This window comes from Oryzibacter oryziterrae, assembly GCF_021864535.1.
Classification (GTDB): Bacteria; Pseudomonadota; Alphaproteobacteria; order Rhizobiales; family Pleomorphomonadaceae; genus Pleomorphomonas; species Pleomorphomonas oryziterrae.
Window position 1 is genome coordinate 169,308 of record NZ_JAKJIC010000001.1, and the last position, 55,811, is coordinate 225,118.

Annotated in this window: 55 protein-coding genes (2 of these 55 cut by a window edge); 38 read left to right on the top strand and 17 right to left on the bottom strand. The window is 63.2% G+C overall.

Annotated elements, in window-relative coordinates; all coding sequences use genetic code 11:
- Both rimO and L2I41_RS00770 read right to left on the bottom strand, forming a co-directional pair.
- On the bottom strand, positions 1 to 29 hold the start of the coding sequence (gene rimO / locus L2I41_RS00765) for a 30S ribosomal protein S12 methylthiotransferase RimO (RefSeq protein WP_237151588.1). The gene continues 1,297 nt to the left of window position 1, outside the view; the window shows 29 of its 1,326 coding nt (coding positions 1–29); its start codon is at positions 27 to 29; the stop codon falls past the left edge of the window.
- 218 nt (positions 30 to 247) lie between these two features.
- Entirely contained in the window at positions 248 to 2,065 is a 1,818-nt protein-coding gene (locus L2I41_RS00770) for a PHA/PHB synthase family protein (protein WP_237151589.1), read from the bottom strand.
- 376 nt (positions 2,066 to 2,441) lie between these two features.
- Between L2I41_RS00770 and L2I41_RS00775 the strand changes: the two genes are divergently transcribed.
- Positions 2,442 to 2,843 carry a hypothetical protein gene (locus L2I41_RS00775; protein WP_237151590.1) on the top strand — a complete coding sequence of 134 codons (402 nt, stop codon included), beginning with the start codon at positions 2,442 to 2,444 and terminating at the stop codon, positions 2,841 to 2,843.
- A gap of 83 nt (positions 2,844 to 2,926) precedes the next feature.
- Here the strand turns inward: L2I41_RS00775 and L2I41_RS00780 are convergent, their stop codons facing one another.
- Positions 2,927 to 3,763 (bottom strand): hypothetical protein, encoded by an 837-nt coding sequence (locus L2I41_RS00780; RefSeq protein ID WP_237151591.1) that lies wholly within the window; start codon positions 3,761 to 3,763, stop codon positions 2,927 to 2,929.
- Between the two features lie 358 nt (positions 3,764 to 4,121).
- Between L2I41_RS00780 and L2I41_RS00785 the strand changes: the two genes are divergently transcribed.
- Together L2I41_RS00785 and L2I41_RS00790 are read left to right on the top strand one after the other, a co-directional pair.
- Complete coding sequence (locus L2I41_RS00785) at positions 4,122 to 4,793, top strand: DUF502 domain-containing protein (RefSeq protein ID WP_237151592.1); 672 nt, start codon at positions 4,122 to 4,124, stop codon at positions 4,791 to 4,793.
- Between the two features lie 147 nt (positions 4,794 to 4,940).
- Positions 4,941 to 5,375 carry a YccF domain-containing protein gene (locus tag L2I41_RS00790; RefSeq protein WP_390633727.1) on the top strand — a complete coding sequence of 145 codons (435 nt, stop codon included), beginning with the start codon at positions 4,941 to 4,943 and terminating at the stop codon, positions 5,373 to 5,375.
- Positions 5,376 to 5,379: 4 nt separating this feature from the next.
- Here the strand turns inward: L2I41_RS00790 and sseA are convergent, their stop codons facing one another.
- The 6 genes from sseA to L2I41_RS00820 all read right to left on the bottom strand — a co-directional run bounded on the left by sseA (position 5,380) and on the right by L2I41_RS00820 (position 10,805).
- Positions 5,380 to 6,228, bottom strand: a complete 849-nt coding sequence (gene sseA, locus L2I41_RS00795; protein WP_237151594.1) for a 3-mercaptopyruvate sulfurtransferase — start codon at positions 6,226 to 6,228, stop codon at positions 5,380 to 5,382.
- A 53-nt stretch (positions 6,229 to 6,281) separates the two neighbouring features.
- Positions 6,282 to 7,013: an alanyl-tRNA editing protein gene (locus L2I41_RS00800; RefSeq protein ID WP_237151595.1), complete on the bottom strand. Its 732-nt coding sequence runs from the start codon at positions 7,011 to 7,013 to the stop codon at positions 6,282 to 6,284.
- Between the two features lie 11 nt (positions 7,014 to 7,024).
- Positions 7,025 to 8,059: a cysteine synthase A gene (locus tag L2I41_RS00805; protein ID WP_237151596.1), complete on the bottom strand. Its 1,035-nt coding sequence runs from the start codon at positions 8,057 to 8,059 to the stop codon at positions 7,025 to 7,027.
- 138 nt (positions 8,060 to 8,197) lie between these two features.
- Positions 8,198 to 8,962: an arginyltransferase gene (locus L2I41_RS00810; RefSeq protein WP_237151597.1), complete on the bottom strand. Its 765-nt coding sequence runs from the start codon at positions 8,960 to 8,962 to the stop codon at positions 8,198 to 8,200.
- Between the two features lie 84 nt (positions 8,963 to 9,046).
- Positions 9,047 to 9,517, bottom strand: coding sequence for an RDD family protein (locus L2I41_RS00815; RefSeq protein WP_237151598.1), 471 nt, complete (start codon positions 9,515 to 9,517; stop codon positions 9,047 to 9,049).
- A 76-nt stretch (positions 9,518 to 9,593) separates the two neighbouring features.
- Positions 9,594 to 10,805: a threonine ammonia-lyase gene (locus tag L2I41_RS00820; protein ID WP_237151599.1), complete on the bottom strand. Its 1,212-nt coding sequence runs from the start codon at positions 10,803 to 10,805 to the stop codon at positions 9,594 to 9,596.
- Between the two features lie 288 nt (positions 10,806 to 11,093).
- Here L2I41_RS00820 and L2I41_RS00825 point away from each other — a divergent pair, with 288 nt between their 5' ends.
- The 21 genes from L2I41_RS00825 (at position 11,094) to mce (ending at position 31,507) form a co-directional block, all read left to right on the top strand.
- On the top strand, positions 11,094 to 11,459 hold the full coding sequence (locus L2I41_RS00825; RefSeq protein WP_237151600.1) for an NADH-quinone oxidoreductase subunit A: 366 nt from the start codon (positions 11,094 to 11,096) through the stop codon (positions 11,457 to 11,459).
- Positions 11,450 to 12,028, top strand: coding sequence for a NuoB/complex I 20 kDa subunit family protein (locus L2I41_RS00830; protein ID WP_237151601.1), 579 nt, complete (start codon positions 11,450 to 11,452; stop codon positions 12,026 to 12,028). Before L2I41_RS00825 ends, L2I41_RS00830 begins: the two co-directional genes overlap by 10 nt.
- 22 nt (positions 12,029 to 12,050) lie before the next feature.
- On the top strand, positions 12,051 to 12,653 hold the full coding sequence (locus L2I41_RS00835; RefSeq protein ID WP_237151602.1) for an NADH-quinone oxidoreductase subunit C: 603 nt from the start codon (positions 12,051 to 12,053) through the stop codon (positions 12,651 to 12,653).
- Between the two features lie 130 nt (positions 12,654 to 12,783).
- The gene (locus L2I41_RS00840; protein ID WP_237151603.1) at positions 12,784 to 13,968 is read left to right on the top strand and encodes an NADH-quinone oxidoreductase subunit D; all 1,185 of its coding nucleotides are present in this window, start codon (positions 12,784 to 12,786) and stop codon (positions 13,966 to 13,968) included.
- On the top strand, positions 13,968 to 14,648 hold the full coding sequence (nuoE, locus tag L2I41_RS00845; protein ID WP_237151604.1) for an NADH-quinone oxidoreductase subunit NuoE: 681 nt from the start codon (positions 13,968 to 13,970) through the stop codon (positions 14,646 to 14,648). Before L2I41_RS00840 ends, nuoE begins: the two co-directional genes overlap by 1 nt.
- Before the next feature lie 79 nt (positions 14,649 to 14,727).
- On the top strand, positions 14,728 to 16,017 hold the full coding sequence (nuoF, locus tag L2I41_RS00850; RefSeq protein WP_237151605.1) for an NADH-quinone oxidoreductase subunit NuoF: 1,290 nt from the start codon (positions 14,728 to 14,730) through the stop codon (positions 16,015 to 16,017).
- 71 nt (positions 16,018 to 16,088) lie between these two features.
- Positions 16,089 to 18,185 carry an NADH-quinone oxidoreductase subunit NuoG gene (nuoG, locus tag L2I41_RS00855; protein WP_237151606.1) on the top strand — a complete coding sequence of 699 codons (2,097 nt, stop codon included), beginning with the start codon at positions 16,089 to 16,091 and terminating at the stop codon, positions 18,183 to 18,185.
- An 11-nt stretch (positions 18,186 to 18,196) separates the two neighbouring features.
- Positions 18,197 to 19,243, top strand: a complete 1,047-nt coding sequence (gene nuoH / locus L2I41_RS00860; protein ID WP_237151607.1) for an NADH-quinone oxidoreductase subunit NuoH — start codon at positions 18,197 to 18,199, stop codon at positions 19,241 to 19,243.
- Between the two features lie 25 nt (positions 19,244 to 19,268).
- Positions 19,269 to 19,511 (top strand): hypothetical protein, encoded by a 243-nt coding sequence (locus tag L2I41_RS00865; protein WP_237151608.1) that lies wholly within the window; start codon positions 19,269 to 19,271, stop codon positions 19,509 to 19,511.
- A gap of 67 nt (positions 19,512 to 19,578) precedes the next feature.
- Positions 19,579 to 20,067 carry an NADH-quinone oxidoreductase subunit NuoI gene (nuoI, locus tag L2I41_RS00870; RefSeq protein ID WP_237151609.1) on the top strand — a complete coding sequence of 163 codons (489 nt, stop codon included), beginning with the start codon at positions 19,579 to 19,581 and terminating at the stop codon, positions 20,065 to 20,067.
- Positions 20,068 to 20,128: 61 nt separating this feature from the next.
- Entirely contained in the window at positions 20,129 to 20,740 is a 612-nt protein-coding gene (locus tag L2I41_RS00875) for an NADH-quinone oxidoreductase subunit J (protein ID WP_237151610.1), read from the top strand.
- A gap of 45 nt (positions 20,741 to 20,785) precedes the next feature.
- On the top strand, positions 20,786 to 21,094 hold the full coding sequence (gene nuoK, locus L2I41_RS00880; protein WP_237151611.1) for an NADH-quinone oxidoreductase subunit NuoK: 309 nt from the start codon (positions 20,786 to 20,788) through the stop codon (positions 21,092 to 21,094).
- An 8-nt stretch (positions 21,095 to 21,102) separates the two neighbouring features.
- Positions 21,103 to 23,202: an NADH-quinone oxidoreductase subunit L gene (gene nuoL, locus L2I41_RS00885; protein ID WP_237151612.1), complete on the top strand. Its 2,100-nt coding sequence runs from the start codon at positions 21,103 to 21,105 to the stop codon at positions 23,200 to 23,202.
- A gap of 2 nt (positions 23,203 to 23,204) precedes the next feature.
- Positions 23,205 to 24,734, top strand: coding sequence for an NADH-quinone oxidoreductase subunit M (locus L2I41_RS00890; RefSeq protein ID WP_237151613.1), 1,530 nt, complete (start codon positions 23,205 to 23,207; stop codon positions 24,732 to 24,734).
- Positions 24,735 to 24,746: 12 nt separating this feature from the next.
- A complete protein-coding gene (gene nuoN, locus L2I41_RS00895; RefSeq protein ID WP_237151614.1) occupies positions 24,747 to 26,177 on the top strand; it encodes an NADH-quinone oxidoreductase subunit NuoN in 1,431 nt (476 codons plus the stop codon).
- A gap of 100 nt (positions 26,178 to 26,277) precedes the next feature.
- Entirely contained in the window at positions 26,278 to 27,042 is a 765-nt protein-coding gene (locus L2I41_RS00900) for a biotin--[acetyl-CoA-carboxylase] ligase (RefSeq protein ID WP_237151615.1), read from the top strand.
- Between the two features lie 254 nt (positions 27,043 to 27,296).
- Positions 27,297 to 27,785, top strand: a complete 489-nt coding sequence (locus L2I41_RS00905; protein WP_237151616.1) for an HPP family protein — start codon at positions 27,297 to 27,299, stop codon at positions 27,783 to 27,785.
- A complete protein-coding gene (locus L2I41_RS00910) occupies positions 27,785 to 28,342 on the top strand; it encodes a TetR/AcrR family transcriptional regulator (protein ID WP_237151617.1) in 558 nt (185 codons plus the stop codon). Before L2I41_RS00905 ends, L2I41_RS00910 begins: the two co-directional genes overlap by 1 nt.
- Before the next feature lie 147 nt (positions 28,343 to 28,489).
- A complete protein-coding gene (locus L2I41_RS00915) occupies positions 28,490 to 29,122 on the top strand; it encodes a cytochrome b family protein (protein ID WP_237151618.1) in 633 nt (210 codons plus the stop codon).
- Positions 29,123 to 29,376: 254 nt separating this feature from the next.
- Positions 29,377 to 31,065 carry a ribonuclease J gene (locus L2I41_RS00920; protein WP_313791112.1) on the top strand — a complete coding sequence of 563 codons (1,689 nt, stop codon included), beginning with the start codon at positions 29,377 to 29,379 and terminating at the stop codon, positions 31,063 to 31,065.
- Between the two features lie 37 nt (positions 31,066 to 31,102).
- Positions 31,103 to 31,507 carry a methylmalonyl-CoA epimerase gene (mce, locus tag L2I41_RS00925; protein WP_237151619.1) on the top strand — a complete coding sequence of 135 codons (405 nt, stop codon included), beginning with the start codon at positions 31,103 to 31,105 and terminating at the stop codon, positions 31,505 to 31,507.
- Positions 31,508 to 31,522: 15 nt separating this feature from the next.
- On the opposite strand, the gene L2I41_RS00930 is transcribed toward mce, so the two are convergent.
- A complete protein-coding gene (locus L2I41_RS00930; protein WP_237151620.1) occupies positions 31,523 to 32,116 on the bottom strand; it encodes a cation efflux transmembrane domain-containing protein in 594 nt (197 codons plus the stop codon).
- Positions 32,117 to 32,292: 176 nt separating this feature from the next.
- On the opposite strand from L2I41_RS00930, the gene L2I41_RS00935 reads away from it, so the two are divergent.
- The 4 genes from L2I41_RS00935 (at position 32,293) to L2I41_RS00950 (ending at position 38,220) form a co-directional block, all read left to right on the top strand.
- The gene (locus tag L2I41_RS00935; RefSeq protein ID WP_237151621.1) at positions 32,293 to 32,493 is read left to right on the top strand and encodes a YgaP family membrane protein; all 201 of its coding nucleotides are present in this window, start codon (positions 32,293 to 32,295) and stop codon (positions 32,491 to 32,493) included.
- Between the two features lie 40 nt (positions 32,494 to 32,533).
- Complete coding sequence (locus tag L2I41_RS00940; protein WP_237151622.1) at positions 32,534 to 33,511, top strand: efflux RND transporter periplasmic adaptor subunit; 978 nt, start codon at positions 32,534 to 32,536, stop codon at positions 33,509 to 33,511.
- Entirely contained in the window at positions 33,508 to 36,714 is a 3,207-nt protein-coding gene (locus tag L2I41_RS00945) for an efflux RND transporter permease subunit (protein WP_237151623.1), read from the top strand. The genes L2I41_RS00940 and L2I41_RS00945 overlap by 4 nt, the downstream gene beginning before the upstream one ends.
- A gap of 237 nt (positions 36,715 to 36,951) precedes the next feature.
- Complete coding sequence (locus L2I41_RS00950; RefSeq protein ID WP_237151624.1) at positions 36,952 to 38,220, top strand: pilus assembly protein; 1,269 nt, start codon at positions 36,952 to 36,954, stop codon at positions 38,218 to 38,220.
- A 5-nt stretch (positions 38,221 to 38,225) separates the two neighbouring features.
- Here the strand turns inward: L2I41_RS00950 and L2I41_RS00955 are convergent, their stop codons facing one another.
- Positions 38,226 to 39,182: an AEC family transporter gene (locus tag L2I41_RS00955; protein ID WP_237151625.1), complete on the bottom strand. Its 957-nt coding sequence runs from the start codon at positions 39,180 to 39,182 to the stop codon at positions 38,226 to 38,228.
- Between the two features lie 135 nt (positions 39,183 to 39,317).
- Between L2I41_RS00955 and L2I41_RS00960 the strand changes: the two genes are divergently transcribed.
- The 7 genes from L2I41_RS00960 (at position 39,318) to pncB (ending at position 47,670) form a co-directional block, all read left to right on the top strand.
- On the top strand, positions 39,318 to 40,250 hold the full coding sequence (locus L2I41_RS00960) for a lysophospholipid acyltransferase family protein (RefSeq protein WP_237151626.1): 933 nt from the start codon (positions 39,318 to 39,320) through the stop codon (positions 40,248 to 40,250).
- 111 nt (positions 40,251 to 40,361) lie between these two features.
- On the top strand, positions 40,362 to 41,411 hold the full coding sequence (locus L2I41_RS00965) for an HpcH/HpaI aldolase/citrate lyase family protein (protein WP_237151627.1): 1,050 nt from the start codon (positions 40,362 to 40,364) through the stop codon (positions 41,409 to 41,411).
- Between the two features lie 230 nt (positions 41,412 to 41,641).
- Positions 41,642 to 43,549: an OmpA family protein gene (locus L2I41_RS00970; protein WP_237151628.1), complete on the top strand. Its 1,908-nt coding sequence runs from the start codon at positions 41,642 to 41,644 to the stop codon at positions 43,547 to 43,549.
- A gap of 155 nt (positions 43,550 to 43,704) precedes the next feature.
- Complete coding sequence (locus L2I41_RS00975) at positions 43,705 to 44,538, top strand: DUF2182 domain-containing protein (protein WP_237151629.1); 834 nt, start codon at positions 43,705 to 43,707, stop codon at positions 44,536 to 44,538.
- 140 nt (positions 44,539 to 44,678) lie between these two features.
- Positions 44,679 to 45,407: a CDP-alcohol phosphatidyltransferase family protein gene (locus L2I41_RS00980; RefSeq protein ID WP_237151630.1), complete on the top strand. Its 729-nt coding sequence runs from the start codon at positions 44,679 to 44,681 to the stop codon at positions 45,405 to 45,407.
- Positions 45,408 to 45,484: 77 nt separating this feature from the next.
- Entirely contained in the window at positions 45,485 to 46,210 is a 726-nt protein-coding gene (locus L2I41_RS00985; RefSeq protein ID WP_237151631.1) for a TerC family protein, read from the top strand.
- Between the two features lie 155 nt (positions 46,211 to 46,365).
- Complete coding sequence (gene pncB, locus L2I41_RS00990; protein ID WP_237151632.1) at positions 46,366 to 47,670, top strand: nicotinate phosphoribosyltransferase; 1,305 nt, start codon at positions 46,366 to 46,368, stop codon at positions 47,668 to 47,670.
- A gap of 112 nt (positions 47,671 to 47,782) precedes the next feature.
- Here pncB and L2I41_RS00995 read toward each other — a convergent pair whose 3' ends face one another.
- Complete coding sequence (locus tag L2I41_RS00995) at positions 47,783 to 48,574, bottom strand: TrmH family RNA methyltransferase (protein WP_237151633.1); 792 nt, start codon at positions 48,572 to 48,574, stop codon at positions 47,783 to 47,785.
- Positions 48,575 to 48,651: 77 nt separating this feature from the next.
- On the opposite strand from L2I41_RS00995, the gene L2I41_RS01000 reads away from it, so the two are divergent.
- Positions 48,652 to 49,011 carry a DUF423 domain-containing protein gene (locus L2I41_RS01000; protein ID WP_237151634.1) on the top strand — a complete coding sequence of 120 codons (360 nt, stop codon included), beginning with the start codon at positions 48,652 to 48,654 and terminating at the stop codon, positions 49,009 to 49,011.
- Positions 49,012 to 49,174: 163 nt separating this feature from the next.
- Positions 49,175 to 49,624 carry an EF-hand domain-containing protein gene (locus tag L2I41_RS01005; protein WP_237151635.1) on the top strand — a complete coding sequence of 150 codons (450 nt, stop codon included), beginning with the start codon at positions 49,175 to 49,177 and terminating at the stop codon, positions 49,622 to 49,624.
- A gap of 72 nt (positions 49,625 to 49,696) precedes the next feature.
- On the opposite strand, the gene L2I41_RS01010 is transcribed toward L2I41_RS01005, so the two are convergent.
- From L2I41_RS01010 to L2I41_RS01020, 3 genes are all read right to left on the bottom strand, one after another.
- Positions 49,697 to 51,835, bottom strand: coding sequence for a M10 family metallopeptidase C-terminal domain-containing protein (locus L2I41_RS01010; RefSeq protein WP_237151636.1), 2,139 nt, complete (start codon positions 51,833 to 51,835; stop codon positions 49,697 to 49,699).
- Positions 51,836 to 52,171: 336 nt separating this feature from the next.
- Positions 52,172 to 53,065, bottom strand: coding sequence for an FAD:protein FMN transferase (locus tag L2I41_RS01015; protein WP_237151637.1), 894 nt, complete (start codon positions 53,063 to 53,065; stop codon positions 52,172 to 52,174).
- 308 nt (positions 53,066 to 53,373) lie between these two features.
- Positions 53,374 to 54,165: a TOBE domain-containing protein gene (locus L2I41_RS01020; protein WP_237151638.1), complete on the bottom strand. Its 792-nt coding sequence runs from the start codon at positions 54,163 to 54,165 to the stop codon at positions 53,374 to 53,376.
- Positions 54,166 to 54,316: 151 nt separating this feature from the next.
- On the opposite strand from L2I41_RS01020, the gene tsaA reads away from it, so the two are divergent.
- On the top strand, positions 54,317 to 54,814 hold the full coding sequence (tsaA, locus tag L2I41_RS01025; RefSeq protein WP_390633648.1) for a tRNA (N6-threonylcarbamoyladenosine(37)-N6)-methyltransferase TrmO: 498 nt from the start codon (positions 54,317 to 54,319) through the stop codon (positions 54,812 to 54,814).
- Here the strand turns inward: tsaA and L2I41_RS01030 are convergent, their stop codons facing one another.
- On the bottom strand, positions 54,815 to 55,333 hold the full coding sequence (locus L2I41_RS01030) for an NADH-quinone oxidoreductase subunit B family protein (protein WP_237151639.1): 519 nt from the start codon (positions 55,331 to 55,333) through the stop codon (positions 54,815 to 54,817). It lies immediately after the preceding gene.
- Positions 55,334 to 55,468: 135 nt separating this feature from the next.
- Positions 55,469 to 55,811, bottom strand: partial view of a hydrogenase large subunit gene (locus tag L2I41_RS01035; RefSeq protein ID WP_237151640.1) — the end only. 1,169 nt of this gene lie beyond the right edge of the window; only the last 343 of its 1,512 coding nucleotides appear in the window; its start codon lies beyond the right edge, outside the window; its stop codon occupies positions 55,469 to 55,471.

Here is a 55,811-nt window from a genome sequence, read left to right on the forward strand (position 1 = left end):
ATCTTGGGAGCGGCGGCGGTATCGGTCATTGAGGCTCAAGTCCGGCGGAAAATCGAGGCCAGATGCATGAAGAGGAAATGCGCCGCCGTCAAGTCGCGTGGTGCAAAGCAGTCGCAACTTGATCGGCGGCGCTCTGGCACTACAGTTGCATAGTTTGTGATGCCGGTCTGCAAGAGGCAATTTTCTGCGCTCCGATGCTCGAAAATCACCCCTTTCGCCTCGGCCTGACAAATCTGCAACTGTAGTGCTAGGCGCGCACCTTGACGAAGCTGCCGGGGGCTTCCTCAATGGCGTTGAACTTGCCGCCGCCGACCTTGCGGGCCTTGACCAGCGTGGCGTCCTGCTCGACCAGCCATTGATGCCAGTGCGGCCACCAGGAGCCGGGCATCTCGCGTGCGTCCTTCAGCCAGTCCTCATACTCGCCGACGGGCGGACCGCCGATCCAGAACTGATACTTGTTGCGGGACGGATGGTTGATCACGCCGGCGATGTGGCCGGAGCCGGACAGGACGTAGTCTACCTTGCCGCCGAACAGGCCGGAGCCGACAAAGACGGACTTCGGCGGGGCGATGTGGTCTTCGCGGGTGGCCAGATTGTAGATGGGGATCTTGACCTTCTTGAGGTTCAGCTTGACGCCGTCGATCACCATCTTGCCACGGGCGAGGTTGTTTCTGAGGTAGCAGTTGCGCAGGTAGAAGGAGTGATTGGCCGCGGGCATGCGGGTGGAATCGGCGTTCCAGAACAGGAGGTCGAAGGGCAGGGGATCCTGGCCGCGCATGTAGTTGTTGATGAAATAGGGCCAGATCAGATCGTTGGCGCGCAGGGAGTTGAAGGCGGCGGCCATGCGCTTGCCTTCAAGATAGCCGTGCTCGCCCATGCGTTCTTCGAGGATGCGGATCTGCGGTTCGTCGACGAAGACCTTGAGATCGCCCGCGTTCTGGAAGTCAACCTGCGTGGTGAACAGCGTGGCGCTGGCGATGCGCTTGTCGCCGACGGCGGCCATCCAGGCGAGGGTGACGGCCAGCAGCGTGCCGCCGACGCAATAGCCGACGGCGTTGACCCGATCGCTGCCGGTGACTTTCTCGATGACGCCGAGCGCCTCGACGATGCCTTCCTTCATGTAGTGGGAGAAATCCTTGTCGGCATGGCGCTCGTCAGGATTGGCCCAGGAGATGACGAAGACGGTGTGGCCCTGATCGACGGCCCACTTGATGAAGGACTTTTCGGGCGTGAGATCGAGGACGTAGAACTTGTTGATCCAGGGCGGCACGATCAGCAGCGGGCGCTTGAGGACCTCCTTGGTGGAGGCCTCATATTGCAGGAGCTGGCAGACGTCGTTCTGGTAGATCACCTTGCCCGGGCTGAGGGCGAGATTGACGCCGACCTCGAATTTCGAGGTATCCGATTGGCGGATGCGCAGGTCGCCATCGCCGGCGCGGATGTCCTCGGCCAGCATCTTCATGCCACGCACCAGATTCTCGCCGTTGCGCGTCATGGTTTCGCGCAGGAGCTCCGGGTTGGTGAACACGAAGTTGGACGGCGCGAGGGCGGCGGCGATCTGGTTGACGTAGAAGGACGCCTTGTGGCGGGTGTGGTCGTCGATATCGCCTGCGTCGTTGACCAGACCCTGGCCCCAGCGCGTGACGATCAGATAGATCTGCTTGATGAAGTCGAAGAACTGGTTCTGCTGCCAGTCGGGATCCTTGAAGCGGCGGTCGCCGGGATCAGGCGTGGCAGCAGGTTCGGCGGCGCCGCCCATCATGCGGGTGAGCGATTGACCCCACAGGCCGATCATGCCGGTCATCAGGCGGGTCTGTGCCTCGACGGTGCGCGCGGGGTCACGCAACCAGAAATCTGCGACGAGGGCGAGGGTCTTGACGATCTCGGAGAGCTCATCACTGGGCAAGGCCCGCGTCTTGCCAGTCTCGCGCGGTTCGACATAGGCCGCGGCGGCTTTTCCAAGGTTCTCGACAATGGCTGCGAGATTCTGGGCGAACTGATCCGGATTATTGACGATATATTGAAGCAGCGACGGATCCTTCGCCTTGTCTACTGCGTCATTCATGCGCAAAACCTCTCCGTTCTTCCTGGGGCGGGTTGGTTTATATTGCGCTGCAGCATAGCCTTTGGCAGCTAAACGCATTTCCCGGGTGTCGCATCCAAGGCCAATGATAGCGATATTTTGAAAATTCGAAACAGGACTCGCAATATTCTTTTTATTCACGGAGTGATTGCGCCGAAAAGAGGTTCCATCAAATTTTCGAAATTTGCAATGAAACGAATTCTCAAGGCGTGTGTGGTTGAGATAGTGTCGTCAGGCCTGTAGTTGGCTTCATCGTGTTCATGAAGCCGATGCTCTACCTGCTCTGTTCGAGCGTGTCTGAGCGGCGGGATTTTGTATTGCGTAGCCGTGCCTTGTGCAGGTCTGGAGCTGGTGGATTATGATCAAAGTCGTTGTCGGCATGGCCTTGGTCCTGGCTGTGAGCCTTGGAGGGTGCGCAAGCGGCCCGTCTGATTTCGTCAAGATGTCCAAGGACACCAATACCGCTCCCAGTGTGAAGATCCGAAACGCGTCGCAGCAGACCGCATTGGCGGCAGCTCTCAGCGCCCAGCGCAGGGGCGGCGGCAGTGTGAATGATGCAACGGGAAGTGAGGCTTCGTTGATGGCGCTGACGGTGATCCGCCAGCAGCAGAACGAAGAGGCACAGGCGCTGCTCGCAGAGGGCGGGGCGTCGGTTCCGATCAACAAGCCCGCTTGCGATGCCACTGTGGTTGCTCCGGCACCGGGGGCATGCCCCACCGTCGCGACGACCACGCAAGCGAGCGCGCAGGCGGTGAAGTAATTTCGTCCGAGGGCGATGGTTGCCGCGTTTCGCGTTCGGGCGCGCCTTGAGGACGCAGGGCTGTCCGACGGATCAGTTCCAGCTCAACGAATTTCCAGCGGTTGGCCGAGGTAGAAGGCCGGCAGGCATTGCAGGCCGGCCGCTTCCGCCTTGCCGCAATGCTCAGCGGCGTCCGCAGCATTCTTGAACGGTCCGGCCACCAGCAGGAGCTCGGTCCGGCCGTTGCGGTCGCGAACCGTGGCGAGCGCGTCGAGACCCTCGAACAGATTGGCATGATCGCGCAGCATGCTGCGCCAGGCCTGCTTGACGGCTCCGAGATCGGCGAAGGTGCCGAGTTCGACCCCGAACTGGGTGCGTGCCACGGTGTTGGTCGGAATTTGGGCGGCGGTTTGCGCTTCCGGGGCGTTGGGCGACAGCTCGTCGGCGAGCTGGTTATAAGCCTCGCCGCTGGTGGTGTTCTCGTCCGGTGTGACGGAGCCGGTGACGTCGCCGATCCGGGTTTCGATCTTCTCGACACGCTCGGACATCAAGTCCATCTGGCTGCGCATCTGATCGAGTGCCTGGCGCAAGGCCACATTCTCGACTTTCAGGCGAGCAATCTCGGAGTCGGCATCGCTGGGCATGCCGCCCGTGGTCATGGTGCCGGCGATGTCGCTGCGTCCGCCGCCCGGCGTGATGGTCGTGGGGCGGGGCGGTATATTGCCGTTGAGGCTGCCCGTGGTGAGGCTGTCGATGCCGGAACTCGGGATGCCCATGGCAACGGGTTGGCGGTTGCGATCGGGCACGCCATAGAACAGGGCGACCATTGCAAAGAGCACCGCGAAGCCGGCAACGCCGAACCAGACAAGCAAAATGAATACGTTCGGTTCCGAGCGGTCGGAACCGTTGTAGTCGTATTCATTTCTCCGTCCGCTCTTCACGAAATACGCCCCGCGAACCCTTCGACGGCAATTGCAATCGAATCCGAAGCATTGGAAGTGAAAACGTCGATTCTCTCAAGGGCAGGCAAAGCAAACGCTGGCTGGTTGGTGGTCTTTCCCACGGTAGAATGTGGGTTGATCCTTCCGGAGGGGCTTGCCCCCACAAAAGCGCGACGATTTTTGAATCCGTGCGGACGGCAACGATCAAGCGGCGTACAAAGGGACGTCGGCGCAATCGCTGCACCGCCATAGACGCTATGGTGCCTTTCACCATGATGCCATAGTGGTTGCCTATGAGTCGCCGTCGATCGCGGCGTTCCGGACCGCCTGCGGCAGATCGGAAGAACGGGAGCCAAACTTGGCGAGACTGCGCAACTACTTCCTGACGGGTCTTCTGGTCACGGGACCGGCGGGCATCACGGTGTACCTGACCTGGTCGCTGATGTCCTGGGTGGACAGCTGGGTGAAGCCCTATCTGCCGACCATCTACAATCCGGACACCTATCTGCCGTTCCCCGTTCCCGGCTATGGGCTGGTGGTGGCGCTGATCGTCATCACGGTGATCGGGTTCCTGACGGCGAACATCGTTGGCGCCACCATATTCTCCTTCTCGGAGACGCTGTTCCAGCGCATGCCGCTGGTGCGCAATCTCTATAACGGCCTGAAGCAGATCTTCTCGTCGGTCCTGGCCGATCGGGGCAACTCGTTCAAGCAATCGGTGCTGGTGCGCTTTCCGCATGCGGACGTGTGGACGATCGGCTTTGTGGCCGGCGATACGCGCGGCGAGGTCGCGCAGCGGCTGGAGGGCGGCGAGGACATGCTCACCGTCTACATTCCTACCACGCCCAATCCGACCGGCGGCTATCTTCTGTTCGTCAAGCGGACGGACGTGGTGCTGCTGGAGATGAGCGTCGAGGACGCGGCCAAGTATGTGATCTCCTTCGGCCTGGTCACGGCCGAGAGTGCGGAGGCTGCGGCCGGCATGGTCAAGTCGCTGATCCGCAAGGATAATGGTACCGAGGCGGAGTGACTGAGGCCCGGAGTTGGCGCGTAACGTCAGCCCAATCCGGCCCAGGACGCTTTTGTATCAATGCGTTGTACCGGCGTTAGAATTATCCAGTTGCTTCAAGAGCATGAGACCATCGAAAGCGTAGGGGCGATGCGTACGGGAGCGAATATTCTCTGGTTTCTGCTGGGCGGCTGGTTTCTGGCGCTGACCTGGCTGTTTGGCGCGGTGGTCATGGCCATATCGGTCATTGGCCTGCCCTGGGCGCGGGCCTGTTTCGAGATTGCCAAGCTCAGTCTGGCGCCCTTTGGCCGCGAGGTGATCTCGCATGCGGAGCTGTCCGGCGGCGATCCGCTGCCGGTCGGGATCTTCCGGCTCCTGGCCAACCTGCTGTGGCTTCCCTTCGGTCTGGTGCTGACGCTGTCGCACCTGATGCACGGATGCATGATGTTCGTGACCATCATCGGCATTCCGCTGGCGCTGCAGGACTTCAAGCTGGCGGGGATATCGCTGTTCCCGGTGGGCAAGCGCGTGGTGCTGAAGGAAGTCGCCGAAGCCGCGCGCGCAGCCAACGCCGCGGCGGCGATCGCGGCGCGGCGACAGTAAAGGCTCAGCCGGAAACGACGAGCGCGTCCGGGTGTCCGCCCCATTCCGACCAGGAGCCGTCGTAGAGCGCGACCTGAACGGCGCCGGCGTAGGTCAGCGCCAGCGTGAGAATGGCCGCGGAGACGCCGGAGCCGCAGGTGGTGACGATGGGCTTTTCCAGCGACACGCCCTTGGCCTTGAAATGCGCGCGGATGGCGTCGGCCTGCTTGAGGCGGCCGTCGACAATCAACTCGCCGAAGGGAAGGCTGACGGCGCCGGGCATATGGCCGGATTTGAGGCCGGGGCGCGGTTCGGGTTCGGCGCCGACGAAGCGACCGGTTGAGCGGGCGTCGACGATCTGGAGCAAGCTCGAGCCGATGGCGGCGCTGAGGCTCTCGAAGTCCTTGACTGCCGAATTGTCGAGGCGGGCCGTGAAGTGCTTTTCACTGCGCCGTACGGGGCCGTCGGTCAGTGGCAGGCCAAGGGCCTTCCAGGCGGGCAGGCCGCCGTCGAGGATGACGACGTCGGCCGCGCCGAAGGTCTTGAAGGTCCACCAGACGCGCGGGGCCGAGAAAAGGCCGACGCTGTCGTAGACGACGATCTTCTGACCGTCGCCGATGCCGAGCTTGCGCATGGCGGAGGCGAAGGCTTCCGGGCGCGGCAGCATGTGCGGCAGATCGGTGGATTTGTCGGCATGGGCGTCGATGTCGAAGAAGACGGCGCCGGGGATATGCTCGGCCAGATACTCTTTCTCGCCGCTCCGCCCGGAGGCCGGCATGTGCCAGGAGGCGTCGACCGTAACCACATCGGGAGCATTGAGGTGCTCGGCAAGCCATTCAGGGGTGACGAAGAAGCGGTCGCGGGGCTGGAGCAAGATCTCAGTTTCCTTGGGTGACGATGGGACCGGTCCGGTTTGCTGGGTGAGCCTCAAGCCGTAAGCATGGGGCCGAAACGAAGGCGGACGCGACGGTTGATCTTGCCCTTGTTCTCCAGCTTGGAAATGTGCACCTCGCCGATTTCCGCCGTGGTGGAGACATGCGTACCACCACAAGGCTGCAAGTCGACATCCGTGCCGATGCGGACCAGACGCACCCGACCGCTGCCAACGGGCGGCTTCACCTTCATGGTCTTGACGAGGCCGGGGTTGGCAGCAAGCTCATCGTCGGTGATCCACTCAGTGATGACGGAGTGGTCGCCGTTGACGAGGGCCATGAGCGCTTCGGTGGCCTTGATCCGATCGACGCTTTCGCCCTCGGGCAGATCGAAATCGAGGCGGCTTTCTTCCGCGCCAACCTGGCCACCCGTGACGGGGTAGGGCAGGACGACAGAGAGGAGATGCATGGCGGTGTGCATGCGCATGTGCTTGTAGCGCGTCTCCCAGTCGAGATGCTGGACGACGATGTCGCCCGGTGCGGGCAGGGCGGCGCCCGTGGCGGGCGTTAGCGCGATGGCCGAGCGGTCGGCGGTGTAGCGAGTGCCGACGATGGCTATGCGCTCGCCGGCGGCGGTTTCCAGAGAGCCGATGTCGCCGGGCTGACCGCCGCCGTTGGGATAGAAAATCGACCGGTCGAGCACGATGCCGCCCTCTTCAGTGAGGCTGGTGACCGTGGCTTCAGCGGTGCGCAGATAGGCGTCGTCGCGATAGAGCAACTCTGTCATGGCCCTTCCTTTCAGCTGACGGTCTCGTAGGGCGGGATGATACGGCTGGGCCGTTCGAGCCAGGCGGGCGTCGGGAGACCTTTTTCCCGCAGGAAGGCCGGATTGAAGAGCTTGGATGCATAGCGCACGCCGCTGTCGCAGAGCACGGTGACGATGTTGTGGCCCGGACCGAGTTCGCGGGCGAGTGCCATGGCACCGGCGATATTGACGCCGGAGGAGCCGCCGAGGCAGAGGCCTTCATTCTCGGTGAGGTCGAAGACGATGGAGACGGCCTCCTCATCCGAGATGCGGCAGGCAAAGTCCACCGGAGCGCCTTCGAGATTGGCGGTGATGCGGCCCTGGCCGATTCCTTCGGTGATGGACGAGCCCTCGGCCTTGAGTTCACCGCTGGTGTAGTAGCTGTAGAGTGCAGCGCCGTGCGGGTCGGCAATGCCGATCTTGATGCTGGGCTTCAGCGCCTTGAGGCCAAGACCGACACCGGCCAGCGTGCCACCGGAGCCGACGGCGCAGATGAAGCCGTCAACCTTGCCGCCGGTCTGGTCGAAGATCTCCTGGGCGGTGGTTTCGATGTGAGCCTGACGGTTGGCGACGTTGTCGAACTGGTTGGCCCAGACGGCACCGCCGGGTTCGGTGCGCGCCAGCTGCTCGGCGAGACGGCCGGAGAGCTTCACGTAGTTGTTGGGGTTCTTGTAGGGAACCGCGGGCACCTCGACCAGCTCGGCGCCCATCAGGCGGAGCATGGACTTTTTTTCTTCCGACTGGGTCTCGGGGATGACGATCACCGTCTTCATGCCGAGAGCGCTCGCAACCAGCGCCAGACCGATGCCGGTGTTGCCGGCGGTGCCTTCGACGATGGTGCCGCCCGGCGCCAGCAGTCCCTTGGCCATGGCATCGCGCACGATGTAGAGCGCGGCGCGATCCTTCACCGATTGGCCTGGATTGAGGAACTCGGCCTTGCCGTAGATGTTGCAGCCGGTCAGCTCCGACGCGCGCTTCAAGCGAATGAGCGGGGTGTTGCCGATGAGGTCGAGCACGGTACGGTTCATTGGGGCTCCGGCGGAAATGCAAGGTCGGGCCAGTCGGACTGGCGGGGAACCGAAGTTAGGCGTTGCTTGGCCGCACTGCAACCATGCGCAAGGACGTCGTCGGAAAAATGGCGCGGGGCGACGGTCAGGCCGAGCCTGTCAGTCGGCTTCCGGCGGCTCGTCGAGTTGTTCCCAGCCATGCGGCAGAAGATACTCAAGCGGCTGGAAGCGGCGCTTGTAGTCCATCTTGCGCGAGCCGTTCACCCAATAGCCGAGATAGAGATAGGGAAAGCCGCGGCGACGGGCGCGCTCGATATGGTCGAGGATCATGAAGGTGCCGAGCCCGAGGGACGACTGGGTCGGGTCATAGAAGGAGTAGACCATGCTGAGACCGTCGTTCAGTACATCCGTCAGGACCATGCCGATCAACGGCCCTTCGCCCATGCCGGAGAGGAAGCTGTCCGGACCGCGGCGCCTGTATTCGATGACCATGGTTTCCACATGGGTGTCCTCGACCATCATGGTGTAGTCAAGCACGGACATGTCGATCATGCCGCCGTCGGCATGGCGGCTCTCGAGATAATCCCGGAACAGGGAATATTGCTCGCCGGTGGCCATGGGTGGCAGCTCGGCGCCCATGAGGGTGCTATTGGCGGCAAGGTTCCGTCGCATGCTCTTGTCAGGCCGGAACTCGTCGACGCGGACGCGGACGGACATGCAGGCGCGGCAGGTTTCGCAGGCCGGACGGTAGGCGATGTTCTGGCTGCGGCGAAACCCGCCCTGGCTCAGGATGTGATTCATCGCCGATGCGCGCTCACCTATGAGATGGGTGAACACTTTCCGCTCCTGGCGCCCGGGCAAATAGGGGCAATTGGTGGGAGCGGTCAGAAAGAACTGCGGCGCATCCGTCGGGTGATGGGTCATGCTCCGATCGCAAATCGCGTGAAAACCGTCCCGATCCTCGCATGATATTCTGGAGAAGGCGAGACGGTTTTTCACTCAGTCGGGTCAGGACCTGTTGACGACGATGGTGCCCAGGACGAGGTCGTGCAGCAGGCGCTTGCGATCGGAAACGAGGGCGACCAGCACGATGAAGGGCGTCAGCAGCGACACCGAGGCATAGAACAGCACGGCGTGAATGGCGGCGATGCCGGGGTTCATGCGCGATCCATCCAGAAAGCGCACCTCAAGGCCCTGGGTGCGCATGCCCACGGTGGCCGAGTTGGGGCCGCCCATGGTGAAGGCGCAATAGACGAGGGCGACCACCGGCCAGAGGATCGGGTAGAGCAGCCAGCCGAGACCGAGCGTGACGATGCCGAGGAAGAACACCAGGACACCGACGCCGAAGGTGAGGAGTGCGATCAGCACCGCGTCGATCAGAAAGGCGATGATGCGCCGGGTCCGGACACCGGCGAGCAGGCGGTCGCCCGACATGGGTTCGACGATATAGTCCGCGCCGTTGTAGGTCCGATTGGTCATTGGGGTCTCCAGATAACAACAGACATCGATATAGGTGTGCCGGACCAGACTTCAATGCAGGCAGGACCAAGAACCGTCAGCCGGCAATGCGTCGCTCCACGTCATAGCCGCGGGACCGCAGGAGTTCGACGATCTGCTCGGCGTGCTGGCCGTCGCGGGCTTCGAGCATGATGTCGAGGGCGGCGCCCTTGGCGGGGATGTCCAGCAGCGTGCGGCGGTGCGAGACTTCAAGGATGTTGCCGCCGGCCGTGCCGATCAGGCTGGTGATGTCGCCGAGGACGCCGGGGCGATCGGGGATGTCCAGGCGGATGGAGATGATGCGCTCCTCGCGCACCAGCTCGCGCATCATGATGGACGAGAGGATGCGCGGATCGATGTTGCCGCCGGACAGGACGAGGCCGACCTTGCGGTCGCGGAAGAGATCCGGCTCGGCGATCATGGCGGCCAGCCCGGCGGCACCTGCGCCCTCAGCCATGGTTTTCTGCAAGGTCAGATAGGCGTTGACGGCGCGCTCCAGGTGGCTTTCGTCCACGAGTATGATGTGGTCGACGAGGTCGCGAACGAGGGGCAGGGTGAGGGCACCGACATTCTTGACGGCAATGCCTTCGGCGAGGGTGGGGCCGCCGGCAGCCACGGTGACAGCGCGAAGGGCAGCCCACATGGCGGGATAGAGACGGGTCTCGACACCGATCACCTGTATGGCCGGATTGATGGATTTGGCGGCGATCGCCATGCCGGAGATCAGCCCGCCGCCGCCGATGGGGACGACGAGGCTGTCGAGATCAGGTTGATCGGCCAGCATTTCAAGGGCGATGGTGCCTTGCCCCGCCAACACGTGCAGGTCGTCATAAGGGTGGATGAACACGCGTCTTTCGTCGGCGCCGATGCGTTCGGCGGCAAGTTGTGCCTCCGCAACCGTTTCGCCCTCGAGGACGACAGCGGCCCCATAGCCGCGGGTGGCGGCCACCTTCACATGCGGGGTGGTGACCGGCATCACGATTTTTGCGGAGATGCCGAGGCGGGCGGCGTGATAGGCGACAGCCTGGGCATGATTGCCGGCGGACATGGCAATGACGCCGCTTTTGCGCTCGTCCGGATCCAGCGTCAGCAGACGATTGAGAGCGCCCCGCTCCTTGAAAGCCGCGGTGACCTGCATGTTTTCGTATTTGACGAAAACATGTGCGCCGGTGAGTGCGGAAAGGCGCGGTGCAGGCAGGAACGGGGTTCGCATCACCTGACCGGCAAGAGCGGCTTCTGCGGCGCGAATGCGCGGAAAATCAGCGTGCATGTGCATGGAAATCCTGTTTTGTCGTCGTACCTTAGTCGAAAATTGCTCCGGCTGGGAAGGGCAGAGAAAAGTGACGTTTTAAAATATGAATATATAACTCATCTTATATTGTTGTTCATGTGGCTATCACGAAGCGTAATAAACCCTAGTAAGTTGCCTTGAACGCACTTGCGAAAGGCAGGCCTATCGGCTAACCGTGCCTCTCGAACAATTCGAGACTTGACGGCGTGAATCAGCCTGCTCTGCATTTTTGCATAGGTAGAGCGCCGGAGTTGGAAAGAGGTCAGAATGGACGAACTCCTTCGGGACTATCTGCCGGTGATCATTTTCCTCGGCGTATCCCTGGTGATCGGGCTGGCGCTGCTGGTGTCCCCCTTTATCCTCGCCTTCAAGAACCCCGATCCCGAGAAGTTGTCGGCCTACGAATGCGGCTTCAATGCGTTTGACGACGCCCGCATGAAGTTCGATGTCCGATTCTACCTCGTGTCCATTCTCTTCATCATCTTCGACCTGGAAGTGGCCTTCCTGTTTCCGTGGGCGGTGGCGTTCAAGAGTGTGGGTCTCTTCGGTTTCTGGTCGATGATGGTGTTTCTCGCCGTTCTGACCATCGGTTTCGTATATGAGTGGAAGAAGGGAGCGCTGGAATGGGATTGACCGCGAAGGAAACGCTCGTCGCGCCCGCTCCCAAGGGCATCATCGATCCGAACACCGGCAAGCCGATCGGATCGAATGACCCGTATTTCGCCGAAATCAACAATGAGTTGGCGGACAAGGGCTTCCTGGTGACCTCGACCGAGGAGCTGATCCACTGGGCCCGCACCGGCTCGCTCATGTGGATGACCTTCGGTCTGGCCTGCTGCGCCGTCGAGATGATGCAGCTGTCCATGCCGCGCTATGACGTGGAGCGCTTCGGTTTTGCGCCGCGCGCTTCGCCGCGCCAGTCGGACGTGATGATCGTTGCCGGCACGCTGACCAACAAGATGGCTCCGGCGCTGCGCAAGGTCTACGACCAGATGCCCGAACCGCGCTATGTGATCTCCATGGGATCCTGCGCCAACGGCGGCGGTTACTACCATTATTCCTATGCGGTTGTTCGCGGCTGTGATCGCGTGGTTCCCGTGGACATCTACGTCCCCGGCTGCCCGCCGACCGCCGAGGCGCTGCTTTACGGCGTTCTGCTGCTGCAGAAGAAGATCCGCCGTACCGGCACCATCGAACGCTGAGCGAGCAAGAGGCTGAGTGAGCATGAGCGAAGCCCTTAACCAGATTGCGGAAGCCGTGAAGGCAGCGCTGCCCGGCGAGGCGGAACCGACCATCGCCTATGGCGATGTGGCGCTGACCGTCGCTGCCGAGCGCATCGTCGACGTCGTGACCAAGCTGCGCGACGATCCGGCCCTGCAGTTCATCAGCTTCATCGACGTGTGTGGCGTGGACTATCCCGAGCGCGAGAATCGCTTCGACGTGGTCTATCACCTGCTGTCGCCGAAGAAGAACGCGCGAATCCGTCTCAAGGTCGAGACCGACGACACGACGCCGGTTCCGTCGATCACCGGCGTGTTTCCGGGCGCCGACTGGTTCGAGCGCGAGGCCTATGACCTCTACGGCATCCTGTTCTCGGGGCACCCGGAACTGCGTCGCCTGCTGACGGATTATGGCTTCGACGGTCATCCGCTGCGCAAGGACTTCCCGATGACGGGCTTTGTCGAGGTTCGCTATGATGACGCGGAGAAGCGCGTGATCTACGAGCCGGTGAAGCTCAATCAGGAGTTCCGCAGCTTCGACTTCCTGTCGCCGTGGGAAGGCACGACTTACGTGCTGCCGGGCGACGAGAAGGCCAAGGCAAACTGAGTTTTCTCTTCCGCCTCAGGGTGGGAGGGATGTTTGAATTCGAGCAGGGCCACACAGCGCAACATGTTCGCCAGACGGCGAGCGGGAGCCGAGGTGGCCGCGAGAGACGCGAAAACGCAGGATAGCAGTGATGGCTGAGGCGCAGGTTCGCAATTTCAATATCAACTTCGGGCCGCAGCATCCGGCGGCCCACGGCGTGCTGCGTCTCGTGCTTGAGCTCGATGGCGAAGTGGTAGAACGCGTCGACCCGCATATCGGCCTTCTGCACCGCGGCACCGAGAAGCTGATCGAGGCGCGCACCTATCTGCAGGCGATGCCCTATTTCGATCGCCTCGACTATTGCGCGCCGATGAACCAGGAGCATGCCTATTGCCTGGCGATCGAGCGGCTTGCCGGCATCACGGTGCCGCGCCGCGCCCAGCTGATCCGCGTGCTCTACTCGGAAATCGGTCGCATCCTCTCGCACATGCTCAACGTGACGACCCAGGCCATGGACGTCGGCGCGCTGACGCCGCCGCTGTGGGGCTTCGAGGAGCGCGAGCGCCTGATGGTGTTCTACGAACGCGCTTCCGGCAGCCGCATGCATGCGGCCTATTTCCGTCCGGGTGGCGTGCACCAGGATCTGCCGGACCAGCTGGTCAACGACATCGGCGACTGGCTCGATCCGTTCCTGAAGACCATCGACGATCTCGATGCGCTTCTGTCGGAGAACCGCATCTTCAAGCAGCGCAACGTCGACATCGGCGTCGTGAGCCTTGAAGACGCCTGGAAGTGGGGCTTCTCGGGTGTGATGGTGCGCGGTTCGGGCGCTGCCTGGGATCTGCGCAAGAGCCAGCCCTACGAGTGCTATGACGAGCTGGAATTCGACATTCCCATCGGCAAGAACGGCGACTGCTACGACCGCTATCACATCCGCATGGAAGAGATGCGCCAGTCGGCCCGCATCATGCGTCAGTGCGTCGAGAAGCTGAAGGTCGAGCACGGTCCGGTTCTGTCGACGCAGGGCAAGTTCGCGCCGCCGCGCCGCGGTGACATGAAGCAGTCGATGGAAGCGCTGATCCATCACTTCAAGCTCTACACCGAAGGCTTCAAGGTGCCGGCCGGCGACATCTACGCCGCCGTGGAAGCTCCGAAGGGCGAGTTCGGCGTCTATCTCGTGTCGGATGGCTCCAATAAGCCGTATCGCGTGAAGATCCGCGCCCCCGGCTTTGCCCATCTTCAGGCCATGGATTATCTCTGTCGCGGACACCAGCTCGCCGACGTTTCGGCGGTGCTCGGTTCGCTCGACATCGTGTTTGGTGAGGTGGACCGGTAATGTCCGTTCGTCGTCTTCATCCCGAGCAGCCGGAAAGCTTCGCGTTCAACGCGGAGAATGCCGAGTGGGCTCAGAAGGTTATCAAGCGCTACCCCGAGGGCAAGCAGATGTCGGCGGTCATTCCGCTGCTGATGCGAGCCCAGGAGCAGGACGGCTGGATCACCAAGCCCTGCATCGAGACCATCGCCGACATGCTGGGCATGGCCTATATCCGCGTGCTGGAAGTGGCGACCTTCTACACCCAGTTCCAGTTGGCTCCGGTTGGCAAGAAGGCGCATGTGCAGGTTTGCGGTACCACGCCCTGCATGCTGCGCGGCGCCGAAGAGATCCTCAAGATCTGCAAGAATCGCATCGCCCATCACGCCCATGAGCTGTCGTCCGACGGTGACTTTTCCTGGGAAGAGGTGGAATGCGCCGGCGGCTGCGTGAATGCGCCGATGGTGACGATCGGCAAGGACACCTATGAGGACCTGACGGTCGAGACCTTCAACGCGGTGCTCGACGGCTTTGCTGCCGGCAATCCGCCGAAGCCGGGCCCGCAGAATGGCCGCCAGTTCGCGGCGGCCGAGGGCGGCGAGACGACGCTGCTCGATCCCTCGCTCTATGACGGGTCGGTGATCGGCAAGTATCGTGCGTTCGACCGTGAGGAACCCAAGCCGGAGGACGCCAAGCCGGCGTGACGCGATGACCGGGCCGGATGGCCCGCCGCGCTGCCGGGTGGCTCAACTGGAACCGATTTGAAGTCCGGGGAAGCAGGATATGCTGCAGGATAAGGACCGCATCTTTACCAATATCTACGGTCGCCATGACTGGGGGCTTCAGGGTGCTCTGAAGCGCGGCCAGTGGGACGGCACCAAGGATATCCTCGCCAAGGGGCGCGACTGGATCGTCAAGGAAATGCAGGCCTCGGGTCTGCGTGGCCGTGGCGGCGCCGGTTTCCCCACCGGCCTGAAGTGGTCCTTCATGCCCAAGCAGAACGACGGCCGGCCCCACTATCTGGTGGTCAATGCCGACGAGTCCGAGCCGGGCACCTGCAAGGACCGTGAAATTCTTCGCCATGACCCGCACCATCTGGTGGAAGGCTGCCTGTTGGCCGGCTTCGCCATGGGCGCTCATACGGCTTACATCTATGTGCGCGGCGAATTCATGCGGGAGCGTGAGCGTCTGCAGGCCGCCATCGATCAGGCCTATGACGCGGGTTTGCTCGGCAAGAACGCCTGCGGTTCGGGCTGGGACATGGACGTCTTCGTCCACCACGGCGCCGGCGCCTATATCTGTGGCGAGGAAACCGCGCTGCTCGAAAGCCTGGAAGGCAAGAAGGGCCAGCCGCGCCTCAAGCCGCCGTTCCCGGCCAACGTGGGCCTCTATGGCTGCCCGACCACGGTGAACAACGTCGAGTCAATCGCCGTGGCTCCGACCATCCTGCGCCGCGGCGCTTCGTGGTTTGCCGGTTTCGGTCGTCAGAACAACGCGGGCACCAAGCTCTTCTGCGTCTCTGGCCATGTGAACAAGCCGGCCACCTTCGAAGAAGAGATGGGCGTTTCGTTCCAGGAACTGATCGATAAGCATTGCGGCGGTATCCGCGGCGGCTGGGACAACCTGCTGGCCGTGATCCCCGGCGGTTCGTCGGTGCCGATGGTGCCGGGTGCGCAGATCAAGGACGCGCTGATGGACTTCGACGGCCTGCGTGCCGTTGGCTCCTCGCTTGGCACCGCCGCCGTGATCGTGATGGACAAGTCCACCGATCCGATCAAGGCGATTGCCCGCCTCAGCGCCTTCTACAAGCATGAGAGCTGCGGCCAGTGCACGCCGTGCCGCGAGGGCACCGGCTGGATGTGGCGCGTGATGGAACGCCTCGTGAAGGGGCAGGCCGACAAGTCCGAAATCGACATGCTGCTGCAGGTCACCAAGCAGGTGGAAGGTCATACGATCTGCGCCCTTGGCGACGCGGCGGCCTGGCCGATCCAGGGCCTGATGAAGAATTTCCGCCATGTGGTCGAGGAGCGCATCGACGCCTACCAGGCCGCCCACAAGGTGGCTGCGGAGTGAGAAGCTAGGGGTGGATCTCGGCGCCCTCAGGGCGAACCGATGTCCATTTTCAGGAAGGTTTGGGGCCGGACATGGCTAAACTGATCGTCGATGGTGTCGAGATTGACGTCGCTCCGGAAGCGACCTTGCTGCAGGCCTGCGAACAGGCCGGCGCCGAGGTGCCGCGCTTCTGTTTCCATGAGCGGCTGTCGGTGGCCGGCAACTGCCGCATGTGCCTTGTGGAAGTGAAGGGTGGTCCGCCGAAGCCGACGGCTTCCTGCGCCATGAACGTGCGCGATCTGCGTCCGGGACCGAACGGCGAGCCGCCGGTGGTGCTGACCAAGTCGCCCATGGTCAAGAAGGCGCGCGAAGGCGTGATGGAGTTCCTGCTGATCAACCATCCGCTCGACTGCCCGATCTGCGATCAGGGCGGTGAGTGCGACCTGCAGGATCAGGCGATCGCCTATGGCGTGTCCGGTTCGCGGTTCCAGGAAAACAAGCGCGCCGTCGAGGACAAGTATCTCGGGCCGCTCGTGAAGACGTCGATGACGCGCTGCATCCACTGCACGCGCTGCGTCCGCTTCACCACGGAAGTGGCCGGCGTCACCGACATGGGCCTGATTTCGCGCGGCGAAGACGCGGAGATCACCACCTATCTCGAGAAGGCGCTGAGCTCCGAGCTGCAGGGCAACGTGATCGACCTCTGCCCGGTCGGTGCCCTCACGTCCAAGCCTTATGCTTACCACGCCCGTCCGTGGGAACTGACCAAGACCGAATCCATCGACGTGATGGACGCGCTCGGCTCGGCCATTCGCGTCGACAGCCGCGGCCGCGAAGTGATGCGCGTGCTGCCGCGTCTCAATGAAGAGGTCAACGAGGAGTGGATCTCCGACAAGACCCGCTTCATCTGGGACGGTCTGCGCACCCAGCGCCTCGATCGCCCCTATGTGCGGGAGAACGGTCGTCTGCGCGCCGCGACCTGGGCGGAAGCCTTCGGGGCCATCAAGGCCAAGCTCGGTTCGACGACGGCCGCCAAGATCGGCGCCATCGGTGGCGATCTCGCTTCGGTTGAAGAACTCTATGCGCTGAAGGGCCTGATGGCCGCGCTCGGCAGCAGCAATCTCGACGCCCGTCAGGACGGCACCAAGCTGCATCCGAAGTTCGGTCGCGCCAGCTATACCTTCAACCCGGGTATTGCCGGCATCGAACAGGCCGACGCGATCCTGATCGTCGGTTCCGATCCGCGTCATGAGGCGGCGGTGCTGAACGCCCGCATCCGCAAGAGCTGGCGCCAGTCCGGCGGCAAGCTGCCGATCTTCGTGATCGGTCAGCCGCTCGACCTGACCTATCCCTATACCTATCTCGGCGCCGGCGCCGAGACGCTGGCCAATCTCGAAGCGTCGGTTGCCGACAAGCTCAACGCCGCGCAGAAGCCGCTGGTGATCGTGGGGCAGGGCCCGCTGCTGCGCCATGACGGCGAGGCGGTGCTGTCGCTGGCGGCCAAGGTTGCCGTTGAGATCGGTGCGGTGAAGGATGGCTGGAACGGCTTTGCCGTGCTGCACACCGCCGCGTCGCGCGTCGGTGGCCTGGACGTCGGCTTCGTGCCGGGGCAGGGCGGCCTTGACGTGGCCGGCATGATTGACGCGTCGGCCAAGGGCAACCTCGACCTGCTGTTCCTGCTGGGGGCCGACGAGTTCGGCGCGCAGCATCTCGGCGAGAAGACCTTCGTTGTCTATATCGGCAGCCATGGCGACACCGGTGCGCATCGCGCCGACGTGATCCTGCCGGGCGCGGCCTATACCGAGAAGTCAGGCACCTATGTGAACACCGAGGGCCGCGTGCAGATGACCAACCGCGCCGTTTTCGCCCCGGGCGAAGCGCGTGAGGATTGGGCCGTGCTGCGCGCGCTGTCGGATGTGCTCGGCAAGAAGCTGCCCTTCGACAGCCTGACCCAGCTGCGTGCCAAGCTCTATGCCGAGCTGCCGCATCTGGCCGCGCTCGATACCGCGCCGGTGAACGACGCCGAGGCGGTTGCCAAGCTGGCCAGCGTCGGCGGTGCCGCCCGTTCCGAGCCCTTCGATCTCGCCGTGGGCGATTTCTACCTGACCAACCCGATTGCGCGGGCGTCCAAGATCATGGCCGAGTGTTCGGCCCTGGCAGCGTCCATGCATGAAGCCGCAGCCGAGTGAGAGACGACACGATGAACTTCTGGTCCGATATCGTCTGGCCCGTCGTGGTGACCGCCGCCGAAAGCGTCCTGCTTCTGGTGGTGCTCCTCGTGATCGTCGCCTATGTGCTGCTTGCTGACCGCAAGATCTGGGCCGCCGTGCAGATCCGCCGCGGCCCCAACGTGGTGGGCCCGTGGGGTCTGTTCCAGTCCTTCGCCGACTTGCTCAAGTTCGTGCTGAAGGAGCCGGTCATTCCGTCGGGTGCCTCCAAGGGCCTGTTCCTGCTGGCGCCGCTCATCACCTGTACGCTGGCGCTGCTGGCCTGGGTGGTGGTGCCGGTGAATGACGGATGGGTGGTGGCCGATATCAACGTCGGCATCCTGTTCGTGCTCGCCATCTCCTCGCTGTCGGTCTACGGCATCATCATCGGTGGGTGGGCTTCGAACTCGAAGTATCCCTTCCTGTCGGCGCTGCGTTCGGCGGCGCAGATGGTGTCCTACGAAGTCTCGATCGGCCTTGTGATCATCACGGTGCTGCTGTGCGCCGGTTCGCTCAATCTGTCGGAGATCGTCCGCAGTCAGCAGACCGGTCTTGCGGACATGCTGCACTTGCCGTGGCTGACCATCCTGAACTGGTACTGGCTGCCGCTGTTCCCGATGTTCGTGGTGTTCTTCATCTCGGCACTGGCCGAAACCAACCGCCCCCCGTTCGACCTGGTCGAAGCGGAGTCGGAACTGGTGGCCGGCTTCATGGTGGAATATGGCTCAACGCCGTACATGATGTTCATGCTCGGCGAATATGTGGCCATCTGCACCATGTGCGCCATGATGACCATCCTGTTCATGGGTGGCTGGCTGCCGCCGATCAACGTGGCGCCGTTCACCTGGGTGCCGGGCATTGTCTGGTTCCTGGCGAAGTCGCTGCTGATGTTCTTCTTCATCGCGATGGCCAAGGCGATGGTGCCGCGCTACCGCTATGACCAGCTGATGCGTCTCGGCTGGAAGGTATTCCTGCCGCTGTCGCTCGCTTTCGTGGTGATCGTGGCCGGTGTGCTGCAGGTGACCGGCTGGGCCGCCTGACAGCGCTGAAGCGGGGGAGGGCCACATGGAACTGCCTCTGGCGGGTGTCATCGGTGCCTTGTTCGGCGTCGGAATTGGGGTTCTGGATTTCGGGGTGATCGCCTCGCTGATCCGGAAGGGGATCGAGAAGACACCGGGGCGGCTGACGCCCCGGCAGTCGGATCTGCTGATGCGGGGCCTGTTCGTGGTGAACGCGCTGGTGTTCGGCGGTCTCGGCTGGTGGCTGGGTGTTTCGGTGGCCGGAACGGGTTTGCCGGGACACGGTTGAAATGAAGATTGCGCGAGGCGCCTCAGTGGCGACTCGTGGACGGGCAAGCAAAAGGACGCGTGCTGCGATGAAACTGGATCAGGTGGCCAAGTCGCTTCTGTTGAAGGAGTTCGTGTCGGGGTTCTTCCTCGCCATGCGCTATTTCTTCAAGCCGAAGCCTACGATCAACTATCCCTTCGAGAAGGGCCCCGTTTCGCCGCGCTTCCGTGGCGAGCATGCCTTGCGCCGCTATCCCAATGGCGAAGAGCGCTGCATCGCCTGCAAGCTCTGCGAAGCCATCTGCCCGGCGCAGGCCATCACCATCGAGGCCGGTCCGCGCGGCAATGACGGCACGCGCCGCACCACCCGTTATGACATCGACATGGTGAAGTGCATCTACTGCGGCTTCTGTCAGGAAGCCTGCCCGGTGGAAGCGATCGTCGAAGGCCCGAACTTCGAGTTCGCCACCGAGACGCGCGAAGAACTCTATTTCAGCAAGGAACGCCTCCTTGCCAACGGCGATCGCTGGGAGCGCGAGATCGCGCGCAACATCGCCATGGATGCGCCCTACCGCTGATGCGAAGGACGCCGGACGTTACGGGGATTTGGGTGAGACGACCCAAGGGGATTGAAGAGAGATGATACAGGCCTTGTTCTTCTATCTGTTTGCGGCGATTGCCATCGCATCCGCAGTGATGGTGATTTCCTCGCGCAATCCCGTTCACTCCGTCCTGTTCCTGATCCTCACCTTCGTGAGCGCATCGGGCCTGTTCATGCTGGTGGGGGCCGAGTTCCTGGCGCTGCTGCTGATCGTGGTCTATGTGGGCGCGGTGGCTGTGCTGTTCCTGTTCGTCGTGATGATGCTCGACGTGAACTTCGCCGCGCTGCGTCAGGGCTTCATGCAGTATCTGCCGATCGGCGTGCTGGTGGGGATCATCTTCCTCGCCGAACTGCTGGCCGTCGCCGGCGCCTGGGTGATGGCACCGACCGCCATCAGCAGCGTTTCCGCTCCGTCGCCGGATCTGGCGACCACGTCCAACACCATGGCGCTCGGCCAGCTGATCTACACCCGCTACGTCTTCTTCTTTGAAGCGGCTGGCATGGTGCTGCTGGTGGCCATGATCGGCGCCATCGTGTTGACGCTGCGTCACCGCACCTATGTGAAGCGCCAGAATATCTCCGTTCAGGTGGCGCGTACGCGCTCCACCGCCATCGAAGTCAAGCATGTGGAATCGGGGAAGGGTCTGTGATGATCCGCCGTCTGTTCCCTCACGTCGTAATGGAAGGCTGACCCCATGGTCATCGGACTTGCGCACTACCTGTCGGTTGCTGCGATCCTGTTCACGCTCGGGATCCTCGGCATCTTCCTGAACCGGAAGAATGTCATCATCATCCTGATGAGCGTGGAACTGATCCTGCTCGCGGTGAACCTCAACCTCGTCGCCTTCTCCCACTTCCTCGGTGACCTCGTCGGACAGGTGTTTGCCCTGTTCATCCTGACGGTCGCCGCCGCCGAGGCCGCCATCGGCCTTGCGATCCTGGTCGTGTTCTTCCGCAACCGCGGCACCATCGCGGTCGAAGACGTCAACATGATGAAGGGCTGATCCCGAAGATGTATTCCCTCATCGTCTTCCTGCCGCTGATCGGCTTCCTGATTGCCGGCGCCATCTCGCTGTTCGGCGCGGCGGCCACCGTACCGGCCCCGGTCGGCGGGCATGATGCCCACGGCCACGGCGATCACGCTCCTGCCGACCATGGTCACGACAGCCATGACGACCATGGCGACGACCATCACCACCACGCGGTGGAGCCGGCGGCGCCCGGTTCGCGCCTTGCCGAGCTGGTGACGACCGGCCTGTTGTTCGTCTCGGCCATCCTGTCCTGGGTTGCCTTCCTGCAGGTGGGCTTCGGTGAGGGCCACGAAGCGGCTCAGAGCATCAAGGTGCTGGATTTCATCACCTCGGGTACGCTGTCGGTCGACTGGTCCTTCCGCGTCGACACGCTGACCGTGATGATGCTGGTGGTGGTCAACACCGTGTCCTCGCTGGTGCACCTCTATTCGATCGGCTACATGAACGAGGACCCGTCGCGTCCGCGCTTCTTCGCCTATCTCAGCCTCTTCACCTTCGCCATGCTGATGCTGGTGACGTCGAACAATCTGGTGCAGATGTTCTTCGGCTGGGAAGGCGTGGGTCTTGCGTCCTATCTGCTGATCGGTTTCTGGTACAAGAAGCCGTCGGCCTCGGCCGCCGCCATCAAGGCCTTCGTGGTCAACCGCGTCGGTGACTTCGGCTTTGCGCTGGGCATCTTCGGCATCTTCGTGATGTTCGGCACGATCAGTTTCGACCAGATCTTCGCCAACACCGCTGCCGCCGAAGGCAAGACGCTGCACTTCCTGTGGGGCCAGTGGGACGCGATCACCGTGATCTGCCTGCTGCTGTTCATGGGCGCCTGCGGCAAGTCGGCCCAGTTCCTGCTGCACACCTGGCTGCCGGACGCCATGGAAGGCCCGACGCCGGTGTCGGCCCTCATCCATGCGGCCACCATGGTGACCGCCGGTGTGTTCATGGTTGCCCGCATGTCGCCGCTGTTCGACCTCAGCCACACGGCGCTGACGGTGGTGACGCTGGTCGGCGCCATGACGGCCTTCTTCGCGGCGACCGTCGGTCTCGTGCAGAACGACATCAAGCGCGTGATCGCCTATTCGACCTGCTCGCAGCTCGGCTACATGTTCGTGGCGCTCGGCGTGGGTGCCTATGGTGCCGGCGTGTTCCACCTGTTCACGCATGCCTTCTTCAAGGCGCTGCTGTTCCTGGGTGCCGGCTCGGTGATCCATGCCAGCCACCATGAGCAGGACATGCGCAACATGGGCGGTCTGCGTTCCAAGATCCCGCTGACCTTCTGGGCGATGACGCTCGGCACGCTGGCGATCACCGGTGTCGGCATCCCCGGCACGGAGATCGGCTTTGCCGGCTTCCTTTCCAAAGACGCGATCATCGAGAGCGCTTACGCTGGCGAGAATGCCTTCTCCGGTCTCGCCTTCGCGCTGCTGGTGTTCGCTGCGTCGCTGACCTCCTTCTACTCCTGGCGTCTGGTGTTCCTGACCTTCTTCGGTCAGAGCCGCGCCGAGAAGTCGGTCTACGACCATGCGCATGAGAGCCCGGCCGTGATGCTGATCCCGCTGGCGGTGCTGTCGCTCGGCGCGGTGCTGGCCGGCATGGTGTTCTACGGCCACTTCGTGGGCGAGGAGCAGGCGGAGTTCTGGAAGACGGCCCTGTTCTATGGTGCCGACAACCACATCCTGCATGAAGCGCATCTGGTGCCCTTCCTGGTCAAGGCCTCGCCCTTCGTGGCCATGGTGGTGGGCTTCCTGGTCGCCTACTGGTTCTACATCGTCGATCCGAGCCGCCCGAAGGCGCTCGCCACCCAGTATCAGGGGCTCTACAAGTTCCTGCTCAACAAGTGGTATTTCGACGAGTTCTATGACCTGATCTTCGTGCGGCCGGCGCTCGCCATCGGTCGCCTGTTCTGGAAGCAGGGTGACGGCACCATCATCGACGGCTTCGGCCCGAACGGGGTTGCCGCGCGCGTGCAGGACGTGACGGCTCGCGTCGTGCGCCTGCAGACCGGCTATCTCTACCACTATGCCTTTGCCATGGTGATCGGCGTCGCCGCCCTCATCACCTATGCCATGTTCGCCGGGGGACACTGAGTATGAGCGGACTGCCGCTTCTTTCGCTGACCACGTTCCTGCCGCTGGCAGGCGTCCTGTTCATCCTGATGATCCGGGCGCAGGACGAGGCCGCGATCCTGAACATCCGGCGCGTGGCGCTCATCACCACGGTCGTCACCTTCCTGGTGTCCATCGGCGTCTGGACCGGCTTCGATCCGAAGAACCCCGGCTTCCAGCTGCAGGAAAGCCATGACTGGATGGGCGCGTTCTTCGCCTATCGCATGGGCGTGGATGGCATCTCGGTGCTGTTCGTGCTGCTCACCACCTTCCTGATGCCCTTCTGCATCCTGGCGAGCTGGGAATCGGTGCAGAGCCGCGTCAAGGAATACATGATCGCCTTCCTGGTGCTGGAAACGCTGATGATCGGCGTGTTCTCGGCCACGGACCTGGTGCTGTTCTACGTGTTCTTCGAAGCCGGTCTGATCCCGATGTTCCTGATCATCGGTGTGTGGGGCGGCAAGCGGCGCGTCTACGCGTCCTACAAGTTCTTCCTCTACACGCTGACCGGTTCGGTGCTGATGATGATCGCCATCATGGCGATGTACTGGTCGGCCGGTACGACCGACATCACGGTGCTGGTCAACAAGCCGTTCCCGGTGTCCATGCAGACCTGGCTGTGGGTGGCCTTCTTCGCGTCCTTCGCGGTGAAGATGCCCATGTGGCCGGTGCACACCTGGCTGCCGGATGCGCACGTGGAAGCGCCGACCGCCGGTTCGGTGCTGCTGGCCGCGATCCTCCTGAAGATGGGCGGCTACGGCTTCCTGCGCTTCTCGCTGCCGATGTTCCCGTCTGCGTCCGCCGATCTGGCACCCTTCATCTTCACCCTGTCGGTGGTGGCGATCATCTACACCTCGCTGGTGGCGCTGGTGCAGGAAGACATCAAGAAGCTGATCGCCTATTCGTCTGTCGCCCACATGGGCTACGTGACCATGGGCATCTTCACGATGAACGTGCAGGGCATCCAGGGCGCCATCTTCCAGATGTTCAGCCATGGTCTGGTCTCCGGCGCGCTGTTCCTTTGCGTCGGCGTGGTCTACGACCGTATGCACACCCGCGACATCGACGCCTATGGCGGCCTCGTCAATCGCATGCCGGTTTATGCGACGATCTTCCTGATCCTGACCATGGCCAATGTGGGCCTGCCCGGCACCTCCGGCTTCGTCGGTGAATTCCTGACGCTGGCTGGCGCCTTCCAGGCCAACACTTGGGTTGCCGCGTTTGCGACCACGGGCGTGATCCTGTCGGCTGCCTATGCGCTGTGGCTGTTCCGCCGCGTCGTGTGGGGTGCGCTGACCAAGGCCAGCCTGAAGTCGATCGTCGACCTGTCGACTCGCGAGATGGTGATCCTGGTGCCGCTCGTGGTGCTGGTGATCGTCTTCGGCGTCTATCCGCAGCCGGTGCTCAACGCCTGCGCCGCGTCGGTCGATGCGCTCATCCACAATTATCAGGCGGCGATCTCCGCCGCCGGCCAGACGGCGTCTTCCGCCGCTCCGGCGCTGCTCATCCGCTGAGGCCTTGTCGACATGAACGCACTTCCTGATTTCGCACTCGCCTGTCCGGAACTGACGCTCGGCATTGGCGCTGTGGTCCTGCTGATGCTCGGCGCCTTTGGCGGCGAGAAGTCCACCAGCAAGGTGAGCTGGGGCGCGGTGATTGTGCTCCTGATCGCCATGCTGGCGGTGGTGGTCGGTCGAGAGGGTTCGACCTTCGACGGCGCCTTCGTGGTGGACGGCTTTGCCCGCTTCCTGAAGGTTCTGGTGCTGGCCGGTTCGGCGCTGGCGGTGGTGATGGCCAGCAATTTCGCCAAGGCGGAAAAGTTCGCCCGCTTCGAGCTGCCGGTTCTGATCGTGCTGGCCACGCTCGGCATGCTGATGATGGTGTCGGCGTCCGACCTGATCTCGGTCTATCTGGGCATCGAGCTGCAGTCGCTGGCGCTCTATGTTGTCGCCGCCATCCATCGTGATGATGCGCGTTCGACGGAAGCCGGCCTCAAGTATTTCGTGCTGGGCGCGCTGTCTTCGGGCATGCTGCTCTATGGCGCGTCGCTGATCTATGGCTTCACGGGGCACACCGATTTCGTCGGCATTGCTTCGGCGCTGGCCGGCGAAGGCCGCGCCTCGCTTGGTCTTGTGTTCGGCATCGTGTTCCTGAGCGCCGGCATTGCCTTCAAGGTTTCGGCCGTGCCGTTCCACATGTGGACGCCGGACGTCTATGAAGGTGCGCCGACGCCGATCACTGCCTTCTTCGCCGCTGCGCCGAAGATTGCGGCCATGGCCGTGTTCATCCGCGTTGTGATCGAGCCGCTGCATGCGGTGCAGCAGGACTGGCAGCAGATCGTGGCCTTCATCGCGCTGGCCTCGATGATTCTCGGTGCCTTTGCGGCCATTGGTCAGAAGAACATCAAGCGCCTGATGGCCTACTCGTCGATCGGTCACATGGGCTATGCCTTGGCTGGTCTGGCGGCGGGCAATGAGGCGGGTGTGCAGGGTGTGCTGATCTATCTGGCCACCTATCTTGCCATGACGGTGGGTGCCTTTGCCTGCATCATCTCCATGCGCCGCGCCGGTGGCATGGTGGAGGACATCAACGAGCTGGCCGGTCTGTCGCGGACCAACCTGCCGATGGCCTTCCTGCTGGGCATGATCATGTTCTCGCTCGCTGGTATTCCGCCCTTCGCTGGCTTCTTCGCGAAGTATTTCGTGTTCCAGGCGGCGGTGCAGGCCGGTCTTTACTGGCTGGCGGTGATCGGTGTGCTGGCTTCGGTTGTTGGCGCCTACTACTATCTGCGCATCGTCAAGGTGATGTTCTTTGACGAACCGGCGGAAGGCTTCGTGCCGATGGCCCTCGAGCTCAAGGCGATCCTTGGCGTCTCCGGCCTGTTCGTCATCTTCTTTGCCTTCATCTCCGGCCCGATCGGTGCTGCTGCGGCGGCCGCTGCCAAGACGCTGTTCTGATGATGCGGTGAAGATCATGCCGCAAGGCATTGAAAATATGCATTGATCCTGTTTCCGGGGCGTGCCGCATGGCCGCCCCGGTCGCATTTTGGAGACGGGGATGACTGAGCTTCCCGAGGGCTACCGGGTGGTGATTTTCGACGAGGTCGGCTCCACCAACACGCTGGCGCTGGAGATGGCGCGCGAGGGCGAAGCCTCCGGCCTGTGGGTCATGGGGCGTCGTCAGCTGGCCGGCAAGGGGCGCCAGGGGCGGGCGTGGATGTCCGAGAAAGGCAACCTTTACGTCTCCCTGCTCCTCAGAAACCCGGCGCCAATGTCGCGGTTAGGTAACCTGCCGCTTGTGGTGGCGCTGGCGGTGCATGACGCCATTGCCGACGTGCTGCCGCCCTTCGCCCGCGCGCCGCTGGAGATCAAGTGGCCCAACGATATCCTCTATGACGGGGCAAAGATCTGCGGCATCCTGATTGAAGGGGCGCACCAGGCCGAGGGGCAGGTGGTGGTGATCGGCATCGGCATCAACTGCCGCCATCATCCGGAGGGCACGCCATACCCCGCCGCCGACCTCGCCGGCCTCGGCTACCCGGTGGAACCGGACGACCTGCTGCCGGTGCTTGCGGCACGGATGAAGCAGCGGCTTGACGCCTGGCGCGACGGCTCCTTCGCCCCCTTGCGCGAGGCCTGGCTCGCCCGGGCGCGCGGCGTGGGCGAAACCATCACCGTACGCATGCCCAACGGGACGCGCGAAGGCGTGTTCGACGGATTGGATGCGGACGGAAGGCTGTTGCTGCGGGCCGGGGGGCAGGTTGAGGCGATCTCGGCGGGGGATGTGTTCTTTGGCGGGATGGGGGGAAAGGCGGGTAGGTGACTGCGCGCTTCGGTTGGTTGCCGTTCCCGAGGGGGCGACATCCTTCCAGCAAATCCCTGCGGTGAACGACTGGCTTTCGCTTAGCCTCATCTGCGGCTCCCACAACGGGCACTGCAGCCATTTGTACCAAGCTTTCCCAATCGATCCTTTCGGCTAGGCTGGCGTGGCGGGCAGGTCTCTGCGGCACAATCATCATTGACATTCATGTTACGTCTTTGTACCGATCGGTAAATCATGTAGCGATCGGTATCAAGATGAAGTCCTTCTTTACGCGTCACCAGGCCCATCAGCCGCTTCGACATTCGCTGCTCGCCGGGTTGGGCGGACTGATTGCCGTGGGGATCATCGGGGCTTCGTCGGTTTATGCCCATGCGCTCCTGATCATGGCGCCCTTTGGGGCAAGCTGCGTCTTGCTGTTTTCGCTGCCCAGCAGCCCGCTGTCACAGCCGATCAACGTGGTGGGTGGGCATGTGCTGGCGGCGTTGATCGGTCTTCTCCTGCGGCTGGCGCTGCCGGACGCCTGGTGGGCGGCGGCGCTGGCGGTTGGGCTGGCTATCGCGCTGATGACGGCCTTGCGCATCACCCATCCGCCGGCGGGGGCGACGCCGCTGGTGGTGTTTGCAGCCAATCCGGGGTTCGGCTTCCTGGTTTTGCCAGTCCTGTCGGGCGCCTGCGTGCTGGTGGGTGTGGCGACGGTGTTCCACCGGCTGAGCGGTACGGTCTATCCGATGAGGAAAGGCTGATGGCGCGCGTTGTTGCCGAGCGGGAGGATGTGCTGCCGGCGCTGGCCGAGGTGTTCCGGCGCCATGGCTTCGAAGGCGCCAGCATCGCCCGCATCTCCCAGGCGACCAAGCTGGGCAAGGGAAGCCTTTATCACTTCTTCCCCGGCGGCAAGGACGAGATGGCCGAGGCCGTGCTCGCGCATGTGCGCGACTGGTTCGAGGTGAACATCTTCCGGCCACTGGAGGACGAGGCGCCGCAGGAAGGGATCGCGCGGATGTTCTCCGGGGTGGAGAGCTATTTTCGTTCGGGCCAGCGCATCTGCCTGGTCGGGGCCTTTGCGCTCGATGAGACACGGGACCGGTTCGCCGAGGCCATCAGGGCGTATTTCGGGCGCTGGGTCGAGGTACTGGGGGCTGCCTTGCGCCGCTCAGGCGTTGCGGTGGCGGACGCCGATCGGCTCGCTGGAGAGACGGTGGCCGGCATTCAGGGCGCGATCGTCCTGGCACGGGCGCTCCAGGACGAAGAGCGGTTCCGCGCCGTGCTGGAGACACTGCGGGGCAGGGTGTCGGGGAGTTGAGGCGGACATTCGAGGGGGCGGCTTGGGTGGCCAGCTCCCGTTGGGCCAGAATGCGCACCGGTACATGTTGACGCGCGCAAGATCGCGTTTGCATCGCCATAGTCCAGACAGCCGCAAGGGCGTGCTGGGGCGGCATGGAGATGTGCGATGCTACGAAATGCTTCTGGTGTCTTCTTCAGCGGCTGGGCCCTGATGGCCTGGCTCTCCCTTTGCGTGGTGGCCATATGTGTCGCCGGTCTGGCGATCTCCTCCGAGCCGGTCGAAGGCGCGCGCATGGTGATCCGCTTGACGGCGCGGACCTCGCTTGTGCTGTTCCTGCTGGCGTTTACAGCCTCGAGCCTCGCGGCGTTGTTCCGCGCGCCCTTGACTGAATGGCTGCTCACCAACCGCCGGTATCTCGGTTTGGCCTTTGCCTTCTCGCACGGGGTTCACGCGGCGGGGATCATTGTCTTGTCGAAGATTGACCCGCAGCTCTTCGATCAACTGACTTCGCCGGTCACCTTCATCGCCGGCGGCTTTGGCTATGCCGTGATCCTGGCCCTGGCGATAACGTCCTTCGACCAAGCGGTGGCCTTGATCGGAGCCCGCCGCTGGCGCGCCTTGCACACGGGTGGCGTCTGGTTGATCGCGGTGTTCTTCGCCATCAACTTTGGCCGGCGCGCCGTGATGATGCCGGCGATGTACTGGCCCTATATGGTGCTGATCTTCGTGGCGATGGCATTGAGGTTTGCGACGGACCGACGGCGCGCCAAGGTCCCGGCGGTGACAGGCCGCAGGTGACGCGGGATCGGGTGGGGCCCTCAGGCCTCATTCGGCAGCTTTGCCGACAACCAGGCTTGCACGCGCCGCGCCTTTTGCTCCTACCCTTAATCCGGCGCGGAGCCGGGGCTTTTCTCCGTAACCACAGAGGGCACAATCCAGGCCAGCGAGGCGCATATCCCCCTTTCTTCCTTGACCTTGGCGCCAATCCCCGTCACGAAGAAACCAACAGTGAAAATGAGATGAAGGCGGCCGGGTGGCCGGGGTGACAAGGCGTGGCAGTCAAGAAGATCAAGGGTGCGAGCGAGCTGGTTTTCCTGCCGCTTGGTGGTGTTGGCGAGATCGGCATGAACCTCGCGCTCTATGGGCTCGGGCCCGAGCATGAGCGCAAGTGGCTGATGGTGGATTGCGGCGTTTCCTTCGCCGGCCCCGAGTTGCCGGGCGTCGATCTGATCCTGCCGGACATCCGCTTCATCGAGGCGCACAAGGAAGATCTCGTTGGCATCCTGATCACCCATGCCCATGAGGACCACTACGGCGCGCTGTATGATCTTTGGCCGGCGCTGGAAGTGCCCGTGTACATGACGCCCTTTGCTGCGGCGCTGCACACGGCCAAGCGCGAGATGGAGCCGCATGCGCCGCGCATTCCCACGTCGGTGGTGACGCAGGGCCAGCGCTTCTCGATCGGGCCGTTCGACCTCGAACTGATCGCGATGAGCCATTCGCTGCCCGAGCCGACGGCGGTGCTGATCCGCACGCCCATGGGCAATGTGTTGCACACCGGCGACTGGAAGATCGATCACGATCCGCGCGTGGGCGAACCGATCAATCTGGTCCGTCTGGCCGAGATCGGCGCCGAGGGCGTGCATGCGATGGTCTGCGACTCCACCAACGCGCCGCGTCCGGGCCGTTCGCCCTCCGAGGGCGAGGTGGCCCATGGCATGGCCGAGGTGATCGCGCGCGCCAAGAAGCGCGTGGCGGTGACGATCTTCGCCTCCAACGTCGGGCGCATCCGCTCGGTGGCGGAAGCGGCGGCGGCCAATGACCGCGAGGTGATCGTGGTGGGCCGGGCGATCAAGCGCGTGCTGGACGTGGCGGGCGAGCTGGGCATGCTCAAGGGCCTGCCGGCGTTCCGCGACGAGGAAGCCTATGGCTATCTGCCGCCGGACAAGGTGGTGGCGCTGGTGACCGGCAGCCAGGGCGAGGCGCGGGCGGCGCTGGCCAAGATCGCGGCCGACGAGCATCGCAATGTGACGCTGTCGCGCGGCGATATGGTGATTTTCTCCTCGCGCACCATTCCCGGCAACGAGAAGGCCGTGGGCGCTATCAAGAACAAGCTGGTGGAGCAGGGCGTCGAGATCGTGGGCGACGGTGACGCACTGGTGCACACCTCCGGCCATCCGCGCCGCGACGAAATGATGGAGCTCTATCACCTCGTTAAGCCCAAAGTCGCGGTTCCCGTGCACGGCGAGGCATTGCATCTTGCCGCCCATGCGGCGCTGGCGCGTGAGGCGGGCGTCGAGCATGTGGTTCGCACCAAGAATGGCGAAATGGTCCGCCTGCTGCCGGGCGACCGGCCCGACGTGGTGGATCATGTGCCCTTCGGCATCCTGGTGAAGGACGGCTATCTCGTCCGCGATCCGGAGGCCTCGGGCGTCAACGAGCGGCGCAAGATGAGTTTTGCCGGCGTCGTCGTCGCCACTCTGGTGATGAACGGCAAGGGCGAGGTGATGGCCGAATACGGGCTCACCAGCTTCGGCCTGCCGGAGACGGACGACAAGGGCGAGGACATGGAAGACGTGCTCGCCAAGGCGATCGACGGGTGCATCGATTCGATCCCCAAGGGGCGCCGCAAGGACGAGGACATGGTGGCCGAGGCGGTGCGCCGCTCGATCCGGGCGGCCGCCAACGAGCGCTGGGGCAAGAAGCCGCTGTGCGAAGTGACGGTGTTGCGGGTGGACTGAGCCGGGGGCATCCCGGTCTGTTTAGGAGACTGGGGATATGATCGGACGGCTCAATCATGTGGCGATCGCGGTGCCGGATCTGGCGGCTGCGGCCGCCACCTATCGCGATGTGCTGGGCGCCACTGTGAGGCCGCCACAGGCCGAGCCGGACCACGGCGTGACCGTGGTGTTCATCGAGCTGCCCAATACCAAGATCGAACTGCTCGAGCCGCTGGGCGAGAACTCGCCGATCGCGGCCTTCCTCGCCAAGAACCCGTCGGGCGGCATCCATCACGTCTGCTACGAGGTGGAGGACATCCTTGCCGCGCGCGACAAGCTGAAGGCGGGTGGTGCGCGGGTGCTTGGTACGGGGGAGCCGAAGATCGGCGCCCACGGCAAGCCGGTGCTATTCCTGCATCCCAAGGATTTCATGGGAACGCTGGTGGAGCTGGAGCAAGTTTGAGGGGGGGGCGCTTGATCAGGGGCTGGCAGCGTGTTCTTCGCGCGCGGCCTGCCAGACTTCGCGTGCGGCGTCGAGGTTGAGGAGCGCGATGCCGAGGCCCACGATCAGATCAGGCCAGATCGACGGCCAGAGATAGGCGGTCACCAGGCCGGCGGCGATGATCGCGACATTGGCGACGGCATCGTTGCGGGCCGAATAGAAGGCCGCCTTTGTCAGGCTGCCGCTGGCATGCCGATGCGTGGCCAGCAACAGGGCGCAGCCGAGATTGACAGTGAGGGCGCCGAGGCCAGTGAGCGTCAGGGGCAGTGCGTCGGGCGGCACCGGGGCGGCAAGTTTCCGCCAAGCCGTCCACAGGAAGGCCATCGCAGGGGCCAGCAGGATGACCGAGAGCGCCATGCCAAGGCGTGCGCGACTGCGCGCCGACCAGGCGAGTCCCAGGAAAATCAACAGATTGACGGCGAAATCCTCAAGGAAATCAGCACTGTCGGCGAGGAGGGAGACCGAGCCGATGGAAAGCGCCACGACAAACTCGACCCCGAAATAGGCAAGGTTGGCGGCGGCAACGATGAGGACGGCGGGGCGCAGGGCGGGGGAGGCGGGCGAAGGCATGGTGGAACCTGACGCTGTGTTTGTTCTTCTGTCTATCCGATCCGGAGCGGCAGGTGGAGCAGGAAGAGCTTCTTCCGGACATTGACGGCACGACAGGACCCGGTCCAACATTGGGCTTGCATTTTGTTTTTCATATTAGTACATACTAATAAAATGATTTACCTGGAGGTGCTCCCATGTCGCTTGATCGTGCTGTCTTCGCTTTTGCCGGGGTGATGGTGCTCTTGTCCGTAGTCCTGACTATGTATGTTTCGACCTATTTCGTCTGGTTCACGGTGTTCATCGGGCTTAACCTGTTGCAGTCGGCTTTCACCGGATTTTGCCCGGCGGCGATGATCTTCAGGAAGCTCGGGATCAAGTCCGGCTGCGCCTTCTGACATGGCCCCCTGGTCACCATCTATCTGACGGGAAAAGCTCATGAAATTGCGTTCGCTCCTTCTGGTGGCAGCGATGCTGGCTGCCGCCAATTCGGGGTCGGCTCGGGCTGAGGTCCTGATGCTGGCGCCGACCGACATCACTGAGTGGAAGACCGTCTATGGACAGGTCGAGACAAGGGACACCATTGCCGCCCGTGCAAGGATCGGCGGGTCGCTGGTCGAGCTTGCGGTGAGCGAGGGCGACACGGTGAAGGCCGGCCAGGTGATCGGCAAGGTGCGCGACGAGAAGATCGACTTCCAGATCCAGGCTTTGGATGCGCAGTTGTCGGCGCTGGAGGCGCAGCTCGGCAATGCCGATTCGGAGCTGCAGCGCGGCCAGACGCTGGTGGACAAGGGCGTTTCCACCGCGCAGCGGCTCGACCAGTTGCGCACGCAGGTGGACGTGTTCCGCAATCAGATCGTGGCGACCAAGGCCCAGCGCGCCGTGGTGGTGCAGCAGGGCAACGAGGGCGACGTGCTGGCTCCCGCTGACGGGCGCGTGCTGAAGGTGCCGGTGACGCGCGGGGCGGTGATCATGGCCGGCGAGAGCGTGGCCACGATCGGTTCCGGCGGCTATTTCCTGCGCCTGTCGATCCCCGAGCGGCATGCGGCGTCGCTCAAGGAAGGGGCGGCGATCGAGATGTCCGGGCCGAATGGCGCGGTGGCCGGCAAGCTCGCCAAGATCTATCCGGATATCGAGAGCGGCCGGGTGCAGGCCGACGTGGAAGTGGACAAGCTGGACACGGCCTTCATCGGCGCGCGCCTGCTGGTGAAGGTGCCGGTGGGGCAGTCGCGGGTGCTGCTGGTGCCCAAGGCGGCGGTCGTGACGCGGCATGGGCTCGACTTCGTGACGGTGAAGGACGGCGAGACGGATGTGGAACGGGCCGTGGTGGTGGGCGAACCCATCGCCAAGGACGGCAAGGACTATCTCGAAGTGCTGACCGGCCTCGCAGCCGGCGATGACGTGGTGGTGCCATGAACGCGCTGAAACACGGCCTGGGCATCGCGGGCAATCTGACGCGCATGTTCATCCAGTCGCCGCTGACGCCGCTGTTCCTGCTGGCTGCGCTGGCCATGGGCATCGTGGCGCTGATCACGCTGCCGCGTGAGGAAGAGCCGCAGATTTCTGTGCCGATGGTGGATATCCACGTGCAGGCGCCGGGGCTGAAGGCGGAAGACGCCGAGAAGCTGATCACCGAGCCGCTTGAGACCATCGTCAAGGGCATCGATGGCGTGGAGCACGTCTATTCGCAGACGCGCGACGACGCCGTGATGGTGACAGCGCGCTTCCTGGTGGGCACTTCGTCCGATGCGGCGGTGCTGCGCGTGCATGACAAGCTGCAGGCCAACTCGGACCGGATTCCCGTGGGCATTCCGGAGCCGCTGATCGTCGGTCGCGGCATTGACGACGTGGCGATCGTGTCGCTGACGCTGACGCCCAAGCCGGGCGCGGGCGATGCGGTGACGGCCAATGACCTGACGCGTGTGGCACGCGAGCTCAGGGCCGAGGTGTCGAAGATCGACAATGTGGGGCTCACCTATGTGGTGGGCGAGACCTCGGAGATCATTCGCATTGCACCCGATCCGGAGAAGCTGGCGCTCTATGGCATCACGCTGCAGCAGTTGTCGGGCAAGGTGACGGGGGCGAACACGTCGTTCCCGACGGGCATGGTGCGCGACGGCGGGCAGCAGATATCCGTGGTGGCCGGCGAGACGCTGCGCAGCCCGGCGGAGATCGGCAACCTGTTGCTGACGAGCCGCGATGGCCGACCTGTGTATGTGCGGGATGTGGCCGACGTTTCCTTCGATACCGATACGTCCGACGCTCTGGTCGCCTCGGTGACGCGGGACGACAAGGGGACGCATCGGGTGCCGGCGGTGACGCTGGCGATCGCCAAGCGCGCCGGTGCGAATGCGGTGCTGGTGGCCGAGCAGATCCTGACCAAGGTGGAGAGCCTCGAAGGCAATCTGGTGCCGGACACGATGAGCGTCACGGTGACGCGCGATTATGGCGAGACGGCCAACGAGAAGGCCAACGAGCTGCTGTTCCATCTGGGCCTCGCCACGCTGTCGATCATCGCGCTGGTGTGGGTGGCGATCGGCCGGCGGGAGGCCATGGTGGTGGCGATCGTGATCCCGATCACCATCCTGCTGACGCTGTTTGCCTCGCGCCTGATGGGCTACACCCTCAACCGCGTGTCGTTGTTCGCGCTGATCTTTTCCATCGGCATCCTGGTCGATGACGCGATCGTGGTGATCGAGAACATCGCCCGTCACTGGGGCATGGGCGACGGGCGCGACCGCAGGCAGGCCGCGATCGAGGCTGTGGCCGAGGTGGGCAATCCCACCATCGTGGCGACGCTGACAGTGGTGGCGGCGCTGCTGCCGATGCTGTTCGTGTCGGGCATGATGGGCCCCTACATGAGCCCGATCCCGGCCAATGCCTCGGCGGCCATGATATTCTCCTTCTTCGTGGCGGTGATGGTGACGCCCTGGCTGATGCTGAAGATCGCCGGCAAGGCGCCTCTGCACGCGGGCGGGCACGAGCATGGACAGGCTGGTGGCGTGCTGGGGCGGATCTATTCCGCGGTGGCGCGGCCGATCCTGGCGACCAAGGCGGGGGCCTGGGTGTTCCTGCTGACGATCGGCGTGCTGACGCTGGGGTCGCTCGGGCTGTTCTACACCAAGGACGTGACGGTGAAGCTTCTGCCCTTCGACAACAAGTCGGAGCTGCAGGTGGTGATTGATCTGCCGGAGGGCGCGTCGGTGGAGGCGACCGATGCGGCGGCACAAGCCGTGGCCGACATCGTGCTGAAGCTGCCGGAAGTGACCTCGGTTCAGACTTATGCCGGGGCGGCGTCACCATTCAACTTCAATGGTCTGGTGCGGCATTCCTATCTGCGCGCCGAGCCGCAGCTGGGCGACGTGTCGATCAATCTCAAGGCCAAGGGGGAGCGGACACGCACCAGCCATCAGATTGCGCTCGATATCCGCCAGCGCATTGCGACGATCGGTGTGCCCGCGGGCACATCGATGAAGGTGGTGGAGCCGCCGCCGGGACCGCCGGTGATGGCGACACTGCTGGCGGAGGTCTATGGGCCGGATGCAAACACGCGCCGCGAGACGGCAGCCAAGGTTGAGGCCGCCTTCCGCGCGGTGCCCTTCGTGGTGGACGTGGACAATTCCTATGGCCAGCCGGTGCGGCGGATGCGGGCGACGGTGTCGACCGACGACCTCGAGTTCTTCCATGTGGAAGAGGGCGACGTGTTCGACACGCTGTCGATGCTGAACGGCGGCACCACGATCGGTTACTCCAACCGGGGCGAGGGGCGCTCGCCGATCCCCATTCGCATCGAGCGCAAGAAGGGCGACAAGGTGCTGGACGAGCGCTTCCTGTCGACGCCCATGCCGACCAATGTGCTGCCGGGGGACCGGGGCGTGGTGGAGCTGGGCGACGTGGTGAAGCTGTCGGCGGAGGCGTCATCCTATCCGATCTTCCGCCACAACGGACGCTTTGCCGAAATGGTGACGGGCGAACTGGCAGGCGCTTTCGAGGCGCCGCTCTATGGCATGCTTGCCGTGCAGGACGCGCTGGACAAGCAGGATTGGACCGGTCTCGACAAGCCGGTGATCGCGCTGCATGGCCAGCCCGAGGACGAGACGCATTCGACCGTGCTGTGGGACGGCGAATGGGAGGTGACCTGGGTGACCTTCCGCGACATGGGTGCCGCCTTCGGCGTGGCCATGTTGGGCATCTACATTCTGGTGGTGGCGCAGTTCGGCTCGTTCAAGGTGCCGCTGGTGATCCTGACGCCGATCCCTCTGACCTTCATCGGTATCCTTGGTGGGCACTGGCTGTTCGGCGCGCCCTTCTCGGCAACGTCGATGATCGGTTTCATCGCGCTGGCCGGCATCATCGTGCGCAACTCGATCCTGCTGGTGGACTTCATCGGCCATGCCAAGACGCCCGACCGGTCGCTGACCGAGGTGCTGGTGATCGCAGGCGCGATCCGCTTCAAGCCGATCCTGCTGACGGCGCTGGCGGCGATGATCGGCGCGGCGGTGATCCTGACCGATCCGATCTTCCAGGGGCTGGCCATTTCGCTGCTGTTCGGCCTGGCGTCGTCGACGCTGCTGACCGTGCTGGTGATCCCCGCGATCTACAGGGTGTTGCGGACTTGAGGTTGCATATCCTCTGAATAGACAGCATGTACTCGCCGGGATTTGAATAAAATCCCGGCGATTTTATTTTACGGGACTTTGATGAACTCGGTCGAAATACGGATCTGTGCGAAAGTCCGTTTACTTAAAGCTCTAATAGTTGCCGTAAGCGGCGTTTAATTCGCAAGGAATAGCATTTTTGAATTGATTGGAGGTCTTGCCCGGCCGGTGGCGGACTTGCGATTTCGGGGTGCTACCATGTCCATGATGTCGTTCCTGCGCGATCGGCGCGGCAATGTCGCGATGATGTTCTCTCTCTCGGTGGTGCCGATCTTTGTCGGCGTGGGGGCGGCTGTCGACTATTCGCATCTCGCGGACGTCAAGGAACGGATGCAGAACTCGCTGGATGCAACCGTACTCTCCATGTCCCACGATGCGGCAACGCTCACAAGCGCCCAATTGCAGACAGCCGCCGCGGCCAAGTTTGCCGCCAACTTTTCCGACGGTTCGGTGAGCGATCTGGCTGTTACCGCAAGCTATGCGGTTTCACATGGCGCGACGATCACGGCGACCGCGCGAGCCACCGTGCACCTCAATGTCATGGGCATCATGGGGGTTGATAGCGGGGAGGTGGCCGTGCGGTCGCAGACCTCCTGGGCGTCGCAGCGGCTGAGAGTGTCGCTGGTGCTGGACAATACCGGATCGATGGGCAGCAATGGCAAGATGACGGCGCTGAAGACGGCGACGCATAATCTCCTGGCCTCGCTCGAGGCGGCGGTCAGCGATCCGGGCGATGTCTATGTCTCGATCATTCCCTTCGCCAAGGACGTGAACTATGGAGCGGAGCATTATCAGGAAAGCTGGTTGAACTGGTCGGTGTGGGACAGCAAGAACGGTACGAAGCCTTGCCAATGGAAGAACGGCAGCTGGGTCTGCACCTGGGTGCCGGCGGCCCATTCCACCTGGAACGGCTGCGTTATGGACCGCGACCAGAGTTATGACGTCGGCAACGAGGCGCCGACGTCGTCGTCCAAGTATTTCTATCCGGAGCAATATGGCAACTGCCCGGCCAAGATCACGCCGATGACCTATGACTGGACGGCGCTGAACAATGCAGTGGACGCCATGACGCCGACCGGCAGCACCAACCAGACCATCGGGCTCAGCTGGGGCTGGCTGTCACTGACCGAGGCCGATCCGCTGAACACGCCGCCCAAGGATGCCGATCACGACTACAAGGATGTGGTGATCCTGATGACGGACGGCGTCAACACGCAGAACCGCTGGAACGGCAACGGCTCCTACCAGGACACCAATGTGGACGCGCGCACCGCGCTCGCCTGCCAGGCGCTCAAGGAAGCCAGGGTCGAGATCTATACGGTGCTGGTGATGGACGGCAACACCAGCCTGCTGCAAGGCTGCGCCACCGACAACGACCACTACTTCTTCCTGTCCGATCCCAACCAGCTGGTGACGACATTCGATGCGATCGGCACGAAGCTGTCGATGCTCCGGATCTCGCACTGAGGACGTCAGAAGCCCAAGGGTATCAGGTGATGCGTCACCAGATAGATCGCGGCCGTCACGGTGATCATTGAGGCGGTGGTGCCGAACAGGATCGACGTGGCGGCGCGGGCAACATAGGTGTCGTATTGCAGGGCGGCCACGTAGGTGGTGGCGGCGGTGGGCAGGCTCGCCATGAGAACGGCGGTGTAGATCCAGACCGGCTCGAAGCCGCCGACCAGGGTGACCATGGTCCAGGCGATCAGCGGGTGCACCAGCAGCTTGATGAAGATGAGGACGGGCATTTCCCGCACGCCGTGACCGGCCGGCTGCAAGGCAACGGTGACGCCGAGGGCAAAGAGGGCCGTGGGAGCTGCCGAGCCGCGCAGGAAGGTCAGCGTCGACTGGATCGGTGTGGGGATGTCGAGCGACAGCAAGGCTGCGACACCGCCGAGCAGAGTGGCGAAGATGAATGGGTGCAGGAAGACACGGCGGAGCACCAGGAGCAGCGTCGCACCAAAGGAGCGCCGCTCCTCGCCGAAGATGGCCATCATGACCGGCAGCAGCGTGAAGATCAGCGTGACGTCGAAGCAGAAGATCAGGGCTGTGGGGGCGGCAGCCTGCGCCCCGAGCGTGCCGAGGGTGAGGCCCGGCCCCATGTAGCCAACGTTGGCATAGGAGCCGATGACGCCCTGAATCGTGGCTTCCCGCATGGTGCCGCGGCTCAGCATACGACCGACGAACAACGAGATGACGAAGGTGATGAAGGTGGCCGTGGTGGTTGCGGCGACATAGGAGACGCGCGTCAACTCCTGAACGGGGGTCTTGTGTACCAGATCAAAGAAGAGGGCGGGCAAGGCGACGTAGACAAGGAAGAAGTCCAGCCAGGCGAGGCCGGCTTGCGGCAGACGGGCGATTTTGCCCGAGGCAAAGCCGATCAGGATCACCCCGAAGAAGGGCGCGGCGAGGGACAGGACGTGAAGCATGGTGCCTTTGACCGGTAGGAATGGCGAAGGCTCGGGCTGGAGCTTTCGGGAGCGAAGGTGATATAGCACCCCTCAAGTGTGAAACGAGCCGGACAAATCGTTACAGAGTTCGGCATATAACGATTAAGGCGTCCTTTGTCCCATTCCTCCACCCAGCCGCAGGATCATCCCGTCAGTCTCAAGCACCGTCTCGAATATGCGGTGCTGCGGAGCGTGGTTGGGCTGTTGCGGTTGATGGGGCCGGATCGGGCGTCGGCCTTCATGGGCTTTGCCTGGCGGCATCTGGCGCCGTTCAACGCGCGACATGTGCGCGCCGAGAACCATCTCGCCTTGGCCATGCCGGAGCTCGACGCCAAAGCGCGGCGCCGGCTGCTGGGCGACATGTGGGAGAATCTCGGGCGTACGGCGGCCGAGGCGCTGCTGATCGAGGAGATCATTGCCGACCGCAGCCGGTTCGAGATCGGCGACGATGTGGCCGCGCTGCTGCGCGGGCTTGGCGAGCAATCGGCCATCCTGTGCTCGCTGCACCAGGGCAACTGGGAAGTGGTGACCTGGGGCGCGCGGCTCCTCGACCGCAAGGTGGCCGCTGTCTATCGGCGGCTCAGAAATCCGCTATCGGATGCCTATGTGCGGCAAACGCGGCTGCCGCTTTACGACGGCGGGCTGATCGAGGCGGGCGGCGTGTCGCCGCTGAAGTTGCGTTCGATGGCCAAGGCAGGCGCCTGTGTCGCCATGATTTCCGACCTGCCGGACCGGACCGGACTGATCCTCCCGTTCATGGGACGACCGGCGCGGCTTTCCCCTTTGCCGGTGTTTCTCGGCCGCAAGTTGGGGCTGCCCGTGATTGCCGCGCGCGCCGTGCGGACAAAGGGTGTGCGGTACCGGATCGAGGCGAGCCGGATCGACATTCCCAAGACGGCGGACGCTGCCAAGGACATCGAGGCAGGGACCGCGGCGCTGCATGGCGTGTTTGAGCGCTGGATCCTGCAGGATCCTGCGCAATGGATGTGGGCGATCAAGAAGTGGCCGCGAGGCGGTGCGGTGCCGGTGCCGGACGAAAGCGACTGAGACTTTTTGTCCATGGTGTTGAGGCCGGTTTGCGACCCTTGGCGAATTGAGGCGGCCGGCGCGGACCGGTAACCGTGGTGCAATGCAGCATGCCCCGGGGAGGGATCACCCATGACCGTCAAGACACCGCGCGCCTATTGGAAGCCTCTGGCCATCGGCGCTCCCGAACCCTTGCGCGAGGTGCCGGTGAAAGTGGAGCGCATGATCCACTTCATACCGCCGCATAACGAGAAGGTGCGGGCCAAGGTGCCCGAGCTGATCCGCCAAGTGGACGTGATCCTCGGCAATCTGGAAGACGCCATTCCAGCCGACGCCAAGCTGGCGGCCCGCGAGGGCTTCGTCGAGATGGTGGCGGCCAATGACTTCGGCGACACCGGGGTGTGGACCCGCATCAACTGCCTGAACAGTCCGTGGATGCTCGACGACGTGATGACCATCATGGAGAAGGTGGGGCACAAGCTCGACGTGATCATGTTGCCCAAGGTGGAAGGGCCCTGGGACATCCACTATCTCGACCAGCTCTTGGCGCAGCTCGAGGCCCGGCACGGCATCACCAAGCCGGTGATGATTCACGCCATCCTGGAGACGGCGGAGGGCGTGAAGAATGTGGAGGCGATCGCCACCGCCAGCCCGCGCATGCACGGCATGAGCCTCGGGCCGGCGGATCTGGCGGCGTCGCGCGGCATGAAGACGACGCGCGTCGGTGGCGGCCATCCCGACTATGCGGTGCTGGCGGATGCCGGCGAGGGCGGGCCGCGCACCGCCTATCAGCAGGATCTGTGGCATTACACGGTCGGCAAGATGGTCGACGCCTGCCTTGCGGCCGGCATCAAGCCGTTCTACGGGCCGTTCGGCGATTTCTCCGATGGCGCGGCCTGTGAGGCGCAGTTCCGCAACGCCTTCCTGATGGGCTGCGTCGGCGCCTGGTCGCTGCATCCGAGCCAGGTGGAGACTGCCAAGAGGGTATTCTCGCCTGATGCCAGGGAGGTGGCCTTCGCCAAGCGCATCCTCGACGCCATGCCCGATGGCACCGGTGCGGTGATGATCGACGGCAAGATGCAGGACGACGCCACCTGGAAACAGGCCAAGGTGATCTGGGACCTGGCCTGCCAGGTGGCCAAGCGCGACCCGTCCAAGGCGGCGGAATACGGGATCGGCTGAGACGCCGGCTTGTCAGTGTGCATTTCATCGGCCGTCGCAGTCATGGGACCGCGGCGGTCTTTTTGTTGGCCGATGGGGGCTGCCGCCGTTCATGTGCCATTCAGGTCAAATCCTTGAATGGGCTCATTTGTGCCGCATTGGCGAGGGGAAATGGCCGCAATTTCCGGTGATTGTCAGGGAACAGCATCCCGAAAGGGACATTGATAATTCATCTCAGGAGGATCGTTGCCATGAGCCATTTGAAACGCATCTTGATGGCCTGCGCCGTGGTGCCGGCAATCTGCCTTTCGCCGCTGACCTTGCCCGTGACCTCCGTGAAGGCGGGCGAACTGATGCAGCTTGCCCAGGCTGTTGCGCCTTGCGAGTCGCCTGATGACCCAGCCTGCGCCAAGCCGCCGAAGGGTGGCAAACCCAACAAGCCAAAACCGCAGGCCGAGGACGGAGTATCCGCCGGTAGTGACACCGGTGGCGAGCAGCCCAAGCCCGTGAAGCCGCAGAAGCCAAAGCCTCAGCCGCAGGTCGAGGACGGCGTTTCGTCGGGTGGCGACACCGGTGGCGAGCAGCCGAAACCCGTGAAGCCGCAGAAGCCGAAGCCTCAGCCGCAAGCCGAGGATGGCGTTTCGTCCGGTGGCGACACCGGTGGCGAGCAGCCCAAGCCCGTGAAGCCGCAGAAGCCTAAGCCCCAGCCTCAGGCCGAGGACGGTGTTTCGTCAGGTGGCGACACCGGTGGCGAGCAGCCCAAGCCGGTGAAGCCGCAGAAGCCTAAGCCTCAGCCTCAGGTCGAGGATGGCGTTTCGTCCGGTGGCGACACCGGTGGCGAGCAGCCCAAGCCTGTGAAGCCTCAGAAGCCGAAGCCCCAGCCTCAGGTCGAGGATGGCGTTTCGTCGGGTGGCGACACCGGTGGCGAGCAGCCCAAGCCGGTGAAGCCGCAGAAGCCTAAGCCCCAGCCTCAGGTCGAGGATGGCGTTTCGTCCGGTGGCGACACCGGTGGCGAGCAGCCGAATCCGGTCAAGCCGCCCAAGCCTCAGTCGCAGGTCGAGGACAATGGCGTTTCAGCCGGCAGCGATGGCGGAGCGCCTGAGACGCCCAAGCCGGACAAGCCGCGCAAGCCGACGCCTGAGCAGCAGGCTGAGGATGCGCAGGTGGAGAGCGGACTGGCGGAGAGACTGGGTGACACCGGCGCCGACGCAGGTGCGGCCCTGGAGCAGAGCGTCAACCAGGGAGCTCAGTCCATCGAAGACGTGAAGCGGGGCCGCAGGGTTTTCCGCAACAGCGACGGCATGGAAGTGACCGTGGAGCCGGGCGGCCGACTGATCGTGCAGGACGGCGACCACGCGGTCATTCGTCACGACGATACCAATCGTCTTGATGAGGGCGCGGCCACCGTGAATGACTCCATTCTCGATAATGGTAACCGCCTCGTGGTGATCGTTCGTCCGAATGGCGACCGTATCCGGACGCTCTACGCGCCAAACGGCATGGTGCTGCAGCGTATTCGCGAGGATGTCAGCGGCCAGACCTTCGTGCTGTTCGACAATCGCATGGACAACCATGGCAACCGCTTCGACAACGGCGCCAACGGTCCGATGGTGCTGCTGCCGCCGCCCATGGTTGGCATTCCGCAGAACCAGTACCGCGTGGAAATGGGACAGGTGCCGCAGCAGTATGTGGAAGATGCGATGACCGCGCCGCCAGTGGTGCCGATCGAGCAGCGCTACTCGCTGAACCAGGTGATCTACAGCCCGCAGCTGCGTGCCCGCGTGCGCTCGGTTGACCTCAATACGATCACCTTCGACAGCGGGTCGTGGATGGTCGACCAGTCGCAGGCGCAGAGTCTGGAGGTCGTGGCGGATGGCATCCACAAGGCGCTCGAAGGCAATGCCAACGAGGTGTTCCTAGTGGAAGGCTATACGGACGCCGTCGGTTCGGTGGTGGACAATCTGTCGCTCTCCGACAGGCGCGCGGAGTCGGTGGCTTCGGTGCTGACCCAGTATTTCAACATTCCGCCGGAAAATCTGGTGACGCAGGGCTATGGTGAAAGCCAGCTCAAGGTGTTGACGGACGGGCCGGAGCGCGCCAACCGACGCGTGACGGTGCGGCGCATCACACCGCTGCTGTCGACGCAGGATGCCAACTGACGTCACCCTTCGCCCCGGAGCGCTTGTCGATCATGATGTTTCAACATGATCGGCGGGTGCCCTAGCCAGTTGGCGCGGGCTGGATGAACGGCTATAGCTCAAGGGCTCTTCCCGGTCTGCCGGGGAGAGCTTTTGTCGTTTGAGAGCGAAGGTCCATGGCTGCCAACTCGTCTTCCCTCGCCGATTTTCTGGGACGCCATGCGCGCAAGCTGACCGTGATGGCCGTGGCGCTGCTGGCGCTGGTGGGCTGGGGCTGGCTGGTGCTGTCCGTTGCATCCGGCCGGATGGCAGGCGGCATGGGCATCGGCATGGGGGCTCTGGCGCCGTTGTTCGAGAGACTGGCCGGTCTGATGCCTGGCGGCGGTGGCGGACATGGCGCGTTCATGCCGTCGCTGGAGCCGTGGGGCGCCAGGGATATTGCGCTGGTGCTGGCGATGTGGGCCGCCATGGTGTTCGCCATGATGCTGCCGACGGCGGCGCCGACTTTCCGCGCCTATGCGCTGAAGGGGCCGCATGTGGCGGCGGCGGTGATGGCTGGTTACACCAGCATTTGGCTTGGCATCGCGGTGATCGGAACGCTGGGGCAGACCGGCCTGACCTATCTCGGCGTGTTGACGCCGCACATGGCGCCGGCGGGGACGGCGCTATCGGCGAGCATATTGATCGCGGCCGGAATCTACCAGTTCACGCCGCTGAAGCTCTCCTGCCTCATTCGTTGCCGGAACCCCTATGTGACCGACTTCGACCAGATCTCGGTGGGCATGGCGTTGCAGATCGGCATCGAAGAAGGAATCGCCTGCCTAGGATGTTGCTGGGCGATGATGGCCGTAATGTTTGCCGCGGGCATGATGAATCTTGTTGCCATGGCCTTTCTCGGTGCGCTAATGGGCGCCGAGAAACTTGTGACTGGTATGAAATTCACATATTTCTTAGGAGGAACCCTTATCGTGCTCGGCATGTTCTTGGCGAGCGGGCTTTTTCTAAGGTAATGTTTTTGTCATGCAGGTACTCCGCCAGCGGAGCGGGGAGGGAGTTGATGGCCGGTTCGGGCACAAGTCCGTCTTGGCAGTGATTTTGTTTGGTTGCGTGATCCGCTCGCACCACATTCTGGAAACCGGAGCGCGGTACGATGACGGAGTTGACCCTCGTGCACAGACATCAGAATGCGTTGATCGCACTCGCCGTGCACGCTTTCACCGCCAGCGGCATCGTGCTGGCGATGCTGGCCGCCTATGCCGCCTATAGCTGGAACTGGCCGCAGTTCTTCGGCTGGCTGGGTGTGGCGCTGTTCGTGGATGGGGTGGACGGGCCAATCGCGCGCAAGGTGGGCGTCGAACGCCGCCTGCCGAGCTTCTCCGGCGCGTCCGTCGACTTCGTGGTCGACTATGTGACCTATGTGTTCCTTCCGGCTTTCGCGGTTGCCACGGGTGGCTTCACCTCGACGCCGGTGGCCCTGGCCCTGGCCGGGCTCATCGTCTTCACCAGCGCCATGTATTATGGCGACACCCGCATGAAGATGAAGAACAACGCCTTCCGCGGCTTCCCCGTGGTGTGGAATGGCGTGGTGTTCATTCTGTTCGTGTTCCGCCCGTCGGCGGAAGTGGTGATCGGCACCACCATTGCGCTGTCGATCCTGACCTTTGCGCCGATCGCCTTCGTGCATCCGGTCCGCGTCGAGAAGTGGCGTCCGGTGACGCTGGCCTTCACGCTGGCCTGGTTCATCTTTGCCGGTGCTGCCCTCTATTTCGAACTGTCGCCGCCGCTTGGCGTGCTCATCGGTCTCGGGCTGACGAGCGCCTATCTGTCGCTGGTCGGGCTGGTGCAGCAGGTGCTGGCCCGCTTTTCCGAAGAGAACTGACCCCTGACGTCTTGACGCAAGAGACCTTGGCGCCCAATTGAGCGTATCCTTGGGGCTTTCAAATATTGGAAATTCAGATGATCGAACTGTTGTCCGATCCGAATGCGTGGGCAAGCCTGCTGACGCTGACCGTGATGGAGATTGTCCTTGGTATCGACAATCTCGTGTTCATTTCCGTGCTGACCAGCCGCCTGGCGGCAAACGATGCCAAGCGGGCGCGGGCGCTGGGCCTCAGCATGGCGCTGGGCTTCCGGATCGTGCTGCTGTTGACGCTGTCCTGGCTGATCGGTTTGACGGCGCCGGTGTTCTCGGCCTTCGGCCATGACTTCTCCTGGCGCGACCTGATCCTGCTCGCCGGCGGTCTGTTCCTGCTCTACAAGGCGACGCACGAGATCCACAAGGGCATCGAGGGCGAAGACGAGGCCGGCGGTGGCGCGGTGAAGGCTGCCTTCAGCGCCATCGTGGCGCAGATCATCGTCATCGACATCGTGTTCTCCGTGGACAGCATCATCACCGCGCTCGGCATGGCTGAAGAGGTGATCGTGATGATCTGTGCGGTGATCCTGGCCATGATGGTGATGTTCGTGGCGTCCGGCCCGATCTCGGCCTTCATCAACAAGCACCCGACGACGAAGATGCTGGCGCTGTCCTTCCTGCTGCTGGTGGGCGCGTCGCTGGTCGCCGATGGCGTCGGTTTCCACGTGCCGCGCGGCTATCTCTACTTCGCCATGGCCTTCTCGGGCGGCGTGGAAGTGATCAACGTGCTGGCCAAGCGGAAGAGCAAGCCGGCGGGTCATAGCTGACGGTTTGGAGCGCCAGACGGCGTGTCCGAAAGACAAGGGCCGCTCGCCTCGTCATGGGGCGGGCGGCTTTTTTGCTTGGGTTTTTTGTCAATTCGCGATACCGGGTTATCTTCTTCCGCGACGTGGGATGTCTGGCGGATGGGGCTGGGAGAGCCATGAGCACAACGGATATCGCCAAGCGGGTGCACGACCATAACTGGAAGCTCGACCCGATTATCCGCAGCCTTCTGGATACGGACTTCTACAAGCTCCTGATGTTGCAGCTGATCTGGCGACGATACCGCGACGTGCAGGTGACCTTCTCGCTGATCAACCGCAACAAGCAGGTGTTGCTTGCCGAGGAGATCGACGAGGGGGAACTCAGGGCGCAGCTCGACTATGCCCGGTCGCTGAAGCTCAACAAGAAGGAGTGGATCTGGCTGGCGGGTAACACCTTCCACGGTGTGCGCCAGATCTTCGAACCGGCCTTTCTGGATTGGCTCAAGGACTTCCGGCTGCCCGAATACGAGCTGTCCAAGAAGGACGGCCAGTATGAGCTGGAGTTCCACGGCCCCTGGACCCACACGACCATGTGGGAGATCCCGGCGCTGGCCATCGTCAACGAGTTGCGCTCCCGCGCTGTGATGAAGACCATGCGCCGCTTCGAGCTCGACGTGCTCTATGCACGCGCCAAGGCCAAGCTCTGGAGCAAGGTGGAGCATCTGCGCCGCTATCCCGATATCAGGATTGCCGACTTCGGCACGCGCCGGCGCCATTCGCATCTGTGGCAGGACTGGTGCGTCAACGCACTGAAGGAAGGGCTGGGGGCGTCCTTCATCGGCACCTCCAATGTGCTCCTGGCCATGAAGAGCGATCTCGACGCCATCGGCACCAACGCACACGAACTGCCCATGGCCATGGCCGCACTGGCCAATACCGATGAGGAGCTTCGGGAAGCGCCGTTCAAGGTGCTGCGCGACTGGCGCGACATGTATGACGGCAACCTGCGCGTCGTGCTGCCTGACGCCTTCGGAACGCGTGCCTTCCTCAAGGCGGCGCCGGACTGGGTGGCGAACTGGAAGGGCTTCCGCCCAGACAGCGCGCCGCCGATCGAAGGTGGCGAGGAGATCATCACCTGGTGGAAGGAACACGGTCAGGATCCGCGCGAGAAGCTGATCGTCTTCTCCGACGGCCTCGACGCCGAGGAAATCGAGCGGGTGTTCCAGCATTTCGACGGTCGGGTGAACATGAGCTTCGGCTGGGGCACCAATCTGACCAATGACTTCCGCGACTGCGCGCCGTCGCCGACCATGGATTTCGACGCCATTTCACTGGTTTGCAAGGTGACGCAGGTGAATGGCCGGCCGGCGGTGAAGCTGTCCGACAACCCGGCCAAGGCCACCGGCGATCCGCAGGAAATCGAGCGCTATCTGCGTGTGTTCGGCGACATGGGACGCGAGGAGCGGCCTGTACTCGTCTAGTGCCCTGCTTCACCTAAACTGACGTTCGGCAGGGCACTCGTTTTTTGTGGTGCGGCGCCTTTTTCATCTAATTTGGAGGCCTGAATGCCTCCAAATTAGATGAAGCGCAGCACTAGGCGCGGCGCGTCATCTCGTAGAGCGCGATGCCCGAGGTGGTGGCGACGTTGAGGCTGTCGAATCCGCCGGACATGTCGATGCGCACCGAGGTGACGGCGTCGAGGACGGCATCCGTGAGCCCGGGCCCCTCGGCGCCGAGCAACAGGGCGGCGGGACGGTCGCGATCGATCTGGTCGAGGCGGATGGAACCGCGCGGGGAGAGGCCGTAGACCACATATCCAGCGTCGGACAACAGCGTGACCAGGGATTGGTCGGCCGCGGCGCGTGCATAGGGCACGGCGAGGCACCCGCCCACCGATACGCGCAGGGCCTTTCGATAGAGCGGATCGCAGCAGGTTGCGTCCAGCAGCACGGCGCCGACGCCGAAAGCCGCGGCATTGCGGAAGATCCCGCCCATGTTGTCGTGGTTGGCAATGCCGGCCAGGCCGAGGACCAGGGGCGGGCGGCCCTTCAGGAGTTCCGCCGATGTCGGCGGTGTGCCGCGCCGCCCGAGGCCGAGCAGACCGCGATGGATCGGGAAGCCGACGATGGCGTCCATCACGGCCTGAGGCGCTGCATAGACGGGCAGGGGATTGTCGCCCACCATGGCCTCAACCGTCTTGAGGCGCGACTGGGCGACCAGCAGCGACACGGTCTCGAACCGGTCTTGGCGCAGGAAGACGTTGAGCACGCTTTCCCCTTCGGCGATGAAGCCGCCACCGTGGGCGTCGTTGAGATCGCGGTCGCGGATGTTCATGTAAGGCGCGATGCGCGGGTCGTCGGGCGCGTCGATCAGGAAAACGTTCATGAAAAACAACCGAATTGATTTTGACGAATCTGCTGTGTCGTTCGTTATAGCTCTATGTGTTTCTTTTGGAGGCGGAAATGGGATCTGACGGCGACAAGGTGATCGGCGTAATCGCGGGTTTGGCCGGCGCGCTGGGCGTGGCCCTGCTGGCGGCAGCCTCGCACGCTTACCCCGGCAGCCATCTCGACACGGCCGGATTGATCCTGCTGCTGCATGCTGCCGCCTTGTTGGCGCTGACCAATGGCAGCCTCGGCCCGGCACGGCTGAGGTTGCTGGGGGGCGGCGTGATGGCGCTCGGCATGACGCTGTTTGCCGGCGACCTGGCGCTGCGTGCCTTTGCCGACACGCGTCTGTTTCCGATGGCCGCGCCGACGGGCGGATTGTTGCTGATCGCCAGTTGGCTCATCGTCTCGCTGGCCTTCGCAGTCCGGCGTTGAAGCCTTGCCCTGTTTCCTGATGTGCAGAATGCAGTGCTAACCAATCGTTAACCATATAACGACAGGTTACAACCTGTATGCGGGCGATATCGCGATCTTTGACCGGGGCGGCAAGATCGTCGCGATGGGCTCGTTCACCAGCGAAGATATGGAAAGGCTCATCATGAGCATAGCCGGCGTAGGCGGGACCCGGTCCGCCGAAGCATGGTCGGGCGCAAGTGCGCGCGCGACACCGACCGACAAGTTCGCAAGCTTGTTCGACAAGCTCGACACCACAGACAGCGGCACTGTGACCAAGGATCAGTTCACCGCTGCCTTTTCCTCCCTGAAGATGCCGCCGAGCTTTCGCAAGGCAGGAGCCGATGCGGTGTTCAGCCAACTCGATCCCAACAACAGCGGGCAGGTGAGCAAGCAGGCCTTCGTTGATGGCATGATGAGCCTGATGAAGTCCATGCGGTCGGAAGGGCGCAAGGAGACTGAGAACGACGGTGACAAGGACGACTTCAGAGCCTCGCTCGCTGCAGCGGCAAAGGGCCTGTCGCCGGCACCGGCTCCCGCCCGCAGCACTGGTGCTATCGGCGCGATCGGCGGCGCGGTGAACATGCTGGTGTGACGTCTGTTCCGGAAATGAAGAAGCGCGACGCTGCCTTGGGCAACGCCGCGCTCTTGCTTCCTGAGTATCGACTCATCTCACAAAATTGTCGACCGTCAGCGTCTTGAGGCCAATGAGCTTGATCTGGAGATCGGCCGTGCCGTCACCGTTGACGTCGGCCTGGACGAGGGTCTTGTCGTTGGCGGTTCCGGCGGCGTCGGTCTTGGCATAGCGCAACTGGCCGGCAGCGTGAGTGAAGGCGTTGGTGCCGATGAAGCTGAAGGCCTGGTTGCCGGGCACCTTGCTGTTGGCGTCGATGGCGGAGAGGTTGAAGATGTCGTCCGCGACGGAGAAGTCGGTGACGGTGTCAAAGGCCGCAGGTGTGCTGTCGGATACAAGCTTGTAGATCAGGGTGTCGGCACCCGAACCAGTTGTGAGAGTGTCCGCGCTGCCGTCGCCCTCCAGAGTGTCGTCGCCGGAACCGGAATTGATAGTGTCCTTGCCGCCGGCGCCGATCAGACTGTCGGCGAAGGCGCTGCCCGGCAGGAGATCGCCGGCTGAAGTACCGACGCGCGTGATCGGGCCGGAAGCGCGACCGTAGACGGCAAATCCACGACCGTTCTGATTTGCGCCTGTCAAGCTGAGGGGAGCGCCGATGACAAGATCCTTGAAGCCGTCCTTGTTGACATCGCCTGCAAGCGATACCGAATAGCCGGTGTATCGTTCATTCGTTCCACCGTTGATGTAAATGCCTTTGTCACTGGTGAGGTCCGCAAGCGACAGATCGGATTGCTGTCCCCGTTTGCCGAATATGACATAAGCACCGCCACGCCCGGGGACACCGCTGATGGTCAGAAGCGGAGACCCGACAACGAGATCACCAATGCCGTCGCCGTTGAAGTCGCCGCCGGCGAAGCTGAGGCCTGCGTAGGATCCTGCGGCTTCCCCCGTGATGGTGAAGCCACGCGAATCGTCCGCCACGGACAGATCATAAGTACCCTTCAGAAAGTGCCTCCGGCCGAGGATGACATAGGCGGCGCCGACATTGGTTGCTGCGCCGACTGCATGATAACTTGCTGGAACAACGATATCGTCGAAACCGTCGCCATTCAGATCCCCCACAAGATCGCCGTACCCTCCTCCGGCTAAGTCGTTGGCTTGTCCCGTGAATTTGATGACCGATCCCGGATCGGGTGAGGACAGGTTGACCAATGTCATGTTCTTGTAACCGAGAACAAGATATTCCGCGCCGTTGGTTGCCGAACCTTCGCCAGCAGCACTGACGATAAAATCGGCGACGCCGTCGCCGTTGACGTCGCCCGCCGGTACAATCATCCCCCCAAGGGCGGCTCCGTCCATTGCGCCGTTGATCTGAATTCCGGCCGATCCGAGGCTCGCAAGCGAAAGGTCGGTTGGCGACGCCGAACCGAACACGACATAGGCAGAGCCGGCGTTGGAATGGCCGCCTGGATCTGCGCCCTGCGCTCCTATACCGAGGTCGGCAAAACCGTCGCTGTTCACGTCGCCCAGTCCGGCGATCCGATTGGCAGTGTCGCCGGCTACTGAGCCGGTAATCTTTATCCCCACGCTACCGCTGATCGACGAAGTCGACAAACTGGCTACGAATGCGGACGATTTGCCGAAGAGCACATAGGAGACGCCACTTCCGTTGGCGGCGCCAAAGACCAAGTCGTCTATGCCGTCGCCGTTGAAATCGCCGCCTCTGGCAACAGATGCCCCCACATTCTCGTTGACAGCCGAGCCGTTGATGACAAAGCCTGTAGTGCCATCGAGGCTGTCCAACGTTATGTGCGCCGGCAGGCCGGTTTTCTTGCCGAATACTACGAAAACCTTGCCGGCATTTGACATTGCGCCGACGGTAGCGGATGACGCGGTATAGGCAAAGTCAGCAATGCCATCGTGATTGACATCGCCGATACTGCGGGCATAACTTCCGAGTTTAGGCGTTGCGCCAGAGCCAGTATAATCTGCAACGATACCGTTGGTTGCCGGCAAACTGCCGAGATCGATCTCCTTGATAAGGGTGCCGGCTTTGGCCATGGCGGCGCGGTCGGCCCGGCGAGTGACGGTATCACTAGATGATTTTGGCAATAGCGGCAGCTTGATGGATGCCGGTTTGAGTGACACATGTTCCACTATGGCAGGGCGTGCGAGAGGGGCGGCAATCTTAGAGGTGTCCAGCAGAGACAACGCCATATCGAAAATGGGCATTGGAAATACCTATCTTGAGTTGAATAATATCGGCTTAATTCTGCAATGGGTGCATATTCCCACAAATTACCGCATATTGCCTACGAATTAAAGCGTATTCTGAAAAGGTTGCAAGAATGTGCGCCAGCCCAGGGACAGGGGTGCGCTGCAACTCCCTGTATTCGGCACGGCTGCGAAAGCATCGTCCACAAGCTATAAGACCTTGTGGAGCCAATTTCACGGGCTTGTGTGTTCCAAAATCAGGATCGGACGAGCAGGCATCCAACGGTCATGTTGAAGGAAATTGGCTGCAAGCGTGTCTGACCTACCTTAAGGGCTGGAAGTAAGATCAATTTCTCAAATGGCGGCCAGATTGCCCCATTTGTTGCCGTCGTGGTCTATGGCCAGGAACTCGCAGTTGCGCATGCGCAGCCATTCGACGCCCTGAGGGCCCTTCAGCATGGCGATGGTGGAGAGGGCGCCGGCGAGAAGGGTGGAGTCGGTTCTGACGCTGACCGAGCGCAGGCCTTCGACCGGCCAGCCGGTGCGCGGATCGAAGATGTGGCTGTAGCGTTTGCCGTCGACGACGAGGGCGCGTTCGGTGTCGCCGCTGGTGGCGATGCCGCCGATGCGCAGGCCCAAGGTGCCGGCCGGTTCGTCGCCACCGAAAGGATTGCGGATGGCGACGGGCCAGGGCATCTCGTCATGCCGATTGCCGAAGACGGCGATGTCGCCACCAAGGTTCACGAGACCGGCTTGTGCGCCGGCCTGCCTGCAGATCTTTGCCGCTCTATCCGCCGCATATTCCTTGGCGAGGCCGCCGAAGTCGATCTCCATGCCTGCGATCGGAAAGGACAGTACCGGCGGCCGCCATTTCAGCTTGTTGAGGCCGATCAGCCGGATGATGTCGTCGAGCGCTTCGGGTTGGGGGAGACCTTGGTCCATGTGGCCCCAGGCGCGCCGGAGTGCGCCCGATGTGATGTCGAACAGACCGTCCGAGGCGCTGTGAGCCATGAAGGCGAAATCGAGCAGGAAGGTGGTTTCGGGATCAAGGGCGATGTCGCCGCCTTTTGCCGCTACGTTGTTGATCTCGGAGATGAGGCTGCGCGGATCGTAGCGGGTGAACTTGGCCTCGATGCGCTCGATTTCGGCGGTGGCCGCGCCGGCCGCTTCGATGGCGATGCCCGGATCACTGTCCGCGAGAGTGATCGAGCATTCCGTGCCCATGGCAACGAAGGCAAATTCTTCCATATGCAGTTCCGCATCGTCATCAGCAGAGCGGCAGCCGGCCGTTGGCTTGGCCAGACCTGCACAAGGCCCGTCGAGATGATCAGATGACGATGTCGGCCTCCGGTAGGGCCGGTCAAGGACGCTGGCAGAGCGCCAGCACCGACCGGTCCGTCGCTGCAGGATCGGCGGGTTGCAGCCCAATGTAAAGAGGGGGTGGCCTCCCGATGGCAATCCTTTCAAGGGGCAGGGAAAGAAAGGGTGAACGGCATCGGAAGGCCGTTAGGAAAAACGGCGGTGGATGCGGTTTATTCCTTAGCGTTCACACAAAATCAGTCGATGGCGACGATCACGTGAGAGGCCTCGAACAGGGCACTGGCCGGTGCGCCGACTTCGAGACCGAGCGAGGCGACGCTGCGGGCGGTGATCGAGGCGGCGAGCGACTTGCCGCTGCCGATGTCCAGGACGACCTCGGCGTTGACGTCACCGCAGTCGACGCGGGCAATGGTGCCGGCGATGCAGTTGCTGACCGACACCTTGGGGCGCTCATGGCCGGGCGCGATCATCACGAAGGGGGCCTTGATCAGCACGATCGCCTCGCGGCCGACGCAGAGGCCGAGATCGCGGGCGCTTTCGGCGGTGACCAGGGCGTGGATGGTGGAGCCCTCGGCGACCGTGACGGCGACGTCGGCGCTCAGGTGGTCGGTGTTGATAGAGGCGATGGTGCCGCGGAGGGCGTTGCGGGCCGAGGTGCGCATGAAGAAGCCGGAGAAGAGGTTGAGGGGGGAGATGCCGCTGCCGTCGAGATCGGGCTCCAGCAGGCGGACGATGCGAGCCATTTCCGCTTCCATGCGCCCATAGGCTTCGATGACCTTGAGGCCCTGGGGCGTCAGCCGGGCGCCGCCACCAGCCTTGCCGCCGGTACGGGTTTCCAGAAGCGGCTGACCGAACAGGTTGCTCATGGAATCGATGGCGTCCCAGGCGGCCTTGTAAGTGATGCCGACGGCTTTTGCGCCTGAGCTGATGGAACCCTCGCGCGCCACGGCTTCCAGGAGGCGGATGCGTTCCCGGCCGACCGGAGAGGCGGCTTCGCTGCGCAGGGTCACGGACGCGTCGATCGTCATAGTGCTTACTTGTCCGGCGTTATGTAGTCTGGCTCTATATCACCAACGGCGCAGCGGCACGACCGACTGCACCCGATCTATAACGAATTTGCTGGGGCCGGGAAACGCATCATTGGGGGATTGTGGCTTCTGTGGCTGTGTGAGGAAACCCATGACGGCAGTAGAGATGGACAATGTTCGCGACGGCGAGCGGCTGGTGCCCTGGGTGGAGCGGCAGGACGCGAGCCTCATCTACATAGGCCGTATCCACACGCCGTGGACGGACCTGTCGGATTGTCCGCGTCAGGGGCGGCTCGACGGGCCGCTTTGCCGGATCGAGGTGTTCGAGCCCTGGACGCTGGCGCTGTCGGGCATCACGGTCGGTCAGCAGGCCGAGGTGCTGTACTGGCTGCATCTGTCGCGGCGCGATCTGGTGCAGCAATGCCCCCGCAACGACGGCAACGCGCGCGGCACCTTCTCCATCCGTTCGCCGATCCGGCCCAATCCGATCGGCACCACCGTCGTCAAGGTCGAGAGCATCGAGGGGAATGTGCTGACCGTGCGCGGCATGGACTGCCTCGACGGCACGCCGCTGATCGATCTGAAGCCGGATCTGGCGCAGTTCGTGCCGCTGGCCAAGGAGAAACCCGGCGATCGGCAGGTGGGGTGATCACCGCTCGTTGGCGTCGATGAGGGCGATGAGGCCCTTCAGCAGAGCGGTCGGTTCCGGCGGGCAGCCGGGGATGCTGACGTCCACCGGAATGACGTCGGCCACCGAGCCGGCGACGGCGTAACTGCCCTTGAACACACCGCAATTCACGCCGCAATCGCCAACCGCCACCACCCATTTGGGCGCGGGCGTGGCGGCATAGGTGCGCTCCAGCGCCTCCTTCATGTTCCTGGTGACGGGGCCGGTCACGAGAAGCACGTCGGCATGGCGGGGCGAGGCGACGAAGCGCAGCCCGAAGCGCTCCAGGTCATAATAGGCGTTGTTGAGGGCGTGGATCTCGAGTTCGCAGCCGTTGCAGGAACCGGCGTCTACTTCGCGGATGGACAGCGAGCGGCCGAGCTTGCGGCGGGCGGTGTCGCCCAGCAGCGTGGCGAGCTCCTCAAGCTCGGAAGCATCGACCTTGGGGGCGGCTTCAGTGAGCGGACGGCCGAACAGGCCCTTGAGCAGGAAAGTGCGCATGGCGCGTCCTTATACCAACTCGCCGGGATGCTTACGCATCGGCGCATTGAGAAGATCTCGAATTTCTCATCTGCATCAAAGGTATGAGAAACTCGAAAGCGGAATGCCGCGTATCATTTTCACTGACACTCGGCATCAGAGATCGTGGCCTGAATAGGAGCAGTTGAACGACTTGTTGCAGAGCGGGAAGTCGGCAACGATGTTGTTCTCGATGACTGCTTCAAGGAGCGGCCACTGGAACACTGAGGCGTCGCGCAGATGAGCGGCGGCGAGACGACCGTCGGCCCCGAGCTTCACCCAGGCCATCACGTCGCCGCGGAAGGCTTCGGCAAGTGCGACGCCTTCACTGGGTTCGGACGCGGTTGGCAGGGCGACGGCTATCGGGCCGGAGGGAAGGCGCGTCAGGATCTGATCGATGAGCCCAAGGCTCTCGTTGACCTCGTCGATGCGGATCCAGACGCGCCCGTCCACGTCGCCG

What these genes read in the sequence shown, in the direction of transcription:
- L2I41_RS00770 (WP_237151589.1), bottom strand. Translation starts at nt 2,065, where the DNA reads ATGAATGACGCAGTAGACAAGGCGAAGGATCCGTCGCTGCTTCAATAT.
- L2I41_RS00775 (WP_237151590.1), top strand. Translation starts at nt 2,442, where the DNA reads ATGATCAAAGTCGTTGTCGGCATGGCCTTGGTCCTGGCTGTGAGCCTT.
- L2I41_RS00800 (WP_237151595.1), bottom strand. Translation starts at nt 7,013, where the DNA reads ATGACAGAGTTGCTCTATCGCGACGACGCCTATCTGCGCACCGCTGAA.
- L2I41_RS00805 (WP_237151596.1), bottom strand. Translation starts at nt 8,059, where the DNA reads ATGAACCGTACCGTGCTCGACCTCATCGGCAACACCCCGCTCATTCGC.
- L2I41_RS00810 (WP_237151597.1), bottom strand. Translation starts at nt 8,962, where the DNA reads ATGACCCATCACCCGACGGATGCGCCGCAGTTCTTTCTGACCGCTCCC.
- L2I41_RS00815 (WP_237151598.1), bottom strand. Translation starts at nt 9,517, where the DNA reads ATGACCAATCGGACCTACAACGGCGCGGACTATATCGTCGAACCCATG.
- L2I41_RS00820 (WP_237151599.1), bottom strand. Translation starts at nt 10,805, where the DNA reads ATGCACGCTGATTTTCCGCGCATTCGCGCCGCAGAAGCCGCTCTTGCC.
- L2I41_RS00825 (WP_237151600.1), top strand. Translation starts at nt 11,094, where the DNA reads ATGGACGAACTCCTTCGGGACTATCTGCCGGTGATCATTTTCCTCGGC.
- L2I41_RS00830 (WP_237151601.1), top strand. Translation starts at nt 11,450, where the DNA reads ATGGGATTGACCGCGAAGGAAACGCTCGTCGCGCCCGCTCCCAAGGGC.
- L2I41_RS00835 (WP_237151602.1), top strand. Translation starts at nt 12,051, where the DNA reads ATGAGCGAAGCCCTTAACCAGATTGCGGAAGCCGTGAAGGCAGCGCTG.
- L2I41_RS00840 (WP_237151603.1), top strand. Translation starts at nt 12,784, where the DNA reads ATGGCTGAGGCGCAGGTTCGCAATTTCAATATCAACTTCGGGCCGCAG.
- nuoE (WP_237151604.1), top strand. Translation starts at nt 13,968, where the DNA reads ATGTCCGTTCGTCGTCTTCATCCCGAGCAGCCGGAAAGCTTCGCGTTC.
- nuoF (WP_237151605.1), top strand. Translation starts at nt 14,728, where the DNA reads ATGCTGCAGGATAAGGACCGCATCTTTACCAATATCTACGGTCGCCAT.
- nuoG (WP_237151606.1), top strand. Translation starts at nt 16,089, where the DNA reads ATGGCTAAACTGATCGTCGATGGTGTCGAGATTGACGTCGCTCCGGAA.
- nuoH (WP_237151607.1), top strand. Translation starts at nt 18,197, where the DNA reads ATGAACTTCTGGTCCGATATCGTCTGGCCCGTCGTGGTGACCGCCGCC.
- L2I41_RS00865 (WP_237151608.1), top strand. Translation starts at nt 19,269, where the DNA reads ATGGAACTGCCTCTGGCGGGTGTCATCGGTGCCTTGTTCGGCGTCGGA.
- nuoI (WP_237151609.1), top strand. Translation starts at nt 19,579, where the DNA reads ATGAAACTGGATCAGGTGGCCAAGTCGCTTCTGTTGAAGGAGTTCGTG.
- L2I41_RS00875 (WP_237151610.1), top strand. Translation starts at nt 20,129, where the DNA reads ATGATACAGGCCTTGTTCTTCTATCTGTTTGCGGCGATTGCCATCGCA.
- nuoK (WP_237151611.1), top strand. Translation starts at nt 20,786, where the DNA reads ATGGTCATCGGACTTGCGCACTACCTGTCGGTTGCTGCGATCCTGTTC.
- nuoL (WP_237151612.1), top strand. Translation starts at nt 21,103, where the DNA reads ATGTATTCCCTCATCGTCTTCCTGCCGCTGATCGGCTTCCTGATTGCC.
- L2I41_RS00890 (WP_237151613.1), top strand. Translation starts at nt 23,205, where the DNA reads ATGAGCGGACTGCCGCTTCTTTCGCTGACCACGTTCCTGCCGCTGGCA.
- nuoN (WP_237151614.1), top strand. Translation starts at nt 24,747, where the DNA reads ATGAACGCACTTCCTGATTTCGCACTCGCCTGTCCGGAACTGACGCTC.
- L2I41_RS00900 (WP_237151615.1), top strand. Translation starts at nt 26,278, where the DNA reads ATGACTGAGCTTCCCGAGGGCTACCGGGTGGTGATTTTCGACGAGGTC.
- L2I41_RS00905 (WP_237151616.1), top strand. Translation starts at nt 27,297, where the DNA reads ATGAAGTCCTTCTTTACGCGTCACCAGGCCCATCAGCCGCTTCGACAT.
- L2I41_RS00910 (WP_237151617.1), top strand. Translation starts at nt 27,785, where the DNA reads ATGGCGCGCGTTGTTGCCGAGCGGGAGGATGTGCTGCCGGCGCTGGCC.
- L2I41_RS00915 (WP_237151618.1), top strand. Translation starts at nt 28,490, where the DNA reads ATGCTACGAAATGCTTCTGGTGTCTTCTTCAGCGGCTGGGCCCTGATG.
- mce (WP_237151619.1), top strand. Translation starts at nt 31,103, where the DNA reads ATGATCGGACGGCTCAATCATGTGGCGATCGCGGTGCCGGATCTGGCG.
- L2I41_RS00930 (WP_237151620.1), bottom strand. Translation starts at nt 32,116, where the DNA reads ATGCCTTCGCCCGCCTCCCCCGCCCTGCGCCCCGCCGTCCTCATCGTT.
- L2I41_RS00935 (WP_237151621.1), top strand. Translation starts at nt 32,293, where the DNA reads ATGTCGCTTGATCGTGCTGTCTTCGCTTTTGCCGGGGTGATGGTGCTC.
- L2I41_RS00940 (WP_237151622.1), top strand. Translation starts at nt 32,534, where the DNA reads ATGAAATTGCGTTCGCTCCTTCTGGTGGCAGCGATGCTGGCTGCCGCC.
- L2I41_RS00945 (WP_237151623.1), top strand. Translation starts at nt 33,508, where the DNA reads ATGAACGCGCTGAAACACGGCCTGGGCATCGCGGGCAATCTGACGCGC.
- L2I41_RS00950 (WP_237151624.1), top strand. Translation starts at nt 36,952, where the DNA reads ATGTCCATGATGTCGTTCCTGCGCGATCGGCGCGGCAATGTCGCGATG.
- L2I41_RS00955 (WP_237151625.1), bottom strand. Translation starts at nt 39,182, where the DNA reads ATGCTTCACGTCCTGTCCCTCGCCGCGCCCTTCTTCGGGGTGATCCTG.
- L2I41_RS00965 (WP_237151627.1), top strand. Translation starts at nt 40,362, where the DNA reads ATGACCGTCAAGACACCGCGCGCCTATTGGAAGCCTCTGGCCATCGGC.
- L2I41_RS00970 (WP_237151628.1), top strand. Translation starts at nt 41,642, where the DNA reads ATGAGCCATTTGAAACGCATCTTGATGGCCTGCGCCGTGGTGCCGGCA.
- L2I41_RS00975 (WP_237151629.1), top strand. Translation starts at nt 43,705, where the DNA reads ATGGCTGCCAACTCGTCTTCCCTCGCCGATTTTCTGGGACGCCATGCG.
- L2I41_RS00980 (WP_237151630.1), top strand. Translation starts at nt 44,679, where the DNA reads ATGACGGAGTTGACCCTCGTGCACAGACATCAGAATGCGTTGATCGCA.
- L2I41_RS00985 (WP_237151631.1), top strand. Translation starts at nt 45,485, where the DNA reads ATGATCGAACTGTTGTCCGATCCGAATGCGTGGGCAAGCCTGCTGACG.
- pncB (WP_237151632.1), top strand. Translation starts at nt 46,366, where the DNA reads ATGAGCACAACGGATATCGCCAAGCGGGTGCACGACCATAACTGGAAG.
- L2I41_RS00995 (WP_237151633.1), bottom strand. Translation starts at nt 48,574, where the DNA reads ATGAACGTTTTCCTGATCGACGCGCCCGACGACCCGCGCATCGCGCCT.
- L2I41_RS01000 (WP_237151634.1), top strand. Translation starts at nt 48,652, where the DNA reads ATGGGATCTGACGGCGACAAGGTGATCGGCGTAATCGCGGGTTTGGCC.
- L2I41_RS01005 (WP_237151635.1), top strand. Translation starts at nt 49,175, where the DNA reads ATGAGCATAGCCGGCGTAGGCGGGACCCGGTCCGCCGAAGCATGGTCG.
- L2I41_RS01010 (WP_237151636.1), bottom strand. Translation starts at nt 51,835, where the DNA reads ATGCCCATTTTCGATATGGCGTTGTCTCTGCTGGACACCTCTAAGATT.
- L2I41_RS01015 (WP_237151637.1), bottom strand. Translation starts at nt 53,065, where the DNA reads ATGGAAGAATTTGCCTTCGTTGCCATGGGCACGGAATGCTCGATCACT.
- L2I41_RS01020 (WP_237151638.1), bottom strand. Translation starts at nt 54,165, where the DNA reads ATGACGATCGACGCGTCCGTGACCCTGCGCAGCGAAGCCGCCTCTCCG.
- tsaA (WP_390633648.1), top strand. Translation starts at nt 54,317, where the DNA reads ATGACGGCAGTAGAGATGGACAATGTTCGCGACGGCGAGCGGCTGGTG.
- L2I41_RS01030 (WP_237151639.1), bottom strand. Translation starts at nt 55,333, where the DNA reads ATGCGCACTTTCCTGCTCAAGGGCCTGTTCGGCCGTCCGCTCACTGAA.